The 55494-nt window shown below is 73.4% G+C and carries 53 protein-coding genes (1 of these 53 only partly in view); 20 read left to right on the plus strand and 33 right to left on the minus strand.

Translation table 11 applies throughout. The features are described from left to right. Window positions 1-108: 108 nt before the first annotated feature. Together KIT14_15690 and KIT14_15695 are read right to left on the minus strand one after the other, a co-directional pair. Window positions 109-975 carry a sulfotransferase gene (locus tag KIT14_15690; GenBank protein ID MCW5891966.1) on the minus strand — a complete coding sequence of 289 codons (867 nt, stop codon included), beginning with the start codon at window positions 973-975 and terminating at the stop codon, window positions 109-111. Next, window positions 972-1829, minus strand: coding sequence for a glycosyltransferase family 2 protein (locus KIT14_15695; protein ID MCW5891967.1), 858 nt, complete (start codon window positions 1827-1829; stop codon window positions 972-974). Before KIT14_15695 ends, KIT14_15690 begins: the two co-directional genes overlap by 4 nt. A gap of 109 nt (window positions 1830-1938) precedes the next feature. Between KIT14_15695 and KIT14_15700 the strand changes: the two genes are divergently transcribed. From KIT14_15700 to KIT14_15720, 5 genes are all read left to right on the plus strand, one after another. After that, window positions 1939-3153 (plus strand): CoA transferase, encoded by a 1215-nt coding sequence (locus tag KIT14_15700; protein MCW5891968.1) that lies wholly within the window; start codon window positions 1939-1941, stop codon window positions 3151-3153. Window positions 3154-3430: 277 nt separating this feature from the next. Continuing rightward, window positions 3431-5254: a HAMP domain-containing histidine kinase gene (locus tag KIT14_15705; GenBank protein ID MCW5891969.1), complete on the plus strand. Its 1824-nt coding sequence runs from the start codon at window positions 3431-3433 to the stop codon at window positions 5252-5254. An 83-nt stretch (window positions 5255-5337) separates the two neighbouring features. Then, entirely contained in the window at window positions 5338-6117 is a 780-nt protein-coding gene (locus KIT14_15710; protein MCW5891970.1) for an enoyl-CoA hydratase/isomerase family protein, read from the plus strand. A 342-nt stretch (window positions 6118-6459) separates the two neighbouring features. Then, a complete protein-coding gene (locus KIT14_15715) occupies window positions 6460-7119 on the plus strand; it encodes a TetR/AcrR family transcriptional regulator (GenBank protein MCW5891971.1) in 660 nt (219 codons plus the stop codon). Then, the gene (locus tag KIT14_15720; GenBank protein ID MCW5891972.1) at window positions 7112-8239 is read left to right on the plus strand and encodes a MaoC family dehydratase N-terminal domain-containing protein; all 1128 of its coding nucleotides are present in this window, start codon (window positions 7112-7114) and stop codon (window positions 8237-8239) included. The genes KIT14_15715 and KIT14_15720 overlap by 8 nt, the downstream gene beginning before the upstream one ends. A 7-nt stretch (window positions 8240-8246) precedes the next feature. Here the strand turns inward: KIT14_15720 and KIT14_15725 are convergent, their stop codons facing one another. Continuing rightward, window positions 8247-9023 carry a response regulator gene (locus KIT14_15725; protein ID MCW5891973.1) on the minus strand — a complete coding sequence of 259 codons (777 nt, stop codon included), beginning with the start codon at window positions 9021-9023 and terminating at the stop codon, window positions 8247-8249. 686 nt (window positions 9024-9709) lie between these two features. Here KIT14_15725 and KIT14_15730 point away from each other — a divergent pair. The 6 genes from KIT14_15730 to KIT14_15755 all read left to right on the plus strand — a co-directional run bounded on the left by KIT14_15730 (window position 9710) and on the right by KIT14_15755 (window position 14713). Beyond that, window positions 9710-11107, plus strand: coding sequence for a DUF1329 domain-containing protein (locus KIT14_15730; GenBank protein MCW5891974.1), 1398 nt, complete (start codon window positions 9710-9712; stop codon window positions 11105-11107). Between the two features lie 54 nt (window positions 11108-11161). After that, window positions 11162-11401, plus strand: a complete 240-nt coding sequence (locus KIT14_15735) for an acyl carrier protein (protein MCW5891975.1) — start codon at window positions 11162-11164, stop codon at window positions 11399-11401. Between the two features lie 35 nt (window positions 11402-11436). Next, on the plus strand, window positions 11437-11829 hold the full coding sequence (locus KIT14_15740; protein ID MCW5891976.1) for a VOC family protein: 393 nt from the start codon (window positions 11437-11439) through the stop codon (window positions 11827-11829). Window positions 11830-11885: 56 nt separating this feature from the next. Continuing rightward, the gene (locus KIT14_15745) at window positions 11886-12857 is read left to right on the plus strand and encodes a hypothetical protein (protein ID MCW5891977.1); all 972 of its coding nucleotides are present in this window, start codon (window positions 11886-11888) and stop codon (window positions 12855-12857) included. 62 nt (window positions 12858-12919) lie between these two features. After that, window positions 12920-13216, plus strand: a complete 297-nt coding sequence (locus KIT14_15750; GenBank protein MCW5891978.1) for a hypothetical protein — start codon at window positions 12920-12922, stop codon at window positions 13214-13216. An 18-nt stretch (window positions 13217-13234) separates the two neighbouring features. Next, entirely contained in the window at window positions 13235-14713 is a 1479-nt protein-coding gene (locus KIT14_15755) for an NAD-dependent succinate-semialdehyde dehydrogenase (GenBank protein ID MCW5891979.1), read from the plus strand. Window positions 14714-14715: 2 nt separating this feature from the next. Here KIT14_15755 and KIT14_15760 read toward each other — a convergent pair whose 3' ends face one another. After that, window positions 14716-15345, minus strand: a complete 630-nt coding sequence (locus tag KIT14_15760) for a hypothetical protein (GenBank protein ID MCW5891980.1) — start codon at window positions 15343-15345, stop codon at window positions 14716-14718. A 46-nt stretch (window positions 15346-15391) separates the two neighbouring features. After that, complete coding sequence (locus tag KIT14_15765; GenBank protein MCW5891981.1) at window positions 15392-16063, minus strand: TetR/AcrR family transcriptional regulator; 672 nt, start codon at window positions 16061-16063, stop codon at window positions 15392-15394. A 201-nt stretch (window positions 16064-16264) separates the two neighbouring features. Between KIT14_15765 and KIT14_15770 the strand changes: the two genes are divergently transcribed. Next, window positions 16265-17356, plus strand: coding sequence for a Zn-dependent alcohol dehydrogenase (locus KIT14_15770; GenBank protein MCW5891982.1), 1092 nt, complete (start codon window positions 16265-16267; stop codon window positions 17354-17356). Between the two features lie 96 nt (window positions 17357-17452). On the opposite strand, the gene KIT14_15775 is transcribed toward KIT14_15770, so the two are convergent. The 8 genes from KIT14_15775 to KIT14_15810 form a co-directional block, all read right to left on the minus strand. Beyond that, the gene (locus KIT14_15775) at window positions 17453-18679 is read right to left on the minus strand and encodes a cytochrome P450 (protein MCW5891983.1); all 1227 of its coding nucleotides are present in this window, start codon (window positions 18677-18679) and stop codon (window positions 17453-17455) included. Window positions 18680-18797: 118 nt separating this feature from the next. Continuing rightward, a complete protein-coding gene (locus KIT14_15780; protein MCW5891984.1) occupies window positions 18798-20147 on the minus strand; it encodes an FAD-dependent oxidoreductase in 1350 nt (449 codons plus the stop codon). Further along, complete coding sequence (locus KIT14_15785; protein MCW5891985.1) at window positions 20144-20590, minus strand: nuclear transport factor 2 family protein; 447 nt, start codon at window positions 20588-20590, stop codon at window positions 20144-20146. The genes KIT14_15780 and KIT14_15785 overlap by 4 nt, the downstream gene beginning before the upstream one ends. 7 nt (window positions 20591-20597) lie before the next feature. Beyond that, window positions 20598-21968 (minus strand): phosphotransferase, encoded by a 1371-nt coding sequence (locus tag KIT14_15790; protein MCW5891986.1) that lies wholly within the window; start codon window positions 21966-21968, stop codon window positions 20598-20600. A gap of 2 nt (window positions 21969-21970) precedes the next feature. After that, window positions 21971-22759 carry an SDR family oxidoreductase gene (locus KIT14_15795; protein MCW5891987.1) on the minus strand — a complete coding sequence of 263 codons (789 nt, stop codon included), beginning with the start codon at window positions 22757-22759 and terminating at the stop codon, window positions 21971-21973. Between the two features lie 106 nt (window positions 22760-22865). Next, window positions 22866-23270 carry an Hsp20/alpha crystallin family protein gene (locus tag KIT14_15800; protein ID MCW5891988.1) on the minus strand — a complete coding sequence of 135 codons (405 nt, stop codon included), beginning with the start codon at window positions 23268-23270 and terminating at the stop codon, window positions 22866-22868. 10 nt (window positions 23271-23280) lie between these two features. Continuing rightward, a complete protein-coding gene (locus KIT14_15805; GenBank protein MCW5891989.1) occupies window positions 23281-23715 on the minus strand; it encodes an Hsp20/alpha crystallin family protein in 435 nt (144 codons plus the stop codon). Between the two features lie 141 nt (window positions 23716-23856). Beyond that, entirely contained in the window at window positions 23857-24783 is a 927-nt protein-coding gene (locus KIT14_15810; protein ID MCW5891990.1) for an alpha/beta hydrolase, read from the minus strand. A 109-nt stretch (window positions 24784-24892) separates the two neighbouring features. Here KIT14_15810 and KIT14_15815 point away from each other — a divergent pair, with 109 nt between their 5' ends. Further along, on the plus strand, window positions 24893-26221 hold the full coding sequence (locus KIT14_15815; GenBank protein MCW5891991.1) for an ankyrin repeat domain-containing protein: 1329 nt from the start codon (window positions 24893-24895) through the stop codon (window positions 26219-26221). 12 nt (window positions 26222-26233) lie between these two features. Here KIT14_15815 and KIT14_15820 read toward each other — a convergent pair whose 3' ends face one another. Continuing rightward, entirely contained in the window at window positions 26234-27223 is a 990-nt protein-coding gene (locus KIT14_15820) for an adenylate/guanylate cyclase domain-containing protein (protein MCW5891992.1), read from the minus strand. 67 nt (window positions 27224-27290) lie between these two features. After that, window positions 27291-28718 carry a hypothetical protein gene (locus KIT14_15825; GenBank protein ID MCW5891993.1) on the minus strand — a complete coding sequence of 476 codons (1428 nt, stop codon included), beginning with the start codon at window positions 28716-28718 and terminating at the stop codon, window positions 27291-27293. A gap of 156 nt (window positions 28719-28874) precedes the next feature. Here KIT14_15825 and KIT14_15830 point away from each other — a divergent pair, with 156 nt between their 5' ends. Next, entirely contained in the window at window positions 28875-29714 is an 840-nt protein-coding gene (locus KIT14_15830) for a thioesterase family protein (protein ID MCW5891994.1), read from the plus strand. Between the two features lie 13 nt (window positions 29715-29727). Here KIT14_15830 and KIT14_15835 read toward each other — a convergent pair whose 3' ends face one another. The 10 genes from KIT14_15835 to KIT14_15880 are packed head-to-tail and all read right to left on the minus strand — an operon-like array spanning window position 29728 to window position 40168. After that, window positions 29728-30924: a hypothetical protein gene (locus tag KIT14_15835; GenBank protein MCW5891995.1), complete on the minus strand. Its 1197-nt coding sequence runs from the start codon at window positions 30922-30924 to the stop codon at window positions 29728-29730. A 41-nt stretch (window positions 30925-30965) separates the two neighbouring features. Further along, a complete protein-coding gene (locus KIT14_15840; protein ID MCW5891996.1) occupies window positions 30966-31880 on the minus strand; it encodes a GNAT family N-acetyltransferase in 915 nt (304 codons plus the stop codon). Window positions 31881-31909: 29 nt separating this feature from the next. Continuing rightward, on the minus strand, window positions 31910-32986 hold the full coding sequence (locus KIT14_15845; GenBank protein MCW5891997.1) for an amidohydrolase: 1077 nt from the start codon (window positions 32984-32986) through the stop codon (window positions 31910-31912). Between the two features lie 9 nt (window positions 32987-32995). Next, the gene (locus KIT14_15850) at window positions 32996-34141 is read right to left on the minus strand and encodes a CoA transferase (protein ID MCW5891998.1); all 1146 of its coding nucleotides are present in this window, start codon (window positions 34139-34141) and stop codon (window positions 32996-32998) included. A 55-nt stretch (window positions 34142-34196) separates the two neighbouring features. After that, window positions 34197-36056 (minus strand): tetratricopeptide repeat protein, encoded by a 1860-nt coding sequence (locus KIT14_15855; GenBank protein ID MCW5891999.1) that lies wholly within the window; start codon window positions 36054-36056, stop codon window positions 34197-34199. Window positions 36057-36103: 47 nt separating this feature from the next. After that, window positions 36104-36916: an enoyl-CoA hydratase/isomerase family protein gene (locus tag KIT14_15860; protein MCW5892000.1), complete on the minus strand. Its 813-nt coding sequence runs from the start codon at window positions 36914-36916 to the stop codon at window positions 36104-36106. 2 nt (window positions 36917-36918) lie between these two features. Continuing rightward, on the minus strand, window positions 36919-38073 hold the full coding sequence (locus KIT14_15865) for a thiolase domain-containing protein (GenBank protein MCW5892001.1): 1155 nt from the start codon (window positions 38071-38073) through the stop codon (window positions 36919-36921). Next, complete coding sequence (locus KIT14_15870) at window positions 38070-39191, minus strand: lipid-transfer protein (protein ID MCW5892002.1); 1122 nt, start codon at window positions 39189-39191, stop codon at window positions 38070-38072. Before KIT14_15870 ends, KIT14_15865 begins: the two co-directional genes overlap by 4 nt. Next, window positions 39188-39688, minus strand: coding sequence for a Zn-ribbon domain-containing OB-fold protein (locus tag KIT14_15875; protein MCW5892003.1), 501 nt, complete (start codon window positions 39686-39688; stop codon window positions 39188-39190). Before KIT14_15875 ends, KIT14_15870 begins: the two co-directional genes overlap by 4 nt. Window positions 39689-39709: 21 nt before the next feature. Beyond that, complete coding sequence (locus KIT14_15880) at window positions 39710-40168, minus strand: OB-fold domain-containing protein (GenBank protein MCW5892004.1); 459 nt, start codon at window positions 40166-40168, stop codon at window positions 39710-39712. A gap of 185 nt (window positions 40169-40353) precedes the next feature. On the opposite strand from KIT14_15880, the gene KIT14_15885 reads away from it, so the two are divergent. From KIT14_15885 to KIT14_15895, 3 genes are read left to right on the plus strand one after another with little or no spacing between them, the layout of a single operon-like run. After that, a complete protein-coding gene (locus tag KIT14_15885; protein ID MCW5892005.1) occupies window positions 40354-41262 on the plus strand; it encodes a UbiA family prenyltransferase in 909 nt (302 codons plus the stop codon). Beyond that, the gene (locus KIT14_15890; protein ID MCW5892006.1) at window positions 41249-42256 is read left to right on the plus strand and encodes a radical SAM protein; all 1008 of its coding nucleotides are present in this window, start codon (window positions 41249-41251) and stop codon (window positions 42254-42256) included. The genes KIT14_15885 and KIT14_15890 overlap by 14 nt, the downstream gene beginning before the upstream one ends. Further along, complete coding sequence (locus tag KIT14_15895; GenBank protein MCW5892007.1) at window positions 42253-43095, plus strand: cupin-like domain-containing protein; 843 nt, start codon at window positions 42253-42255, stop codon at window positions 43093-43095. Before KIT14_15890 ends, KIT14_15895 begins: the two co-directional genes overlap by 4 nt. 25 nt (window positions 43096-43120) lie before the next feature. Here KIT14_15895 and KIT14_15900 read toward each other — a convergent pair whose 3' ends face one another. Then, window positions 43121-44842, minus strand: a complete 1722-nt coding sequence (locus tag KIT14_15900; protein ID MCW5892008.1) for a hypothetical protein — start codon at window positions 44840-44842, stop codon at window positions 43121-43123. 464 nt (window positions 44843-45306) lie between these two features. On the opposite strand from KIT14_15900, the gene KIT14_15905 reads away from it, so the two are divergent. Continuing rightward, on the plus strand, window positions 45307-46152 hold the full coding sequence (locus tag KIT14_15905) for an SDR family NAD(P)-dependent oxidoreductase (protein ID MCW5892009.1): 846 nt from the start codon (window positions 45307-45309) through the stop codon (window positions 46150-46152). A 7-nt stretch (window positions 46153-46159) separates the two neighbouring features. Here the strand turns inward: KIT14_15905 and KIT14_15910 are convergent, their stop codons facing one another. Next, window positions 46160-46573 carry a hypothetical protein gene (locus KIT14_15910; GenBank protein ID MCW5892010.1) on the minus strand — a complete coding sequence of 138 codons (414 nt, stop codon included), beginning with the start codon at window positions 46571-46573 and terminating at the stop codon, window positions 46160-46162. Window positions 46574-46659: 86 nt separating this feature from the next. Further along, window positions 46660-48813, minus strand: a complete 2154-nt coding sequence (locus KIT14_15915) for an elongation factor G (GenBank protein ID MCW5892011.1) — start codon at window positions 48811-48813, stop codon at window positions 46660-46662. A gap of 189 nt (window positions 48814-49002) precedes the next feature. Here KIT14_15915 and KIT14_15920 point away from each other — a divergent pair, with 189 nt between their 5' ends. Together KIT14_15920 and KIT14_15925 are read left to right on the plus strand one after the other, a co-directional pair. Then, the gene (locus KIT14_15920) at window positions 49003-49158 is read left to right on the plus strand and encodes a hypothetical protein (protein ID MCW5892012.1); all 156 of its coding nucleotides are present in this window, start codon (window positions 49003-49005) and stop codon (window positions 49156-49158) included. Window positions 49159-49166: 8 nt separating this feature from the next. Further along, complete coding sequence (locus KIT14_15925; protein ID MCW5892013.1) at window positions 49167-50567, plus strand: hypothetical protein; 1401 nt, start codon at window positions 49167-49169, stop codon at window positions 50565-50567. A 4-nt stretch (window positions 50568-50571) separates the two neighbouring features. On the opposite strand, the gene KIT14_15930 is transcribed toward KIT14_15925, so the two are convergent. The 5 genes from KIT14_15930 to KIT14_15950 form a co-directional block, all read right to left on the minus strand. Further along, window positions 50572-51387, minus strand: coding sequence for an SDR family oxidoreductase (locus KIT14_15930; protein MCW5892014.1), 816 nt, complete (start codon window positions 51385-51387; stop codon window positions 50572-50574). Between the two features lie 32 nt (window positions 51388-51419). Continuing rightward, window positions 51420-52064 carry a glutathione S-transferase family protein gene (locus KIT14_15935; GenBank protein MCW5892015.1) on the minus strand — a complete coding sequence of 215 codons (645 nt, stop codon included), beginning with the start codon at window positions 52062-52064 and terminating at the stop codon, window positions 51420-51422. A 379-nt stretch (window positions 52065-52443) separates the two neighbouring features. Beyond that, on the minus strand, window positions 52444-53502 hold the full coding sequence (locus tag KIT14_15940; protein MCW5892016.1) for a glutathione S-transferase family protein: 1059 nt from the start codon (window positions 53500-53502) through the stop codon (window positions 52444-52446). A gap of 32 nt (window positions 53503-53534) precedes the next feature. Then, window positions 53535-54290 (minus strand): methyltransferase domain-containing protein, encoded by a 756-nt coding sequence (locus KIT14_15945; GenBank protein MCW5892017.1) that lies wholly within the window; start codon window positions 54288-54290, stop codon window positions 53535-53537. 6 nt (window positions 54291-54296) lie between these two features. After that, a protein-coding gene (locus KIT14_15950; protein MCW5892018.1) for a cytochrome P450 crosses the window boundary here: on the minus strand, window positions 54297-55494 show its 3' portion. It continues 17 nt past the right edge of the window; 1198 of the gene's 1215 nt are visible here — the last part of the coding sequence; its start codon lies beyond the right edge, outside the window; it ends in the stop codon at window positions 54297-54299.

Genomic DNA, 55494 nt, shown 5'->3' on the forward strand with positions numbered 1-55494 from the left:
CCCGGCGGATCGGACGCGAGACGTCGGGAGCGGCGCGGCCGCGCACGCGTCGGCCAAACCACGCACCACGCGCCGGGTCAACGGAGATCGCCGCCGGCGCGCGACGGCTCAGGCGAGCGCGCGGCGCGTCGCCTGCCCGAGCCAGCGCACGGGGGGCGCGAGCGGCGGGCGCGCATAGCCGAAGGTGGCCATCTGCGTACCGAGGCCGGCGTCGAGCACGGCGCGCCAGAGGAGCGGCAGGCGCGTCCAGCGCTCGTGCACGTCGCCCGCGGAGAACGAGCTGCCGCGGCCCTCGCCGGACGCGATCACCGCGCGCTGCGCGTCGCCGAACCCGTGCCCGAGGTCGCGGACGAGATCGTGCACGGCGCCGCGCTCGGCGACGAGCTCCTCGTAGACGACCCAGAAGCAGCGCGCGCCCGACGTCGCCTCGAACTCGCGATAGTGGGCGTAGCGCCGCGACCAGCGCGTCGTCTGCCGCACCAGCGCGGGCAGCGTGCCGGCGCCACCCGGCATGCGCCGGTGCGAGGCGAAGGTGTTGAGCGGGTTGCGCACGACGAACGCGAAGCGCGCGTCGGGCCAGAGCGCGTGCAGGAACGCCAGCGTGCGGTCGCCGGGCTCGGCGCCGTAGCGGATCTCCTTGAAGCCCCACACGCGCTTGCCCGGCAGGCCCTCGGGCACGAAGAGCGTCTCCAGCATGCGGCGGAACGCGACCGGCCACTCGGCGGGGCCGAGCCACGTCATCCACGCCTGCCACGACGAGGCGGCGGCCGAGTCGCGCAGCACCTCGGCGAGCGGGCGCGCGTGCTCGAAGAGGTTCGGCGTCGCGAGGCCGCCGAAGTAGGCGTCGGCGAGCGGCCGCACGATGCCCGCGTGCTCGCCCCAGACGAGGACGTCGTCGTACGAGTTGAGCACGCGCTGGAGCAGCGTCGTGCCGCTGCGCGCGTGCCCGAGGACGAAGACGGGGCCCGCGCTCACGACGCCCTCCACAGCCCGAGGCGATGGCCCGGATGCAGCGGCTGGAGCGCGACGGCGCGTCCGTAGCCGGCGCGGGCGGCGTCGCGCTCGCCGCGCTCCAGGCGGCGCCGGGCGACGCGCGACCACTGGCGCGCGATCATCGCCCGCACGCGCCGCGCGCCGATCGCCGCGACGACGTCGGGCGGCAGGTCTTCCAGGATGCGCGCGATGTCCTCGCGCGTGCCGAGGAGATCGGCGCTGGTGTTGGTCGGGTGGCGGCGCCAGTGGAAGCCGGTGCGGTCGACGAAGGCCGCGCGGCAGCGCGGCAGCAGGCGATAGCCGTAGGCGATGTCGGGCTGCACCGGGAAGCGTGCGTCGAACGGGCCGGCGGCGTCGAAGGCGCGGCGCGGGACGAGCGCGCCCTGCCAGTAGATCGGGAAGCCGGCGAAGAGATCGGCGACGCCGACGCGGCGGCCGTCGCAGCGCGCGGCGATGCGATCCGGGACGACCGGGCTGCCATCCTCCATGCGGGCGCCGTTCTGGAACACGGCGTCGAACTCGGCGTGCGCGGCGAGCCACGCCCGCGCGACGGCGAGGCGGTCGGGCGCGGCGACGTCGTCGGCGTCGTGGAAGGCGATCCAGTCGCCGCGCGCTTCCGCGAGGCAGAGGTTGCGGGCGGCCGGCAGGCCGGCGTGGCGTCCCGGCACCACGCGCAGGCGCTCGCCGTACGCCGCGAGCACCGCGGGCGTGTCGTCCGTCGAGCCGTCGTCGACCACCACGAGCTCGTCGCCCGGCTCCAGCTGCGGCAGGATGCTGTCGAGCGACGCGCCGAGCCACGGCCCGCAGTTGTAGGTCGGGATCAGGACCGAGATCATCCGCGTTGCCGGGGCACCGTCTCGCACGCGGTCGCGCGGGGCGCAATCGCGCCGGGGCCACGAGGCCCGGTTTGACCGCGGCGGCGAGCCCTCGCTAAACGCGCGACCCATGGCTGCACTCCCGCTTCCGTCCGGCGCCCTCGCGGGCATTCGCGTCATCGACATGAGCCATCAGGCCGCCGGCCCGTGGTGCACGACGCTCCTCGGCGACATGGGTGCCGACGTCATCAAGGTGGAGAAGCCCGGCCGCGGCGATTCGATCCGCTACGCCGACCGCTCCGGCCGCCTGCCGCCCGAGATCGGCGGCCCGAACTTCCAGGGCCTCAACCGCAACAAGCGTGCCTGCACCGTCGACATCTCGAAGCCCGCCGGGGTGGCGCTGCTGCAGCGGCTCGCGCGCGACGCCGACGTGCTGGTCGAGAACTTCCGCCCCGGCGTGATGGACCGGCACGACCTCGGCTGGGAGCACCTGCGCGCGATCAACCCGAAGCTCGTCTACTGCTCGATCACCGCGTTCGGGCCGCGCGGGCCGCTCGCGCAGAAGCCGGGCATGGACCTCATCGTGCAGGCGACCGGTGGCGTCATGGGGCACACGGGCGAGGAGGGCGGGCCGCCCATCAAGTCGGCGCCGCCGGTGGCGGACATCACGACGGGCGTCTATGCCGCGCTCGCGGTGACGTCGGCGCTGGTCGCGCGCGGGCGCACCGGCGAGGGCCAGCACGTCGAGGTCGCCATGCTCGACGCCGTCGTGTCGCTCTTCGCCGACAACGCCTGCAACGTGCTCACCGAGGGCACGCGCTTCCCGAAGTTCGGCAGCGGGCATCCCGACCTGGTGCCGTACCAGGCGTTCCCGGCGAGCGACGGCTGGTTCATCGTCGCCTGCCTCACCAACGCCTTCTACAAGCGCCTGTGCGTGGCGCTCGAGCGCAACGACCTCCTCACCGATCCACGCTACGCGACCAACCCGGCGCGCGTCGAGCGGCGGGCGGAGATCGTCGGCGTGCTGAGCGACATCTTCCGCGCGCAGCCGGTCGACCACTGGATCGCGCTGCTCGAGCACCACGACATCCCCGCATGCCGCGTGCAGCGGCTCGAGGAGATCCTCGCGCACCCGCAGATCGCGGAGAACGGCCTCGTGGTCGAGTACAGCGACGAGAAGCGCGGCCGCATCGGGCTGCTCGGGCCGCTGCTGCACATGTCGGGCACGCCGACGGCGTTCACGCGCCCCGCGCCCGGCCTCGGCGAGCACACCGACGAGGTGCTGCACGAGTTCGGGCTCACCGACGCGGAGATCGCCGAGCTGCGCGGCGCCGGCGTCGTCTGAGCCCGCGCGGTGCCAGGCGCGGCACCGTGCGCCCGCACACTGTGCCGGCGGTGGCGCAGCGCGTGCCCTGTGGTGCGCCATCGGGCCTACCCGATCCAAGTGAGTGGCGCCCCGGAAACGCAGCAGGCAGGCAGCCGGCGGGATGCGAGACGCCGCGGTGCGGTCGCTGCCGGCGTCCTCCGGGCCACGTCGTTCGGAGGCGAGCTGGCGGGCGCCGTGCGGGATGCGCGGCGGCGCCGCCGCGGGGATGGCGGGCTGCCTGCACGCGGCCGTCTGCGTGTCTCCGACTGCGAACGAGCACGTTCGGGCCTACCGCGAGCACGGCGCCGTGCTCGGGCGGCGTGCACTGCTGATCGCTGGCGGCCTCAGCCTGCTGCTCTCCCTCGTGTTCACCGCCGTCCACGACCGGCAGTTCGACGCCGACGTGTACGCCCATCTCCTCCATCTCCGCATCGCCCACGGGCTCGGGCTCGGGGTGATCGTGGCCGCGGCGCTGTGGACCGCGTGGGGCCGGGCGCACGTCTGGGCGCTGGCTTTTCTCGGCACCATGCTCGGGACGGCAATGGTCCTCGCGATGATGCCGTGGAGCGGTGGCCACGCGAGCCCGTACTTCGGCGGGCTCGGCCTGGTGATGCTCGGATCGGCCCTCTTCTACCCGTCGCCCGCGCGCTGGACGATCGCCTCGGTGATCGCGATCCCGCTGGCGTACGTCGGCTTCGTCGCCTGGGTGCCCGGCAGCGCGGACGTCGTGGTGCGCAACCTCGTGGGACTGGTCGCGACGGCGCTCATCGCACTGGCGGCGGCGTTGCCGCGCGAGCGACTCCGCCGCCGCGAGTTCGTCGCGCGCCGGGAGGCCGAGCTGGCGCGGAGCACCGCCAACCAGGCGCTCCTGACGGCGCGGCGCGAGGGCGCCGTCACCGCGGGGCTGTCGTGCGCGGGTCGTGAGATGTTGGAGCTGTCGCAGCCGGCGCTCGTGGTCGACCGCCTCTGCACGCTCAGCACGACCCTGCTCGCCGCCGACGCCGCCGTGCTGCTCATTCCCGCGGCGCCGGCGGGCGGCTGGCGGGTCACCGCCACGACGCGGCAGCCGGAGGGCGCACCGGCGGTGGGCGCCGAGCTGGATCGCGCGGTGATCGACCCCCTGCTGCCCGCGCTCCAGCGCGGCGCCGTGATCGCGTGCACCGCCGCATCCCACGCGGGTCTGCTCGCGAAGCTCGCGGCGGCGTCGGCGCTGGCGTTCGCGCTCCGCGACGGCGGGCGCGTGGTGGCCGTTCAGCTCGTCGCCTTCGCCGAGCTGACGATCCCGCCGGCATGGCCGGTGCGCCGCCTGGCCCGCGGGCTCGGCAACCTGGGCTCGCTGGCGCTGGCGCGGGCCCACGTGCTGCGCGACCTGACGGCGAGCCGCCAGGCGGCCGAAGCCATGCTCGCGTCGCTGTCGCACGAGTTGCGAACCCCGCTGAACGTCATCCTCGGCTTGTCCGAGATGGCGACCGAGACCGACGACCTGGCGGAGGCGCGCGAGCTGATCGGCGGCGTGCGGCGCGCCGGCGAGCGCCTGGCGTCGCTGGTGTCCGACCTGCTGGCGGCACGCGACGTGTCGGGCGGGCCGCTGCGTGTGGTGCCCGTGCCGCTGCTCGTGCGCGAGCTCCAACGGGCGACCGCGGGGCTGCGCCCCGCGCCGGGTGTACGCCTCCGGTGGCCGTCGCGCGTGCCGGCGCTGGCGGTGCGTTGCCATGCAGGCGAGCTGACCGGCGCGCTGTCCTACCTCCTCGTAAACGCCGTGCAGTTCACGCGTCACGGTCTCGTGGCGCTGGAGGTCGAGCGCCGCGGGCGGACCGTGCGCTTCGTCGTGCGCGACACCGGTGTCGGCATCGCGCCGGAGGATCGCGAGCGCGTCTTCGAGCTGTTCCGCCACGGCGAGAGTCGGGAAGAGCAGCTCGGGCTCGGCGTCGGCCTCTACGTCGCGCGCCGGACGATCGAGGCGATCGGCGGCGTGCTCGAGGTCGAGAGCACGCCGGGCGTGGGCTCGGCGTTCACGGCCGTCCTGCCGCTGGCGACGTCTCGCGAGGCGGGGCCGGCGGCCGACGACCGGGCCGCCTGACCGCCCGTGGGCCGAGCCGGCGGGTGCCCCGCGGTCGCCACCCCTGGCCAGCGCAGGCGCGGGGCTGGTAGAGCCGTCGGCCCATGACGCCCATCGATCTCGGCTCGACCCACCTTCGCGGCGCCCGCGCCGGCGGCGTCCTGCGTGTCGTCCTCGACCGGCCCGAGCGCCGGAACGCCTGCACCATCGAGATGTACCACGGCATCAAGAAAGCCGCCGTGCTCGCGGAACGCGACCCGGAGGTCGACCTGCTGGTGCTCACCGGGAGCGGCGACCACTTCTGCGTGGGCGGCGAGATGGGGGGCCGGCACGAGGGCGGGCAGCCGCTCGACCGCGAGACCGACGGCCTCGATCTGACCCCGTTCGTGCAGCTCGAGCGCTGTCCGAAGGTCGTCATGGTGGCGATCAACGGCATGTGTCAGGGCGGCGGGCTCGTGATGACGCTCATGAGCGACGTCGCGGTCGCGTCGGATCGCGCCACGTTCCGCGTGCCCGAGCTGCTGCGCGGCGTCGCCGACTGCTACCTCGGCGCGCGCCTCGCCGCCCGCGTCGGCATGGGGCGGGCGAAGTGGCTCCTTTTCACCGCGCAGCCGTTCACCGCCGCCGAGGCGTTGGCGATGGGCCTCGTCTCCCGCGTCGTGCCGCACGATCGCCTCGAGGCGGCGGTGGACGAGACGATCGGATGGATCCGCCAGACCGCTCCCGGCGCCCGCACCGCGCTCAAGCGCGACCTCAACCGCAGCCTGCCGCGCATCGACCTCGAGATGTTCGCGGAATCGCTGCGCGGTCCCGAGGTCCAGGAGGGGTTCCGGGCGTTCGTAGAGAAGCGGCCTCCGTCGTGGGCCCCGCGCGCCAGGAGCTAGCGCGCCGTCGTTCGGTCGACACCGAGATGCGCGGCGAGGCTGCACGCGCCCGCCTCTCACCGGAGGCGTCCCCGGCTTCGCGACCTGACACTGGTTCGTGTCGGGAGCGACCCGGGTCCGGGGCGCGGTCGCGATCGTGGCGTCCCGCACCGGTGCGCCGGCGCGCCGCAGGACCGGGCGAGGCGGATGGCCATGGCGGTGTCCTCCTGCCGCCGCGCGGCACACGGCGCCCCCTCGGGGAAGGGAGCCGGCCCGACGTCCGGGGCGGCCCGCGCCTTGACGAACGTTCGTTCATTTCAGTAAGCCACCCGGACGTTGTCCGTCCGCGCCGAACGAACCCGCATGGCCACGCCGACCCCACAGCCGACGCGCGAGGCCATCCTCGATGCGGCCGAGCGGCTCTTCTCGCAGCACGGGGTCGACGGCGTGGCGGTGCGCGACCTGGCGCGCGAGCTCGGGCTGACGCCGTCGAGCCTCTACAACCACTTCCCCGGCAAGCAGGCGCTGTACGAGGCCGTCCTCGAGCGCGGGCTGCGGCCGATCGTCGAGGTGACGGCGGCGTCGTGGAAGGGCGAGATCCGGCGCGACTCCGTGGCCGGGACGCTCGACGTGCTGGTCGCGCACCTGGCCCAGCACCGGCACCTCGGACGGCTGCTGTACCGCGCGCTGCTGGAGGAGAAGGGCAGCGTGCAGCAGCTGCTGAACCGCTGGCTCGCGCCGCTCTACAGCGAGGGCGTGAACGTGGTCGAGAGCGCCGCCGAGGCCGCGGGCTGGGAGGGGGACGAGGTCGCGCACCTCGCGCTCGGCCTGTTCGGGCTCGTGTTCGCCTACTTCGTGAACGGCGAGGCGCTGCGCCGCTTCGGGCCGTGGCCCGCCGATCCGTCCGATCCCGAGCTGCTCGCCGCGCAGCGCCGCTTCCTCGAGAAGGCCATCCTGCGACTGATCGGTCCGCGCCCGCGCGGCGCCGCCGATCCCAACCGACGAAGGACTCCCAATGGCTGACGTGGCCGGGCACGGCGCCCGCATCACCGACGAAGGCATCGCCCGCATCCGCGAGCGCATCGGCAAGGGCTTCACCAACCGCCGGCCGTGGCGCACCGAGGTGACGCGCGACGCCGCGTATCACATGGCGCTCGGCATCGGCGATCTGTCGCCGCTCTACCACGACGAGGCCTACGCCAGGCAGACGAAGTGGGGCGGCCTTCTCGCGCCCTACATCATGATCCAGACCTTCGACACGCTGCGCTCGGTCGGCTCGAGCGGACTCCCCGAGGGTCTGCCCGGCGTGCACTCGATCTGGACCGGCTCGCTCTACGAGTGGAAGCGCCCGCTGAAGGTCGGCGACGCCGTCACCGCGAGCTCGTACCTCAAGTCGGTCGAGGAGCGGCAGAGCAAGTTCGGCGGCGGCCGCTCCATCTACCAGACCTACGAGGCGGTCTACACCGACCAGAACGGCCAGGACCTCGGGCTCCGCAACGACACCTGGATCCGCATCGAGCGCCACAAGACCGCCGAGACGAAGAAGTACGGCGAGATCGGGCTCGCGCAGTGGACCCCCGCCGACGTCGAGCGCTTCATGGCCGAGTACGCCGCCGAGACGCGCGCGACCGAGCGCTTCTGGGACGACGTCGCCGCCGGCGACGAGCTGCCCCAGCGTATCAAGGGCCCGCTCACGCCGACCGCCGAGATCGCCTTCGAGTCGCAGCTCGGCATCTACTTGGTCGGCAACCAGGTCGCCGCGAAGCTCTACGCCAAGCACCCGAAGCTCTTCATCACCAACGAGCAGGGCGTGCCGGAGCCGCCGCAGCGCGTGCACTGGGACAACGCCTTCACGACGCGTCTCCTCGGCCTGCCGGGCGCCTACGACCTCGGGCCGGAGCGCTGCGCCTGGCTGATCCAGGTCATCACCGACTGGATGGGTGACGCGGGGCACCTCGCGAAGCTCGAGTGCCGCTATCTCAAGTTCAACTACATCGGCGACGTCACGTGGATCCGCGGCCGCGTCACGGAGAAGTTCGAGCGCGACGGCAAGACGCTCGTGAAGTGCACCGTCGAGTGCGTGAACCACCGCGACGAGGTGACGGCGGCCGGCACCGCCGAGGTCGAGCTGCCCCGGCGCTGAGACGACGTCAGCCGACTTGCACGGCGGGGGAGGTGAGGACCTCCTCCGCGGCGCCCGTGACGACCGTCCACGCGGCGTCGCGCGTGGCGCGATAGGCGGCGCGGGTCTCCGCGATCGCCTGCAACGAGGCCGCGGTCTGCTCGTCGGCGACGGCCGCGACCCGCAGGCGTCGGGCGCGTGCGGCGGTGAGCGCTTCGGCCACGAGGCGCATCGCGCCCGGTGCCAGCGTGTGCAGGGCCGTCAGGTCGACGATCATGCGGCGGTGTCCCGCCTGCGCCAGCGTCTCGACGGTACGCTTCATCGCGTCGCCGAGCACGGCGAACGTCGTGGACGGCGGCCACGGCAGCACGACGACGGGGACGCCGTCGAACGTCTCGACCACGATCTCGGGCGCCGCCGCCCCGGTGCCCGGCGCGCCGAGCACGCGGCTGATCTCGCGATCGAAGCGGTCGCGCGTGATCGGCTTCACGAGGTACCCGCTCACGCCGAGTGCGCCGATCGCGGCCACCATGTCGCGTGACGCGAGCGCCGTCGTCATGATGACCGGCGTGGCGCGCAGCTGCGGATCGTCGTTGGTGCGCAGCACCGCGAGCACGTCGTGTCCGCTCAGGGCGGGCAGCATGATGTCGAGCAGCACGAGGTCGGGCCGCTGCTCGCGGATCAGACCCAGGCCGCTCTGGCCGTCGCCCGCCTCGTGGATGCGGCATCCCCAGCGGCGTAGCAGCGCGACGTACAGCGCGCGGATCCCTTCGGTGTCTTCGACGATGACGACCTGTCTGGGCATCCCGATCCTCGTGGACCACCCCACGTCCGCCCCGCCGCCTCGGCTCGGTGCAACTGCGATGCCATGGGATACACAACGCGGGCGCGGCCCCCGCACGTCGCCGGTGGCACACCGGGTGGCACACCGGGTGGCACACCGTGTGCCACGGGTGCCTTTCTAGTCCCGCCGTCCGGCGGGTCCCGGCGTGTCACTGCGGCGCCGGGGTCGCCGGAATGCCGCGCGATGCGCGTCGGGTGGCGGACGACGGTGGCGGCGGCGCTGCTCGTGGCACGGGCCGCGGCGGCTGCGCCCTACGGGGGAGCCCCGGCAGGCCGCACGGCCGATCGACGCGGTGGGCCTCCACGCCTACGCCGACGACGCGCGCGACGTGAAGGCGCAGGTGCGCCGGACAGGTGCGCCGGATACGTTCGCGCGTGCGCACGGTGTCGCCGAGTTGTGGATGACCGGTTCGGCTTCGGCACGCCCGGTCTCGGTCCGCGCACGGGTGCCGCCGGTCGGCTGGCCGCCGCCCGCGGGAGGACCGCGCAGCGCACGAGATCTCCGGCGCGTCGCGCACCGCGTCGACACGGCACGTGTCTGCACGTGTCTGCACATGTCTTGCACGCCGCGACGAGCGCGTGTTAGCGACCGCCCCCAGCAGCACACGCGTCGTCGCGGGAGCTCGACGCTCCCAGGGAGGGTGGTCGATGCCCGTTCGTTTGCTCGCGTTGCTCGTGGTCCTCGTGCTGGTGCGTGCGGTCCCTGCCGGCGCCGGCACGGTCGATGGACGCGAGTGGCCGCCCGATCCGAGCAAGTACGCGCCCGCGGGCACCGAGGTCGCGCCGGGACTCAAGATCGGCGACACCCTCGATCAGAGCAACGCGCAGACGGCGAAGGATCTCCTGCCGCCCGAGGTGCTCTCGCACTTCGAGAAGAACGAGTACCAGAACCCGATCGTCTCCTGGCCCGAGGGCATCATCCATTGGGATCAGTCGTTCGACGCCGCGACGAAGGAGAACGCGGCGGGACGGTTCCGCGTCGACGAGCAGGGCGCGATCATCGACGCCGCCACCGGAAAGATGCCCGAGTACGTCTACGGCATCCCGTTCCCCAACGTCTCGCCCGACGACCCGCAGGCGGCGCTGAAGGCGCTGTGGAACAACTTCCACGTCTACTGGAACACGGGCAGCTACAACTTCAACGCGCAGATCGTCTGGGTGGCACCGACCGGCGTCGACCGCATCTCGCTCCAGGACGTCTACTTCCAGTACTACGAGAACCAGAATCCGCGGTATCGCGTGCCGAACCCACAGGAGTTCTCGTGGCAGTCGCTCGCCGCCGCGAAGACCCCCGCCGACCTCCAGGGAACGGTGGCGCTCAGCTACCGCTACCGCGATCCGGCCAAGCGCGACTCGGTGTGGACGTACGTCCCGGCGCTGCGCCGCGTGCGCGCCGTGAGCCCGTCGAACCGCTCCGACGGCTTCCTCGGCTCCGACCTGAGCCAGGACGACGGCAACTTCTTCGACGCCAAGCCCGAGGACTTCAAGTGGAAGACGGTCGGCGTGAAGGAGGGGCTGCGCTTCGTCGATCCGCTGTCGATCAAGGGTGAGGGCGGGGCGCTCCAGTGGGTGCCGTCCGGCGGCTACCGCCAGGTGTGGGACAAGGGCCTGCCGTCGGCCGGGTTCCAGAAGGAAGGGTGGACGGGCATCGCCTGGGCGCCCGTGAGCGCGGCGCTGGCCAAGCGCAAGTTCCTCGTCATCGAGGGCGTGCCGAACGACCGCTACTACCTCTACGGCAAGGTCGAGCTGTGGATCGACACGGAGTCGTGGATCGGCGCCTTCAACCGCAAGTTCTCGTGGAAGGGCGAGGCCCTCAACACGTACCAGGTCGACGGCTACCTGAATCACCCGACCCAGAACCCCGACGGCGAGTACGACTGGTTCTGGAGCTCGCAGCACGCCTGGCAGTGCGCGGAAGCGCTGAAGCACAACCGCGCGACGCTCGCCGGCCTGCGCCAGGACATGACGCTGCCGTTCGACCGGCGGGTGAAGCACAACACCGGCCAGCTCTTCGACGTCAACACGCTCAGCCGGTTCGGCAAATAGGCGGTCCCGGCGCGGGTTGCACATCGCGCACCCTCTCGGGATAGTGGGCGGGCGATGCCCGATGTCCACGACCGCCTGGTCCGCTGCTTCGCCACCGTGCTGCCCGCGCTCGACCCGGCCCAGATCGCCACGGCGGTGCTGGGCGAGGCCCCGGGGTGGGACTCGCTCGCGACGATCAACCTGATGCTCGTGATCGAGGAGGAGTTCGGCGTGCAGCTGTCGCTCGACGAGCTGCCCGACCTCACGTCGTTCGCGCGCATCAAGGCGCACCTCGAGAAGGAAGCCGCCGCCTGACCGACGCGGTCGACCTGCGGCTCCACCACGTCGGCATGCTGGTGGCGGACGTGGCGGCTGCCGCTCCCGGGTATCTCGCGCGCTTCGGCTACGTCGAGCGCACGGGCGTCATCCACGATCCGACGCAGACCGCCCACGTGCAGTTCCTGCACCGTCCGGGTGAGCCGTTCTACCTCGAGCTGGTCGCGCCCGACGGCCCGCAGAGCAAGCTCGCCAACGCGCTCGCCAAGGGCGGCGGTCTGCACCACGTCTGCCACAGCACGCCGGACATCGACGCCGCCGTCGCCCATCTGCGTGCCCAGCAGATGCTCCTGGTCCTGAAGCCGACGCCGGCCGTGGCGTTTGACGGGCGTCGTATCGCCTGGCTCGCCGGTCGCGATCGCCTGCTCCTCGAGCTGGTCGAGCGCGGGCCGGAGGGCAGCCTCTGAAACGGGTCGAGTTCGAGCCGCAGCTGTTCCCGCTGCTCGACGCGACGCTCGCCCCGGTGGCGCCGGGCGAGGCGCTTCGCCACCGCCCGTTCGTCGAGCACTTCTACCTGAGCCACCCGTCGTGCCGCCTGCACCTGCTGATGGCGGACGACGGCTCGATCGCCGGCATCCTCGGCATCGCCCGCATGCGCTTCGAGTGGAACGGCGCGGAGCTGACGATGGCGTTCGGGGCCAACTTCCACGCGCTGCGCCCCGGCGCGGGCGGGCTGCTCTATCTCCACTGGACGCGCTCGGCCCCCGTCGGTCTCGTCTTCGGGGGCAGCACCGACGCGCATCGCATCTACCGCGAGCAGAAGTGGGTCTACTTCCCGGGGGCACGCGTGATGATGCTGAACCCCGAGCCGCTCCAGCGCCCCGGCGATCCGCTCTGGCGGCGCGTCGCGCGGCAGCTGCGGGCGCGCGTCCAGCGCAAGCCGATCGGTCGCTACGGCGTGCGACTCCCCGCTGCGGCGCGCGGCGTGACGGTTCGCGAGGAGGCCCGCTGGGACGAGGCGCTCCTGCCGCGCCGCTCGCCGTTCGCCCTACGCTATGCGCCGCCGCTCGACGAGCTCACCTGGCGCTATGCGCTCGATCTGCCCCACGTGCGCTACCGTCTGTTCCGCGTCAGCCGTGACGGCACGCCGTGCGGGTACGTCGTGCTCCAGGACCGGCCCGAGCGCATCCTCGTCGCCCACGCCGACGGCGAGGATCCCGGGGCGCTCGCGGGGGGCATCGTGCGGGCGGTGCTCGCGGTCGGCGGAACGGATCGCACCGCGCGCAGCGTGGTCCTGGCCAGCACGTGCCCGACGATGCGCGAGGTGTTCCTCGACGTCGGCTTCCGGGTCCGCGCGGAGCGGCCGCTCGCGATGCGGGCGTTCCGCCCGTCGCAGGCGCTGCCGGCCGATCCGGGCGGCTGGCTCGTGAGCTTCGATTGGGGCGACAACGGGCTGCGCACCCCGTTCCTCGACCAGCCCGCCGTCCCTGCGTGAAGTTTTCATAACGCGGATAGGGTTGCTTGACGCTCGCCGGAGCCGGCGCCTCTAATGTCGGGATGACCCGCCACGGCGCCGCCGCGATCCTCCTCTCCGCCTGGGTTCTCATCGAGGTCCCCCCCGACACGATGGACAGCCAGGCGCAGGCGCCGGCGATCGGCAAGGCGCGACGCATCCAGACCTTCGCCTCGTACCAGGACTGCGACAACTATCGCATCGAGATCATGCAGGACGAGGCGATGACGGGCAGCGACGTCGGCCTCGACCAGACGAACCAGATGCGCTGCGTGCCCGAGGCGCAGCTGAACCCGGCGCCGACCACCACCACCGTCCCGGCGCCCCCCGGCGGAAGCTGACGGCTCGCCTTGGCCGCCGTGCGGCCGGGGTGTACGACCGACGACGTGGAGCACGGAGCCGAGATCGTCGCGCCACGGCAGCTCTGGATCGGCGGCCGCTGGCGCGCCGCCGCCGACGGCGCGACCTTCCCGGTGATCGACCCGGCCACCGAGGAGCAGATCGCCGCCGTCGCGGACGGCACGGCGGCCGACCTGCTCGACGCGGTCGCGGCGGCCGAGGCCGCGCGCCATGCATGGGCGGCCCGCCCGCCGCGCGAGCGCGGCGAGGTCCTGCGTCGGATTCACGCAGAGATGCTCGCGCACGCCGACGCGCTCGCCGAGCTCATCGTCCGCGAGAACGGCAAAGCGCTCGGCGAGGCGCGCAGCGAGGTGACGTACGCGGCGGAGTTCTTCCGCTGGTATGCCGAGGAGGCCGTGCGCCTCGAGGGCCGCGTGGTGACGGCACCGGGCGGCGCGAACCGCATTCTCGTGCTGCACCAGCCGATCGGCGTCGCCCTGTGCATCACGCCCTGGAACTTCCCCGCGGCCATGGCGACGCGGAAGATCGCGCCCGCGCTGGCCGCGGGATGCGGGGTGGTGCTGAAGCCCGCCAGCGAGACGCCGCTCACGGCGCTCGCGCTCGCGGCACTCTATGCCGCCGCGGGGGTGCCGGCCGGCCTCGTCAACGTCGTGCCCACCCGCCGGCATCGCGAGGCCGTCGGCGCCGCGCTCCGCGATGCGCGCGTGCGCAAGCTGAGCTTCACGGGCTCGACCGAGGTGGGCCGCGCGCTGCTCGCCCAGGCGGCCGAGCGGGTGGTGAAATGCTCGATGGAGCTCGGCGGCAACGCCCCGTTCGTCGTCTTCGCCGACGCCGACCTCGAGGGTGCGATCGCAGGCGCCATGATCGCCAAGATGCGCCACGGCGGCGAGGCGTGCACGGCGGCCAACCGTTTCCTCGTCGAAGCCTCGATCGCGCCGGCGTTCACGGCGCGCCTGGCCGCGGCGATGGGGGCGCTGCGCATGGGGCCCGGCCTGGCGCCCGGCGTCGAGCTCGGCCCGATGGTGAACGCCGCGACGCGCGACAAGATCGACGGGCTGGTACGGACGGCCGTCGCCGGCGGCGCCCGCGTCGTCACCGGAGGGGTGCGGCCGCGCGGGCGCGGCTTCTTCTATCCGCCGACCGTGCTCGCCGACGTCGCACCGGACGCCGCGATCCTGGGTGAGGAGATCTTCGGTCCCGTCGCCCCGATCGTGACCTTCGACGACGAGGCGACGGCCGTGCGGCTCGCGAACGCGACCGAGCACGGGCTCACGGCCTACGTCTTCACCGGCGATCTCGCGCGTGGGCTGCGCGTCGCCGAGCGCATCGAGGCGGGCATGGTCGGCCTCAACCGCGGCCTCGTCTCCGACCCCGCGGCGCCGTTCGGCGGCATGAAGCAGAGCGGCGTCGGACGCGAGGGCGGGCGCGAAGGCCTGCTCGCCTTCACCGAGACGCAGTACGTCGCGGTCGCCTGGTGAGCTCAGGCGAGACGACGCTGCAACGCCTTGATCGACGCGAGCTGCTCGGGCGTCAGCGCGAACCGCGTCGGGCCGAGCTGGCCCTGCACCTCGCGCGAGTCGGCCATGCGCGCGAGCGTCGCCCGCGGGATGTCGATGCGCAGGATCTCCTTGACGCGGCTGCCCTGGCGGACGGCGGTGACCACTTCGGTCTTGTAGGACGTCACCGCACAGTCGTACGGGGTGCCGTCGATCGACAGCATCATGGTCTTCGCGTCGCGGTACGCCGAGCCGGAGCCGTCCGTTTCGATGACGGCCTCGACCTTGCCGGGGTCGCCGGCGACGGTGCGGAACGCGATCCAGTGCCGCGAGCGGGCACCGGCCTCGCGCTCGAGGAGGCTGAACGCGGTCTGGACGCCAGCGCCGTCCCCCTTCGTGGTGACCGTCTCCTCGGCGCGCCGCTCGAGCGCCGCCGCGAGCGGCGCCGACGGGGCCTCGCGCTTCAGGGTGGCCACCTCGTTCTCGAGCTCGGCGACGCGCGCGCGCAGGCGCGCGTTCTCGTCCTCGAGCCGGCGGAGCGCGGCGTCGTCGGCCAGTGCGGGGCCCGCGAGGGCGAGCAGGAGGACGAAGCTCCACAGGGGATGCGACCGCATGGCGCGGGCTGCTATCAGACGGCGTCGCAGCGGGCCAGCACGGTGCTCAGCTGGAGCGACGTCGCAACGTCCGTGGGGCGGGCTCCGGCGCGGGGCCGGCAAAGAGGCGGCCGAGCGCGCTCTTGACGAAGCGGCGCTGGCGCATGACGGCCGCGGGGCTGCGCGGATCCTGCTGCGTGACCGCCTCGAACAGGGCGGCGCTCGCGAAATACCCGAAGATGAGGAGGTAGAGCGCCGAGGCCAGGTGGGGCATGTCGGCCGGCGCCCACGGCGTGCGCGTCTCGGCGAGCGCGCGCAGGCCCTGCTGGTAGAGCGGGCGCAGGAGGCGCGGGATGACGCTCGGCAGGTAGCGCCGATCTTCGAGCGCGGCGCGCTGGATCAGGCGGGGCAGGTGCGGGTGGTCGGCGAGGTAGACGACGAGCCGATCGACGGCCGTTTCGCCCCAGCTGCCCGGCGCGCCCGCCGCTGCGCTCTCCGCGACGAGCCCGAGGATGGGCTCGATGCCGCGCGCGAGCACGGCCTCGTAGAGCGCGCGCTTGTGGCGGAAGTGGTGGTAGAGGCTCGCCTGGTTGCGCAGGCCCGCGTCGGCGGCGATCTCGCGCATGGAGACGCCGGCGAAGCCGCGCTCCGCGAAGCGGCGCTCCGCGGCGTCGAGGATGACGTCGCGCGTCGACGCCGCTTCTCGACCGCGGGCGGCGGCCGGGGTGCGCCGGCTCATGGACGTCTCCTCATGTGCGCGCGTTCCTCCCCGCCGCGCGGGTGCGCGGCCGCCGCTTCCGTAGCCCGAGGCGGTGCGGAAGTCCACGCGCGCCGCGACCGCGCCGGCGTCGGAGCGCGCGCTTGACGCCTCTTTTCGCCCCGGCCTATAGCCCTGACCCTCACGTCAACTTTGCAGCACCCACGCGGGAGGGGTTACGCGATGGTCAAGGGAGCAGTACTTCATGGCTTCCTCGAGCCGCTCAAGATCGAGTCGCTCGAGCTGAAGGCCCCACGTCCGAACGAGGTCGTCGTCAAGCTTGCGGCGAGCGGCGTCTGTCACTCGGACCTGTCCGTGCAGCAGATGAAGCTGCCCTTCCCGCCGCCGGTGGTTCTCGGCCACGAGGGCGCCGGTATCGTCGAGGAGGTCGGCAAGGACGTCACCACGCTCGCGCCGGGCGATCACGTCGTCCTCTCGTGGGTCGAGAACTGCGGCCACTGCCATTACTGCGACAAGGGCACGAGCCACCTCTGCGAAGCCGGCATGCAGTCGATGATGATGGGCCAGGAGGGCGTCTTCACGAAGGACGGCCAGGACATCTCACGCATGGCCGGCGTCGGCTCGTTCGCGGAGCGCACCGTGGTGCGCGCCACCGCCGCCATCAAGGTACCGAAGGACGTGCCGCTCGACCGCGCCTGCCTCGTCGGCTGCGGGGTCATGACCGGCGTCGGCGCGGTCTTCAACACGGCCCGCGTGAAGCCCGGCGAGACGGTCGCGGTGTTCGGCTGCGGCGGCGTCGGCCTCAACGTGATCCAGGGCGCGGCGCTCTCCGGCGCGGCGCGCATCGTCGCCGTCGACCTGTCTCCGAAGAAGCTCGAGATGGCGATGCAGTTCGGCGCCACCGACGCCATCAAGGCGGGCGGCGACACCGATCCGGCCATGGCCATCAAGGACCTCCTCGGCGGCCTCGGCGTCGATTACGCCTTCGAGGTGATCGGCGCGCCGCCGGTGATCCTCCAGGCGTTCAACGCGCTGAAGCGCGGCGGCAAGGTGATCGTCGTCGGCGTGCCCGGCATGGGCACCGACATCACCGTGCCCGGCGCGGCCGTGCCGCTCGAGGAGAAGTCGGTGATCGGCTCGCTCTATGGGTCGGGCAACGTGAAGCGCGACATGCCGCTCCTGATCGATCTCTACATGCGCGGCAAGCTCAAGATCGACGAGCTGGTCTCGCGCCGCATCAAGCTCGACGAGGTGAACGACGCCTTCGCCGCGATGGAGGCGGGCGAGGTCGCCCGTAGCGTCATCGTCTACTGACGCCGGCGGTCGCGCGGCCGGCCCTGGCCGGTCGCGCGACCCCTCGGCGGCCCGTGCTCGAGGCTCGGATGTGCCGGGCGCGCGCCGGCGTGGCGGTCAGGCGCGGGCGCGCGCGCGCTCCGGGGTGAACCGGATCGGCATGCGCTTGATGCCGTTGATGAAGTTGGAGCGCAGGCGCTCGACCGGGCCGGCCAGCTCGATGTCGGGCAGACGGCGCAGCAGCTCCTCGAACATCACCCGGATCTCGAGCCGGGCGAGGTTGGCGCCGAGGCAGAAGTGCGGGCCGATGCCGAAGGCGAGATGCTCGTTCGGCGTGCGGCCGACGTCGAAGCGCTGCGGATCGGCGAACCTGGCCTCGTCGCGGTTCGCGGAGGCATAGAAGAGGACGACCTTGTCGCCCTCCTTGATCGCCTGGCCGCCGAGCTCGACGTCGCGGGTGGCCGTGCGCCGGAACTGATTCACGGGCGTCACCCAGCGCAGCATCTCCTCGACCGCGGCGTCGAGCAGCGACGGATCGGCGAGCAGGCGGGCGCGCTCCTCGGGGTGCTCGATCAGCGCCAGCATGCCGCCGGAGACGAGATTGCGCGTCGTCTCGTTGCCCGCGACCAGCAGCAGCATGAAGAAGCTGTTGAACTCCATCAGCGTCAGCTTGCTGCCGTCGACTTCGGCCTGCATGAGGTCGGTGACGAGGTCTTCGCGCGGGTGCGACAGGCGCTGCTCGGCGAGCGCGTTGGCGTACATGAAGAGCTCGGCGGCGGCGATCTGCGGGACGGCCGGATCCGTCTGGTACTCCGGATCGTCGAAGCCGATCATCTTGTTGCTCCAGTCGAGCACGCGATGGCGGTCGCTCTGCGGCACGCCGATGAGCTCGACGATCACCCGCAGCGGCAGCTCGGCCGAGATCGAGGCGACGAAGTCGCACTCGCCCTGGTGCGCGATCTGGTCGATGATGTCGTTGGTGATCTCGCGGACGTGGGGCTCGAGCCGGCGGATCATCTTGTTCGAGAACCCCGTGCTGACGAGCCGCCGGTACTTCGTGTGCTGCGGCGGGTCGAGGTTCACGAGCATGCCCGCCTGCGGCTCGTACTCGCCGTCCTTCCACGAGCGGAGGATGACGCCGCCGCGCGCCGACGAGAACGTCTTCTGGTCGAGCGACACCTTGAAGACGTCGTCGTAACGCGTGACCGCCCAGAAGCCGATGTCGTTCGGCATCTCGTGCCACGTCACCGGCTCCTCGGCGCGCAGGCGCGTGAAGTCGGCGTGGGGCGGACCCTGCCGAGCGTAACGGTCCTGGTCGAAGAGATCGATTCCCGGCAGCGACATCGGGGCGGGCATACGAAACCAAACGTTTGTTTGTCAAGGTCGATTCCAGGCGCGGCGTGGCGCCTTGCCGAGGCCGGCGGCGAGCGAGACGTCGTCCCGCCGCCGAAGGCGGCGCGGGTCACAGGCGCGCGCTCACCTCGGCGACGGCGCGCTCGGCGGCCTGTAGCGCACCCTCCATGTAGCCGGTCCACGCGGTCGCGGTCTCGGTGCCCGCCCAGTGCACGCGGCCGACGGGGGTGCGCAGCGCCGGTCCGAGCATGACGAGGGTGCCCGGGCTCGGGTTGCCGACCGGACAGCCGCCGCTCCACGCCTCGGTCGACCAGTCCTGCTCGAGCCAGTCGACGGGCTGCTTCGCGGCCGAGCCGAAGCAGCGCGCGAAGACGTCGAGCACGGCGGCGCGGCGCTCGGCCGGATCGCGGCGCCCCCAGGCGCGGGCGGCGTCGCCGACGCCGAAGCCGAGCAGGGCGGGCACGCGGCCGTCGTGCGACGTGTTGTCGAAGGCGACCGCGACCGGGCCGCGGTCGCAGACGAGCTCGCCCGAGTAGCCGGCCTCGCGCCAGAACGGGCGCTCGTAGAGCGCGTGGAACTTGATCGTCGCGCCCATGGGAAAGCGCGCCGTCAGATTGTCGCGGTCCGGCGGCATGCCCGGATCCCAGCGGATGCGCCCGGCGAGCGACGGCGGGATCGCCACGATCGCGTAGCGGCTCCGCCACGTGCCCGCGTCGGTCGCGAGCGAGACGCCCTGCGCGTCCTGCACGACGGCGCGCACCGGCGCGCGCAGCACGACGCGGTCGCCGAGCGCCGCGGCCATGCCGAGCGACACGGCCTGCGCCCCGTCGACGAAGCGCTGCTCCTGGGCGCCGTTCTCGATCTCGACCAGGCTGCGCATGCCGCCCCCGGCGCGGAGATAGGCGAGGAACCACAGCATCGACAGCTCGCCCGCCTCGGCGCCGAAGACGGTGCGCACTGCCGCGTCCATCACGCCGCGCACGTCGCTGCCCATCGGCGTGAGGCGCCGCCAGGCCTCGACCGTGACCGCGTCGGCGAGGGCCGCGAGGCGTGCCGTCCAGGGCGCTTCGGCGGACACGCGCCGCGCGAGCACGTCGGCGCTGCGCAGCAGGACGTGCAGCAGCACGAGCTTGTGCGGCGCCATCGAGGGCAGGGCACCGGCGTAGGACGAGATGCGATCGCCGAGCCACAGGACCTTGCGCCCCTGGTGATGGGTCGGGAAGAGGCGCAGCCCGAGCGCCTCGCACAGCGCGGCCATGCGCGGCTGGTTCGAGCCGCGCCACTGGCCGCCGCGGTCGAACCAGGCGCCGTGGCGCTGCTCGCTCCACGTCCGCCCGCCGACGCGATCCCGGGCCTCGAGCACGACCACCGACGCGCCCTGCGCCGCGAGCGCCCGTGCCGCGCCGAGCCCGGAGATGCCGCCCCCGACGATCGCGACGTCGACCGACGCCGCCGTCATCGGGGCACCGGCGGCAGCGTGACCGGGTCGAGCCGCTCCCAGACGAAGGTGACGCGCCGCCGCCGGATGCGCCACACCTCGCCGTCGCGGGCGAGCGCGTCGCGATAGTGGAGGGCGCAGACGCGGTCGACGAGCCGGTCGCCGTCGTGGTGACGGTGGTAGCAGACGGCATAGCTCTCGCAGCGCGCCACGTCGCCCGCCAGCTCGACCAGCACGTTGCCGCCGAAGTGCATCGTCGACTCGAAGAACGCGAGGCCGCGCTGGATCGCCGCCAGCACCTCGTCGCGCGGGCCGCGGAAGACCGCGTAGTCGAGCTCGGCGTCGTCGCTGAAGCAGCCGCGCACGGCCTCCCAGTCGCGCCGGTCGACGGCCAGGAAGTAGCCGACGACGAGGTCGTGGATCGCGGCGCGGTCGGCCAGTGCCTGGAGGTCGGGGGGAGACACGTCCTCGTCAGTCCTCGCGCGTGACGCGCGTGATCAGCTCCTCGTGCAGCATGAAGAGCGTGAGGTCTCCGTCGATCTTGAGCTTGCCGTCGAGGAACGCGGCGAGACGATCGAGCTCGCCGCGCTGGACGGCGCGCCAGTCCGCGTGCAGCGCGGTGAGCGTGGCGTCGGGGCTGTCGTGGACACCGGGGTGGCGCGTCGCCTCGCTGCCGTGGATGACGACGTACCAGTCGCCGCCGCCGGGCCCGTCGAGCCGCAGCTGGAGGTGTACGGGCGCGGCCGCGTCGCGCGTGCCGACGGTCGTCTGCCTCTGCGCCTCGCCCGGAGGCGGGAGGCCGAGGAGCCGGGCCACGGCCTGCGTCGGCACGTTGTTGGTCGCGAAATCGGGCGACGGCGTGCTGGCGCCGATCGCCTCGAGACGGGTTGCGACGCGCGCCATGATCGCGCCGTAGCGGAAGGCGGCGAACACCTCGTGCCAGTGGGCGTTGCGGACCGGGTGACCGGTGAGCTCGGCGTAGCGCGCCAGCGTGTCGTCTTTGCCGGGGATGCCGTCCAGATGCGGCGCGCCGTAGCCCTCGTTGTTCGCCCAGTCGAGGAAGCACCACCACAGGAGATCGGACTCGGGGTCGCCGAGGAACGCCATCTCCCAGTCGAGCACCGCGACGACGCGGTCGTCGCGGAACATGAGGTTCGGCATGCGCGCGTCGCCCCAGCACAGCGCGGTGCGGGCGGGCGTGAAGCGGTTCGTGCGCAGCCAGGACAGCGCCGCCTCGAGCGTCGGCTGCTCGGGGCCGTCGGCCGTCACCCAGCGCAGATAGCGCTCCCAATACGCGAGCTGGCGGTCGAGCGGGTCGGTACCCGGACCGGGCGCGCCGAGGACGTCGAGGCCGCGCGCCTTCCAGTCGATCGCATGCACGTGGGCGAGCGCCTCGAGGCCGTTCCACCAGATGCCGGGCCGGCGCGCCGGATCGGCGTCGCGGATCCAGCCGTAGACGTGGAACGACGGCACCTCCGACGGCACCTCGCCGTCGACCGCGTCCATGACGTAGAAGGCGCTGCCGAGGACGTCCGGATCGGGCTCGTGCCAGCGTACGTGCGGCACCGGGACGCTCGTGCCCTCGAGCCGCTGCATGACGCCGGTCTGCACGCCGAGGTCGTACTCGGGGAAGACGAGGAAGTCGGTGGGTTGGAGGCGCGCGACCATGCGTCGTGCGCCGCCGCGCCAGGTGGCTTCGAAGAGGAAGGTCTCGTTCGAGACGCCGGCCTTCGGCGCCCGCAGCGCGGAGATCGCGAGATCGCGCGCGTCCGGCATCTTGCTGCGCAGCCAGCTCGTGAGCGCCGCGTGGACGGCGTCGAGATCGCGGTGGCGTCCGAGCATGGTCAGCCTCCGTAGGGCGGGAAGCCGCTGATCGGCGAGCCGCAGGTGAGCCCGCCGTCGACGACGACGGCCGCGCCGGTGATCGCCGAGGACTCGTCGCTGGCGAGGAAGAGGGCGACGTTGGCGATCTCGTCGGGCCGCAGCAGACGTCCGAGCGCGTGCGCCTCGGCGATCGCCTCGCGCGGCTTCGGCGCCACCGCGAGCAGCCGCTCGAGCATCGGCGTCTCGACGACGCCGGGGCAGATGCAGTTCGCCCGGATGCCGCGCCGGCCGTACTCGACGGCGACCGTGCGCGTCAGGTTGATCATGCCGGCCTTCGCCGTGTTGTAGGGCGCGGCCAGGATCTCCGCGACGATGGCCTCGATCGAGGAGGTGTTGACGATCGCGCCGCCGCCGCGGGCCAGCATCGCGGGAATGGCCGCCCGCATCCCGTAGAAGACGCCGGTCAGCATGATGCGGATGCTGACGTCCCAGATCTCGGGATCGAGGTCGCCGACGTAGCCGCCGCCCGACCAGGCGGCGTTGTTGTGGACGACGTCGAGCCCGCCGAAGCGGTCGACTGCGAACGCGACCGTCGCCTCGAGGTCGGCGAGGACGGCGACGTCGGTGTGGCGGAACTCGCCCGTGCCGCCGGCGCGCCGGACTTCGTCGACCACGCGGGCGCCGCCCTCGTCGTCGATGTCGGCGCAGACGACGGACGCGCCTTCGGCCGCGAAGCGGCGGAGCGTCGCGGCGCCGATGCCGGACGCGGCGCCCGTGACGATCGCGACCTTGCCCGCCAGTCGACCCACGGCGGCGCACCATAGAAGGGGCCGTCTCGCGGCGTCAAGAAAACGCGACGGCCCGCGCGTCGCGGGAACGCGCGGGCCGTACGACGGAGGAGGTGTCGGGGACGGATCAGCCGACCGCCACGTCGATGCGGCGCGGCTTCGCCTTCTCCGCCTTCGGCAGCTTCACGGCGAGGACGCCGTTCGTGAGCTTCGCCGTGACCTGCTCGCGGTCGAAGTGCTCACCGCTCGGCAGCGTGAAGCGACGCTGGAAGTTGCCGACGTTGTACTCGGTGTAGAGCGGCGAGAGTCCCTCGTACCCCTGCGTCGAGATGCGGCCGGCGATCGTGAGCACGTCGTCGTGCAGCTCGACCTCGACGTCCTTCTGCGCGACGCCGGGCATGTCGGCCCACAGCCACAGGGCGTCCTCGTTCTCGCGGATGTCGACGTCCGGCACGTAGGTGCGACCGGGGCGGGTGTGCTCGCGCTCCGCGAGCTCCTGCTTCTCCTTGGCCTCGAGTTCCTGGGTCGTCATGTTCGTCTCCTTACGCCGCCTGCACCGTGATCTGGCGCGGCTTGGCGGCGGCATGCTGCGGGATGCGGACGGTGAGCACGCCGCTCGCGTACTCGGCCTTCGCCTGCGAGACGTCGACGTCCTCGGGCAGGATCAGCGTGCGCGAGAAGCGGCCGAACGCACGCTCGCGGCGGTGGAACCCGGCGTTCTGCACGTCGGCGTCGGCCTTGCGCTCACCGCTGACGGTGAGGCGGCGGCGCTCGGCGTTCACCTGGACGTCCGCCGGCGCGACGCCCGGCAGCTCGGTGCGGACCACGAGGCCTTCCGCGTCGCGGAAGACGTTCACCTGCGAGTAGGCGCGCGACGGACCCTGTCCGAAGAACCCCGCGGCCGGATTGCGCCGCCACGAATCGAGCTCCTTCTGGAGCCGGAGCAGATCGCCGAGCGACTGTTGGAAGAGACCCATGACCAGTTACCTCCTTCGCGTCGGCGTCGTCGCCGACCTCGTTGCTGGCGCGAAGGTGGGACCGGTCGCGCGGACGTCAAGGGGGCGTCGCGCGCTCGATGCCCGCGCCGGGCGCGGGTGCCGTGGCGGATGCGGGGCGGGTCAGGCGAGCGCGGCGCGGAGTGCCGCGGCCGACTCGGCGACCGCCCGTGCACCCTGCCCGAGCAGCGGCCCCATGGTGAAGAAGCCGTGGATCATGCCGTCGTAGCGCGTCAGGGTCGTCGGCACGCCGGCCTCGCGCAGGCGACGCGCGTAGGACTCGCCCTCGTCGCGCAGCGGATCGAACTCGGCCGTGATGACGAGCGCCGGCGGCAGCCCGGCGAGGTCCGCCGCCCGCAGCGGCGACGCCGTCGCCGCGGTTCCGGCATCGCCCCCGAGGTAGTGGTTCCAGAACCACACCATCGCTGCCTTGGTGAGGAAGTAGCCGTCGGCGTTCTCGGCGTACGACGCGGTGTCGTAGGAGTGGTCCGTCACCGGGTACACGAGGAGCTGGAGGCGAACGCGGGGACCGCCGCGGTCGCGCGCCTGGATGGCCGTGACGGCGGTGAGGTTGCCGCCCGCGCTGTCGCCGCCGATCGCGAGCCGTGTCGGGTCGGCGCCGAGGGCGGCCGCGTTCGCCGCGGCCCAGACCAGGGCGGCGTAGCAGTCGTCCGCTGCTGCCGGGTAGCGATGCTCCGGCGCCAGTCGGTAATCGATGGAGAGGACCGCACAGCCCGCCTGGTTGGCGAGGCTGCGGCACACGCCGTCGTGCGACTCGAGGCCGCCGAGGACCCATCCGCCGCCGTGGTAGTAGACGAGCAGCGGCAGCGGCGCGTCGCCCGCGGGCCGGTAGAGTCGCGCGGGGATCGTACCGCCGGGCCCGGGCACGGTGCGGTCTTCGACGTGCGCGATCGGCTCGGGCTCGCCCATGAGCCCGCGCATCGACTCCATCAGCAGGCGGGCGTCGGCGACGGGCAACGATTCGAGCGGCGGCGTCCCCATCGCGGCCATCTGATCGAGGAGCTGCTTCGCCTGCGGATCGAGCGCCATGCGGAGCCCATAGCCGCCGGCGTTCGCGGCCGTCAACGCGCGCACGCTTGGACCCGCGGTGGCTGGCGACGTAAAGAAGGACGGTGGTGCCCGACTCGGAGGGAGGCCAATGAGCGACGCGGGGGGAGACGAGGCGGCGCTCGCGGAGGCGGTCGCGCGCGGCGACGTACCCGCGACGGCGCGCGCGCTGGCCCGGCTGCGCGCATGCGGATGGCAGCCCGCGGTGATCGCCGGCCAGCCGTCGCTCCTCCATCGCGCCGTCTCCAGCGGCCTGCCCGGCGCCCGTGCCGTCGCCGAGCTCATGCTGCGCGCCGGCCATCCGATCGATGCGCGCGGTCCGGGCGGCCTGACGCCGCTCCACCAGGCGATCGCCCATGGCGCCGACGAGGTCGCCGCCTGGCTCGTCGACCGTGGCGCCCGCGTCGATCTCGCCGCCGCCGACGGGCGTGCCGCGCTCACGATGGCGATCGCCGCGCCCGGTCCGCACGAGGGCCGGCGCACGACGCTCATCCAGCGCCTGCTCGCCGCCGCGGCGCCGCCGCCCGAGGAGCTGCGGATGCTCCTGCACGCCGCCGTGCGCCAGCAGTCCCCGTCGGTGGTCGAGACGCTGCTCGCGAGCGGTGCGGATGCCGCGGCGGCGGGCGCCGACGGCGAGACCGCGCTGCACGCGCTCGCCGAGCGGGCCACGATCGGCGCCGAGGCCCCGACGGCGATTCTCGACCTCCTGCTCCGGCACGGCGCCGCGCTCGAGGCGCGAGACGCCGCCGGGCGCACCGCCCTCCACCGGGCCACCCGTCGCGACTCGACCATCGTGGCGGCGCTGCTGCTCGATCGCGGCGCCGAGCTCGAGGCCCGCACCGCGGACGGCAGCACGCCGCTGCTGGTGGCCGGCGAGTACCACGACATGGTCGACCTGCTGCTCGCGCGCGGGGCCGACGCCGGCGCCGTCCGCGACGACGGCCGGACGGCGCTCCACGTCGCGGCGGCCGAGGGGCGCCTCGAGACCGTGCGGCGCATGGCGGGCGTCGCTGCGGCGCTCGCGGATCGCAGCGGTGAAACCCCGCTCCACGTGGTGTCGGGCGAGATGGCCGCGGCGATCGTCGATGCGCTCGTCACCGCCGGCGCGGCGCCGAACGCGCGCACGACGAGCGGCCTCACGCCGCTGCACACGGCCGCGCTCGGCGGCGAGCTGGCGGCGGTCACGGCGCTCCTCGCGCGGGGAGCCGACGTCAACGCGCGCTCGACGGCGCCCGGCGAACGCGCCGGGATCGCGATCCCGAGCGGCGCGACCGTTCTCGACCTGGCGGAGCTCGAGGCCGACGGGCCCGTGTCGCCGGCGGACGTCACGCGTCGCCGCGTCGCGGAGGTGCTGCGCGAGCGCGGCGGGGTTCGCGGCGGCGGCATCTTCGGCCGGGTGCGCCGTTTCCTCGGCGGCTGACGCGGGGCCGGGTCAGGCGGTCGGGACGAGGCGCGGAAACCGGCGCCGTGCCCGCGGCGGATCGAAGCACAGCACGTCGAGCCGCCGCCCGAGCTTGCGCGACCGCAGCCGCAGCGGCCGCGCGCCGAGCGGCTCGACCCCGACGCGGCGGCAGCCGTCGCGGTCCACCATCACGGCACCCGCCGCCGACTCGGCGCACAGGACCGCCGCGACGTTGACCGGCTCGCCGATGGCGCCGACCTGCTTCTTGCCCGACGGCCCGACGAAGCCGAGCGTCACCCGCCCGAAGCTCAGCCCGACGCCGAGCCCGATCGGTGTCGTCGCGCGGCCCGCCGCCCGCCACTCGGCGCGCCAGCGCGCGTGCAGCGCATCGAACGCGTGGTGCAGCCGCGGGCACATCTCGTGCACCAGACGATCAACCATCGCCGCCGGCGGGACGCCGGCCAGCTCGGGTAGGAACAGGGCGAGGAAGCCGTCGCCGGTGTACTGGAAGACGACGCCACGGTGCTGCTCGACGGTGGCGGTGAGGACGGTCAGATACTCCTCGAGCAGGTCGGCGAGGTACTGCGTGTCGTCGAGCGCATGCGTGAGCTGCGAGAAGCCGCGCATGTCGAGCGCGAGCACGGCGACGTCGTGCGGATGCGGCACGAGGAGGCCCGGGTGCGCCCGCGGGCGCAGCGGCCCATCCGCCGCAGCCGCGGCGACCCGATCGACGAAGCCGGCCACGGCGCCGCCGAGGTAGCGCACGAGCGCCGATCCGGTCGGGCCGAAGGCTCGCCCCGCCTGCTCGGCGAGTGCCCGCAGCATCGCGTGCGGGAGGCCGGTGAGGTGGACGACGGTCGGCCGCGCCTGCACCTCGCCGAGCCAGCGGACGGCCGGTGCCGGCACGGCGCGGCTCCGTGCCGCCGAAGCCGCGAGCAGGCGCAGCCGTGCCGGCGAGTACCGCACCGCGTCCACCGCCGCCCGGACCGCCGCCCAGACGAGATCGTCCACCGCAACCATGCTCTGAGGCTCCTGCTGCCCGGGCCGCGTACGCGGTCCCGGCTTCCGGGTTACCAGACGCGGCGCGTCAGCGGAATGTGCCTGGAGCCATGGCGCGTGATGCGGCGTCTGCGGTGGCAGATGCCGGCGCGGAGGACGCGGGCAGGTCCCAGAGCGCCAGCCGCCGGTCGGCGTCCGCGGAGACGAGCACGGCGCCGGCCCAGGCGAGGCCGCGCACCTGGCCGTCGTGCCAGCCGAGCGTGTCGACGATGCGGCCGTCGGGCAGGGTGTGGAGGCGGATGCGGCCGGTCCGGTCGGCGGTCGCGGCGCGGCGGCCGTCGGCGGTGACGGCGAGCCGCAGGAGCGGCGTGCCGACGTCGACGCGGGCCTCGGGCTCGCCGCGTGCCGCGTCCCAGACGCGCAGCACGCCGTCCGCCGACGCGGTGACGATGCGCTCGCCGGCGAACGCGACCGCCTCGATACGCTCGCCCGCCTCGCCGAGCGTCCGCGTCGCACCGTCGCCGAGGGAGACGAGCACGAGGGTGCCTTCCTCCGTGCCGACGGCGGCGACGTCGGCCGACGGCGATGCCGCGAGCGCGGTGGCCTCGCCGTCGATCTCGACCGTGCGCCGGGGCGTGCCGTCGGTCGCGTCGAGGACGTGCACCGTGCCGCTGGCGAGCAGGGTGGCGACCAGGCTCGTGCCGTCGGTGCTCCAGGCGACGTGCCGCAGCGGCGGTCCCGGCGCGGCCAGCTCGCGCACGAGACGTCCGGTGGCGAGATCGTGCCGGAACAGGTGCTCGCCGATCGCGAGCACGACGTCGCGTCCGTCGGGCGCGATCGCCATCGCGACGGGCTCCTCGACGTGCGGCGCGTGGCCCGGACCGAGGTCGACCGGCGGTGGCGCCGCCATGCTCGCCGCCAGCGTGCCCTCCGGGAGCCGCCAGACCGTGGTCGGGCTCTCGAGCGCGGCGACCACGACGACGCGGCCGTCGCGCGGCGTCGCGATCGGGCCGACCGCCTGGAGGAACGGCAGCACGCAGCGCGGCAGCGTTCCCTCTCCCGGCTCCGGCGGGAGGCAGCCGCGCACGGACACCGTCGCGGCGCCGGGGGCGCCGGCCCGCAGCGGCACCACGACCGGCAGGCGCAGCGTCTGCCCGGGGCGGTCGACGGCGATCTCGAGGCCGATGGTGTCGCCGGTCAGCGTCGGGCCCTGGGCCTCGAGCACCTCGCCGCGCACGGCGAGCGGGACGGTGGGCGACTCGGGTGCGCCGACGAACGTGACCGAGCCGTGCAGGTCCTGGAGCGACACCGGCTGCCGCCACTCGTCCGTGATCCATACGCGCACGCGCCCGTCCGGCTGCGCCGTCGTCTCCAGCACGACGCGCGGGCCCGCGAAGACGACGCCGCCGTGATGCGGTCCGTGGTCCTGGAGGCCGGGGCGACCCGTCGGGGTGGACGGTTCGCCGCCGCAGGCGACGAGGATCACGGCGGCGAGGACGGCGGCCAACGAGCGCACGCCCGGCGCGTTAGCACGCGTGCCGCCGTGGGGGCGAGCGGTTGACAGCTGCGGCGGTCGGCGTCGAAAAAGCCCCGCCATGCCCGGACGACTCGACGGCACGGCAGCGCCCGGCGCCGGCGGCGGTCGCGCGGCGATCCTCCGCGAGGCCGCGCGGTGACCGGTGATCCGCTCGCGCGCCTGCTGCGCCGCCTCCACCTGACGCCCGCCGGCGCCGACGCCTTCACGAGCGAGCCGGGCCGCGGCGAAGGCCGCGTCTTCGGCGGTATGCTGCTGGCGCAGGGGATGGTCGCGGCCGGACGCACGGGTGCGGAGGGCGTGCCGGCCTCGCTCCACGCGCACTTCCTGCGCCCGGGACGCCACGGCCTGCCGCTCGCGTGGCAGGTCGTGCGGCTGCGTGACGGGTGGGCGTCGGCGGCGCGCTACGTGACCGGCGCCCAGAACGGCGAGACCGTGATCGCGCTCACCGTGAGCTTCACGCGCCAGCGCAGCGGCCTCGCGCACCAGGGCACGATGCCGGTGGTGCGCGGCCCCGAGACGCTCGAGGACTGGGAGGACACGCGCGCGCGGGCCCTCGGCGACGCGACCGCCCGGCGACCCGACGGCCCGATCGAGATGCGCGACGCCGATCCCGAGCTGGTCGGCCGGATGGAGGACCGCGCCGCGGCTCGCCGCTTCTGGGTGCGGCCGCGCGGCCCCCTGCCCGACGATCCCGTGCTGCACGCTGCGCTGCTCGCCTACGCCAGCGACCGCGGGCTGCTGACGACGGCCATGCTGCCGCACGGCATCGCCTGGACGTCGCGCCAGGGCGCCAGCCTCGATCACGCGCTGTGGTTCCACCATCCGCCGCGCTTCGCCGGCTGGGTGCTCTACGCGACCCACAGCCCGGTCGCGGTCGCGGGCCGCGCGCTCGTGCACGGGACGCTGTGGGCGGCCGACGGGTCGCTGGTCGCGTCGACGGCCCAGGAGGGCATCGTCCGCGCGGTGCGCGCTTGAGCACGCCCGACGCCTACGGGCAGCCGTCGGTGACGGGGACGTCGAACCTCGCGCCGATGCCGACGATCGCGCCGCCCGCCGTGAAGCCGATGCAGCCGCCCGGCGCAGCGTAGAAGCGCCCGCGTGCGGTCAGGTCGTCGTCGGCGCTGCCGACGATCGTGCCGCCCGGCCGCGCGTCGAAGGTGCCGTCGAGGACGAGCGGGCCGTCGGTCGCCGAGGCGCGGAACGTCCCGCCCGGGCCGCGCTGCCCGCGCAGGTTCGGCTTGCCCTTCACGCTCACCGCGGCGCCGGTGAGCGTGATCGTGCCGCCGGCGGTGCGGCCCTGGGCGCGCGGCGACGCCGACAGCTGCACGTGCGTCGTGCCGCCGACCGTGATCGTGCCGGCGGGGCCGCTCTTGCCGACGACGGACAGCACGCCGCCGACGGCGACGTCGTCGCCCAGCACCGTGACGGTGCCGCCCCGGCCGCCCTCCATCGCGATGTCGCGCTTCAGCGTGATCTTCGGCGCGGCGACGAGGAAGGTGCCGCCGGTGCCGCTCGTCGCCCGCGCCCGGATGTCGGTCTCGACGAAGACCGGCCCGTGCGTGCTCGAGATCTCGAAGTTGCCGCCCTCGCGGCCGCCGGCGTCCCAATGGCTGCCGAGCGGCATCGTGACGCCCTGCCGGCCGCGCAGGATCGCCTCGCCCGCCGGCGTGTCGGGACGCCCGCGCACGTCGGTGCGGCAGGCGCGGCAATCGATCACGCCCTGCGCCTCGATGCGCACGCGCCCCGCCGGCGAGCCGGCCGTGCCGCTGGTGGGCGCCATGACGTTGCCGCGCAGCGCGATCGTGCCGCCGGCCTCGAGCAGGACGCGGCCCGGCGTGACGTCGCCGGCGCTGCGGATGCGCGCCCGCGTCTCCAGGTCGCCGTCGGTGCGCAGCGTGATCTGCGGCCCGGCGGCGCCGCTCTGGCCCTCGATGCCGCCGGCGACCAGCATGCTGCCGGCGCGCAGCGCGAGCACGCCGCCGGCGGGCACCGTGAGCTTGCCTTGCACGACGAGGCGGCGGCTGCCGAAGTCGAGCTCGCACGGGCTCGACACGGTGACGGGTGCGACGACGCACGGGTCGCCGGTGCACAGCGCATCGGGACCGGTGCAGGTGACCTGTGCCCGGGCGGCGGCGGCCCCTCCCAGCGCGGCGAGCACGATGACGACGGCACGACGCGGGCCCATGGGCTCGGGCTACGGCAGCCGGGCGGGCGCGGCAACCCGGGTCAGCGCCAGTCGTCGAGGACGAAGGAGCCGGGCTCGTCCCAGCCGGACACGCCGTCGCGGCTCATCGATACGCCCTGGATGGCCGTGCGGAAGCCGCGGGCCGTCAGCGCTTCCCAGGCGGCGCGGCGTGCGGTGTTGACGCCCGCGAGCACGGTGTGTGCGCCGCGGGCCGCCGCGAGGCCGTCGACGCCGTCGAGCAGGCGCGCGAAGCGGGCGGCCGCGTCGGGCCCGGGTCGCACGGCGCCGAACTTCACGTAGCAGGTGTCGCTGCCGGCCTCGCTGCCGGTGCCGAGGTGGCATAGCGCGAGGCCCCCGACGCGTTCGCCGTCGCGCACGAGGACGGTGTCGCCGAGGCCCTGGCCGGCGACGGCGTCGATCTCGGCCGTGAGGTCGAGGCCGGGAAAGACCGCGCCGGTGCAGGCGCGACCGGCGGCGAGCACGGCGTCGCGCTCCCCCGATGGCACGGCGGAGAGCGGGTCGGGCGGCGGCGTGCCGGCCGGCACGTCGCGCGCGAGGACGACCGTCAGGAAGCGCGGCCAGAAGCCGTGGCGGCGGTAGAGCGTCACGTGCTTCGCGCTTTCCGCGAAGGTGAAGATGCCGGCGTGGCGCACCTCCCAGCGCGCGAAGCAGTCGAGGACGGGGACGAGGAGCTTGCGGCCGACGCCCGCGTTCCACAGCGACGGCGCGACCGAGAGCGGGCCGAAGAACCCGAAGCTGCCCCAGCGGCTCGCCAGGTTCGAGCCGACGAGGACGCCGTCGCGCTCGGCGACGAAGGCCGCGTCGGGCGCGGCCCGCCAGCGGGGCCGGACCCAGTCGGAGTCGCCGGCGAACGCCATCGGGTCGGGGAGGCCGACGAAGGTCCCGAACGCGAGCCGGAAGACGCGGTCCGCGGCGTCGAGGTCGGCCTCGACCATCGGCCGCACGCGGACCGCGCCGGCGTCGCTCACTGCGATAGTCCGTAGAAGCGCGCCGCGTTGCCGCCCGCGACCTTCGCGCGCACGTCCTCGGAGATGTCGTCGCGCGTGCGCAGCGGCCTGGTCGCGTTCGGGAAGTCGCTGTCCCAGTGCGGATAGTCGCTCGCCCACATGACGAAGTGGTCGCCGAGCTGCTCGACGGCGAGCGGCAGGCCGCACTCCTCGGCCTCGAAGCTCACGTAGAGCTGGCCGCGCGCGATGTAGTCCTTGGGATGCCGCTTGCACTCGGGCGTCAGGCGGCCGCGCTTCTCGAGGTGCTCCTCCATGCGCTCCATGAAGTAGGGCACCCAGCCGATGCCCGACTCGAGCAGCGCCACGCGCAGCGTCGGATGACGCTCGAAGACGCCGCCCAGGACGAGCGCCGTCGACGCCACCATCATGTCGAACGGGAAGCTCACGCAGTGCACCTGCAGGTAGTTGTCGAAGCGGTGCGAGCCCAGGTTGGGCAGATGGATGCCGGGGGCGCCGTGGATGCCGAGCGGCATCTCGAGGTCGGCGGCCGCGGCCCAGAACGGCTCCAGGTCGGGATGGTCGAGGTTCCGCGACTTGAGCACCGCCGGCACCATGGTGGCGACCAGCCCGAGCTCCTTCGCCTCGCGCATGATCGCGATCGACGTCGGTACGTCCTCGATCGGCACGAGGCCGACGCCGAAGAAGCGGCCCTTCCCGCGGCCGCACCAGTCGGCCATCCAGGCATTGTAGGCGCGCGCCATGTCGGCGGCGAAGCGCTGGTCCTCGTAGCCCGGCAGCCCGAGCGCGGCGCTCGGGAAGAAGACCATGCGCTCGATGCCCTCCTTGTCGGCGTCGGCGAGGACGCCGTCGGCGCTGAAGGGATTGGCGCCGCGGTCGAGGCACATGCCTTCCTCGGCCTTGCAGCCGGCGCCGGGGCCGGACGACTGCGGATAGGCGCGGCCCTCGATGACGAGGGCGGTGCCTTCGCCGGGCTGCGCGAAGCGGACCTTGTCGGGGAAGCGCTCCATGATCTGCATCATGAACTCGCCGCCCTCGACCACGTGGGCGTCGCTGTCGACCACTCGAAGAGCCATCGCGTCCTCCTAGACGACGCCGCCGTCGCGCAGGCGGCCGATGTCGGCGGGCGACAGGCCGAGGCCTGCCAGCACCGCGTCGGTGTGCTCGCCGAACCCGGCCGGCGGCGTACGGACGGACGCGGGCGTCTCGGAGAGCTTGATGGGCGGGCCGATGTAGCGCTTCGGGCCCGCCGGCGTGTCGGTTTCGATCACCATGCCGCGCGCGCGCAGCTGGGGGTCGTCGTAGGCCTCGGCGATGTCGAGCACCGGGCCGAAGCAGATGTCCTTCGCGCCCAGCTCGGCCATCCACTCGTCGCGCGTCTTCTCGCGGAAGGCGGCGCGCAGGACGGCGAAGATCTCGTCGCGGCGCTCGCCCTCCGCCCACTGGTCGGCGATGAAGTCCTCGCGCCCGAGGTGGCGGCACAGGGTCGCCCAGAAGTGGCCCTCGTAGGCGCCGACGGTGACGAACCTGTCGTCGCGGCAGGCGTAGACCGCGTAGCAGGGAAACGAGCCCGTCAGCTGCTCGCGCCCGCGCTGCGGCAGCGCCTCGCGGTACCAGTGCAGCACCTGGTGCGCGACGTTCCACGATGCGGCGCCATCGAGCATGGCGACGTCGACCATCTGGCCGCGCCCGCTCTCGTCGCGCGCCATCAGCGCCGACAGGATACCGATCGCGGCCATGAGCGAGCCGGCGCCGACGTCGGCCACCTGCACGCCGGGGATCATCGGCGGACCCTCGGGCGGGCCGCAGTATTCGAGCACGCCGGCGTAGCCGAGGTAGTTGACGTCGTGGCCGACCTTGTCGCGGTACGGCCCGTCCTGGCCGTAGCCCGAGATGGCGCAGTAGACGAGACGCGGGTTGCGTGCGCGCAGCGTCTCGCAGTCGAGCCCAAGCCGGGCCATCACACCGGGCCGGAAGCCCTCGAGCACGACGTCGGCCTCGCCGGCCAGGCGCAGGAAGAGGTCGCGGCCCTCGGGCGTCTTCAGGTTCAGCGTCATGTGGCGCTTGTTGCGGGCCAGGAACGGGATGCCCATCTGGAACGGATCGTTCGGCGCCGAGATCACGAGGACGTCCATCCCGAGGTCGGCGAGCACGGTGGAGCAGAACGGACCGGGGAGCTGACGCGAAAGGTCGAGCATCCGGTAGCGGCGCAGCGGCGGCGTCGAACGCATGTTCGATTTCGGGTGCTAGCGCGACGGCTTCGAAGGCGTCAACCGCAGCAGCGTCCTATGGGCTCGCGGCCTTCGCCGCTTCGCGCGCTGCCGCGAGCCCCCGCTGCGCGGCGACGCTGTTCGGCTCGAGCCGCAGCGCCTCCTCGAGGATCGGGATCGCCTCGGCCGGGCGCCCCTGGCGGCGGAGCGCGACGCCGAGGTTGATGCGCGCGCCGACCTGGCTCGGGTCGGCGTCGAGGACCGCGCGCAGGTTCTTCTCGGCCTCGGCGGGCTCGCCGGCTTCGAGTTGCACTGCGGCGAGGCCGGTGCGCGCCGCGGTCTGGGTGGGGTCGCCGGCGAGCGCGCGCTCGTAGGCGAGCGCCGCCTCCGCGGTGTTCTTCGTGCGCAGGAGGACCGCACCGACCGTGAGCATCGCCGGCGCGTCGTCCTGCCCCACGCCCAGCGCACGCAGCGCCGCCGTGCGGGCGTCGTCGGCATCGCCCGCCATGAGCGACTGCATCGCCACGGTGGCCCAGCCGCGCGTGAGGTTCGTGCGCACCGTCTCCAGCACCGGCTCGGGCGTGTCGCGGCCCATGAGGAGGGCGAGCACGACCTCCGCCTGCGGCAGCGCGTCCGCCAGCCGGTCCTGCGCCTGCAGCGCGGCGCCGAGCGCCGTGCGCGCGAAGGCGTTCTGGCCGTCGACCTCGACCGCGCGCGTCCACAGCGCGACGTCGTCGTGCCAGTACTGCGTCTGGCGCCACGTCGCCGCGCCGAGCCCGAGGATGGCGACGCCCGCGAGCGCGCCGATCGCCGCGGCGCGTGCCGGTGAGGTCCCGAACGCCGCGTAGAGCCCGCCCGCGGCGAGCGCGAAGAAGGGCAGGGTGGCGAGATGCGCGTAGCGGTCGGCGACCAGCTGCGGCCCCACCTGCGCGAGCCCGAGGACGGGCGACACGATGACGACGTACGCGGCGACGGCCGCGAGCAGCGCGGGCCAGCGGCGCCGCTGGACCACGAGCAGCGCGGCGGCGGCGAGGAGCAGGACGATCGGCGCCCCGAAGCGCGGCTCCGCCGGATCGAGCGGCGGCACCAGCTCGTGGAGCGGCGAGAGGCCGGTCGGCACCAGCGTCGTCCACGGGTACCAGACGAGCCCGTATGCCGCCTGGACGAGGCGGCTCGGGAGTGGATGGTTCTCGAGGCCCGTCGGCATCGCCGCCTGCGCGAGGCGCGTCGCCGCCGCGGCGAGCAGCGCGAGCACGACGAACGGCAGCTTCTCGAGCAGGATGGCGCCCACGCGCTCGCGGCCGAAGCGGCGCAGCGGCCAGGCGTCGACGATCAGCAGCACGGCGGGCAGGGTGATGGCCCACGCCTTGCCGAGCAGCGACAGCGCCGTCGCTGCGACGGCCGCCGCGAGCCATGGGCCGCGGCGGCGGCCGGGAGCGTGGGCGCGCAGATACGCGAGCACCGCCGCGAGCCAGAACAGCGTCGAGACGAGGTCGCGGCGCTCGGTCACCCAGGCGACCGACTCGACGCGCAGGGGATGCAGCGCCCAGGCCGCGGCGGCGAGCGTGGCGGCGAGCGTCACGCGGGCGGCGGCGACGGGCGGCGGCTCCGCCGCGCGGAGCAGGGCGGCGAGCACCGCCATGACGAGGACCGCGGCGAGGGCATGCCAGGCGAGGTTCGTCAGGTGGTAGCCGCGCGGCTCCATGTCCCAGGCGGCGTGGTCGACGGCGAGCGTCAGCCAGGCGAGCGGCTGCCAGTGCCCGCCGACGGTGGCCGTCGCCATCCAGCGCAGGTGCGCCGGCGAGAGGCCCCGGAAGGCGAGGTTCTCGGTGACGGTGATGTTGTCGTCGTAGTCGACGAAGCCGTTCTGGAGCGTGGGAGAGAACGCGACCGCGACGAGGACGACGAGGGCGGCCGCACAGAGCCAGCGCAGCATGCGCGGCGCGGTATACCGGCTCCGGCCCGGGCGGGCCACTTGCGGCGCTACTGGCCCGTGAAGATGGGCTTGCGCTTCTCCTTGAACGCCTTCGTGCCCTCGCGGCAGTCGGCCGACATCGACACCGGGATGCCGAGCTCCAGCTCCTTCTCGAGGGCTTCCTCCGGCGACAGCTCCATGCCGAGGACGACCGAGCGCTTCACCGCCTGCACCGCGAGCGGCCCGGCTTCCTGGATGATGCGCGCGTAGCGCAGCGCCTCGGGCATCACCTGGTCGGGCGGCACGACCTTGTTGACGAGGCCCATCTGCATGGCGCGCTCGGCCGAGAGCTGCTCGCCGGTGAGGAGGATCTCCATCGCGTGGCAGTAGGGGATCTGGCGCGGCAGGCGGACCGTGGAGCCGCCCATCGGGAAGAGGCTCCACTTCACCTCGGCGAGGCCGAAGCGGGCGTCGTCGCCGGCGACGCGGATGTCGGTGCAGGTGAGCATCTCGGTGCCGCCCGCGACGCAGAAGCCGCGGATGGCCGCGATGATCGGCTTCCACACCTTGTAGTTGCGCAGCAGCCCTTTGTAGATGATCGCGGTGTCGTTGCGGACGCGCTCGTCGTACTCGGTCTCCGGCGGGCGCAGGCCCTGGAGCATGCGCACGAGGCGGTCGAGGTCGGCGCCGGCGCAGAACGCCTTGTCGCCCGCGCCGGTGAAGATGGCGACGCGGACCGCGTCGTCGTCGTTGACGTCCTGCCACGCGTCGGCGAGGCGGCAGAGCATCTCGGTGTTGATGGCGTTGCGCACCTCGGGACGGTTCATCGTCACGAAGGCGATGCCGTCGCGCTTCTCGTAGAGGACGGCGGGCTCGGCCATGGTCAGGGCGCCTCGGTGGAGACGACCCACATCGCAAAGTACTGCGCGCCGCCGCCGTAGGCGTGGCCGAGGGCGTTCTCGACGCCGTCGACCTGGTGCGCGCCGGCGCGGCCCATCACCTGGAGCGCCGCCTCGCCGAGCCGCAGCATGCCGGACGCGCCGATCGGGTTCGTGCACAGCACGCCGCCCGACGGGTTGATCGGCAGGTGCGCGCCCATCTTCTGCTCGCCCCGGTCGATCGCCTTCCAGCCCTCGCCGACGTCGCGGAAGCCGAGGTTCTCGAGCCACATCGCCTCGAACCAGGCGAACGGGACGTAGATCTCGGCGGTCTGGATCTGGTTCCACGGATCGGTGATGCCGGCCTGATCGTACACGTGCTTGGCGCACACCTGGCCGGCGCGCGGGCTCACCTGGTCGCGGCCCGGCACCCACATCGCCTCGGCGTACGACGCCGCGCCGCGGATCCAGGCCGGCTTGCGCGGGCCCTGCTTCGCGAGGTCGCCCGCCGCCAGCACGAGCGCGACGGCGCCGTCGGACGAGGGGCAGGTCTCGAGGTAGCGGATGGGATCCCACAGGACGGGCGAGTTCATCACGTCCTCGACCGACATCGGGTCGCGCAGGTGGGCGTACTCGTTGCGCGTGGCGTTGTCGCGCGCGTTCGCGGCCGTCATCGGGCCGATGTGCGGCGGGCAGCTCGTCTTCGCGATGTAGGCGCGGCAGTACGGCGCGAAGAAGCCGCCCGCGCCGGCGACCAGCGGCGGCGTGAACGGCATGTTCGGCGACAGCGCCCACATGGCGTTGCCTTCGGACTGCTTCTCGAACGCGATCGTCAGCACGCGGTCGTAGAGCCCCGACGCGACGTGCGTCATCGCCGCGATCGCCGTCGAGGCGCCCACCGAGCCGGCCGTGTGCACGCGCAGGACGGGCTTCATGTAGCCGCCCATCGCCCCGACCAGGAACTGCTCGGGCTGGCAGACGCCCTCGAGCATGTCGGGCGCCTTGCCGATCACGATCGCGTCGATGTCGTCGTGGGTGAGCCCGGCGTCCGTGAGCGCGCGATCGACGGCCTCGCGGATGAGACCGGGGATCGAGAGGTCGGCGCGCCGGGCGCCGTGGTGCGTCTGGCCGACGCCGACGACCGCGACGGGGCGCTTCATGACCACCTCCGCTGGGCGCCGAGCACCCAGACGATGTTCTGCTGGAGACAGTGTCCCATCGAGGCGTGGGCGAGGGCACGCCGTGCGCCGGCGACGCCGCGCTCGCCCGCGGTGCCCGTGAGCTGCCGGAAGACCTCGCCCAGCCGCACGAGGCCGGTGCTCATGATCGGATGTCCGCAGAGGGGGCCGCCCGAGGGGTTCACGACGGGCTTCTTCGCCGTGGCGTCGAGGCCGAGGGCCTCGCAGAGGATCAGCTCCTCGACCGGGGTCGTCGCCATGAGCTCGACGAGGTCGACGTCCTTCGCCGCGCCGACGTCGGCCATCGCCAGCGCCTTCTCGCCCGCGAGCTTCGCGCCCGCGCTGCGGGAGAGGTCGCGCGCGCCGAGCGACTGCATCTCGCTGCGGTGGTCGACGCCCTGGATCCATACCGGGCGCTCGCAGAGCTTCTCGGCCTTGCCCTCGGCGGCGATGACGAGGCAGGTCGCGCTCTCGCCGATCGGCGGCAGGTAGCCGGTGCGCAGCGGCTCGACGGCCCAGTCGGTCCGCTGGAGCGCCGTCGCGGCGGCGGCCTCGCGCACCTGCGTGTCGGGGTTCTTCGCGCCCGCGGCGCGGCTCCTGGCCGCGACCGCGGCGAGGTCGGCGTCGGTGGCGCCGGTGCGCGCCATGTAGGCGCTCGCCTGGAGCGCCGACGTCGCCGTCGGCCCGAGGCCTATCGGCGCCTGGTAGTAGGGGTCGAGCGCGAGGTTCAGGATACGCTCGGGCTCGCCCTCCGACGTCTTGCCGTGGCCGCAGACGATGGCCGAGTCGGCCTCGCCGGCCTGGATCTTCAGCCAGGCATAGTAGGCGGCGAAGCTGCCGTCCATCTCGAGATGCAGATCCTGGCGCGGCGGCCAGGAGCCCATGACGTCGAGGGCGGCGACGAAGCCGAAGGGGCGGCCGTCCATGTAGTCGGTGGAGGCCGAGACCTGGTAGGCGATGTCGTCGCGCGTGGCGCCCACCTGCGCGAGCGCCTCGCGGACCACCGGATAGAGCATCTCGGTGGACATGCGATGGCGGTCGCGCGCGACGATGGGTCCCTGCGCGAAGCCGACGAGGGCGACGTTGCGGAGTGCGCTCATAGCCGGTTGATGTAGGACTCTCGGGGCGCGTCGGGCTCGCCCGTGGGACGGAAGTACTGGATGTCGGTGTGGTCGCCGGTGCGCTCCGCGGCGGGCTTCCACACCGCCTCGACGCGCATGCCCATGCGGACCTCGTCGGCCTTGCACTTCTGGATGAGCGCGAAGATCGAGATGGCGGCGCCGTCGAGCGCCACCGACGCCGCGACGTACGGGATCTCGAGGTCGCGGCCGATGACCGGGATGTTGACGACGCAGAAGGTCGTCACCGTGCCGCGGTCGTCGAGCTGCACGATCTCCTCGCACGGCGCGAAGCTCTCGGGCGAGTTCAGGATCGGCGGGACGAAGATCTTGCCGGTCTTCGAGTCCTTCGATCCGAGGATCTTCCCCTCGCGCAGCCCGTTCAGGTAGATCGCGCGAAAGTCGCCGGCCACGTAGTGGTAGGGCAGGTAGACGTTCGCGTCGACGTACTTGACGGGTTCCTTCGGCGGCTCGGTCATTGGGACTCCTCGGCCGGCAGGTCAGTCGGCCAGACGGAAGGTGGCGATGTCGCGCAGGCTGCCGGTGCGCTCGCCCTCGGGCAGGAACTCGGCCGTGACGCGCGAGCCGACCGTCACCTTGTCGGCGTCGTCACGCACGAGGTGCGCGAGGGCGGTGTCGGCGCCGTCGAGCTTCACCAGCACGAACGCGAACGGCTTCGCTTCCGGATGCAGCCGCTCGATCGGCTGGTGCACCTTCGCGACCGCGGTGACCGTGCCGGTGTTCTCGACCAGCACCCAGTCGCCGCCCTCGGACGAATCGGTCTCCGAGTAGCCGAGCGGCGGCACGACGACGCCCTGTCCCGCGATGCGCTGCCCCCAGATGCGCCCCTGCTCCTTCAGCCCGGCGAGGAAGCGTCCGATGGTCTGTCCCGTCGAGTGCTTGTACGGGAATTCCATCGCGGTGCGGAGCTCGAGCGGGTCGGCGCGGATGTCGGCCATGGGGCTCGGTGGGTAGTACTTCAAACGAGCGTTTGTCAACGCGCGCCACGGCGTCGCGCACGTCGCAACGGCCGCCCCGGCCCCGGCGTCGAGCGCCCCGCTCGGCGAGCCCGGCGACCGGGATTTTCCGCGCAGACGACACAGCCCACGCGGCGCCGGATTTCTTTGACCCCCGCCGGCGGCGGGTGGTAGCCCTCCCGCCCGACATGGACGCGCGCGAGGGGGCGAACGCGTGGGCGGAGCGGCCGCAGGCCCTCGCCGCGGCGGTGCGGACGGCGCCCGCAGTCTCCGCGTCGCCGTCCGCGGCTCGTGATCTCCTCTGGGCGCTGACCGCGTCCACGCTGCACCGCGTCCGGCGCGGGGAGGGGGCGCTGCTGGCGATCAACCTCTCCCTCATCGCCACCCGGGCGACGGACGCGGCGCAGGCCGTCGCCGCGGCGCTGGTCTCGCTGCTCGTGATCGCCGCGATGTACGCGGTGAACGACCTGTGGGACGCGCCCGCCGACGCGACCAACCCGAAGAAGGACCCCGCGCTCGTCGCCGTCTACCTCGAGCGGCGCGCCCTCGCCGTGTGGAGCGTCCTCGGGCTGAAGACGCTCACGCTGCTCTTCGCCGCGGCGACGCTCGGCCCCGCGCCGTCGCTGGCGGTCGCGGCGACGATGCTCGTGAACGTCGTGTACTCGGCGGCGTTGAAGGGCGTTCCCGTGCTCGACGTCGTCTGGTGCGGCGTGTGGGGCGCCGCCTACGCGGCGATCACCGGCGCGTCGCCGACGTTGCTCGTCGTCGTCGGCCTGATGACGGCAGTCTGCCATCTCTATCAGGCGCTGGACGATCGCGCCGCCGACGCCGCGAGCGCGATCACGACCACCGCGGTCCGCTCGCGGGCGCTGTCGGTGCTCGTGCTCGGGGTGCTGGTCGCGCTGCTCGGCGTCGCGCTCCGGCCGGCGCTCGGCCTGCCCGGGGCGGTGAGCGCGGCGACGCCCCTCGCGGTCCATCTCCTCGTGCCGAGCGCGCGCATCGGCTGGCTCGCGACGAAAGCGTACTTCGGGGTCGTCTGGCTCTGCCTCCTGGGGCTTCCCGATGCGTTTCAGTGACAAGCTCGCGATCGGCTACGCGTACGGCACGAGCCTTCTCGCCTGGATGACCGACGGCGCACCGCGTCCGTTCTCGGCGACCTTCGCGGTGACCAACCGCTGCAACCTCCAGTGCAGCTACTGCAACTGCCCCTTCATCGACCCGACGCAGCTGGCGCTCGATCGGATCGACGTCCTGTTCGGCCGCCTCCAGGCGATGGGCGTGCGCCGCCTCGGGCTCGCCGGCGGCGAGCCGATGATGCGCCGGGACCTCGGCGAGATCGTGGCGCTCGCGAAGGCGCGACGCTTCTTCGTCACCCTGAACTCGAACCTGACGCTCTACGATCGCCACCCCGAGCGCCTCGCCGGCGCCGACCTCGTCTACACCAGCCTCGACGGCGACGCGGCGGCGCACGCGGCGGCGCGCGGCGCCCGCGCGCACCAGGGTGTGCTCGCGGCGATCGCGCGCCTGGTCGCGGCGGGCAAGCCGGTGATCGCCATCTGCGTCGTCACCGAGCACAGCCTGGCGCAGGTGGACCACCTCCTCGACCAGGCGGCGCGGATGGGATTCCGCATGCACTTCCAGCCGCAGTGCACCGACACCGACGTCGTGCGCGGGACGGTGCCCGCGTCGGTGACCAACGAGCGCTTCCGCGCGTTCTGGCGCCGTCTCCTCGCCGAGAAGCGGCGCGGCCGGCCGATCGTCAGCTCGACGCCGTACCTCGAGTTCCTCGCCGAGTGGCGCGACTTCTCCGTCTCCGCCTATGCCGAGCCGGGGGCGCGCTGTCCCGCCGGACACGGCTACCTCTACGTCGATCCGCTCGGGCGCGGCTGGGCCTGCGCGTACACCAAGCTCAAGATGACCTCGGTCGACCTCCTCGCCGACGACTGGCGCACGGCGTGGGACCGCACGACGCCGTGCACGACCTGCTCCGTCGGGCCGATGCTCGAGTTCAACACGCTCTTCCGCCGGCCGCTCGCGGCCGCGCTCGAGGGCCTGCGGAGCTACGGATGAGCGCCGGCGTCCGGGTGCCGGGCGCGGACGACGCGCCGGCGTTCGCGTTCCGCACGCACCCGCTCGGGCGCGTCGAGGCGCCGGATGCGGAGACGTTCGCGCGCCGCTGGCTCGCGCCGCGCGAGCCCGTGGTGTTGACGGGCCTGACGCGCGGCTGGGCGCCGCCGTCGATCTGGGCCCCCGACAGCATGGGCGCGCGCTGGGGGGCGGCGCGCGTCGTCGCCGCCGAGCTCGCCGGCGGCACGCTGCGCGACGATCCGCACCAGGGCGTGCTCTTCCGGCGCATCGCGCTGCGCACGTTCACCGCGTCGCTCGGGTCTCCGGGCTCGGCGCGTCACTACGTGATGGCGCCGACGTGGAACTTCCCGCCGCTCTTCCAGGAGACCTTCCGCGTGCCGGCGTACTGCACCGGCGCACCGCACCTGCGCGCCAAGGTGTGGCTCGGCAAGGCCGGCACGGTGACGCCGCTCCATCGCGACGTTCCGCACAACCTCCACGTCCACCTCCACGGCCGCAAGCGCTGGCTGCTCTTCCCGCCGGGCGCGCGCGGCATGTACCCGCGCGGCGTCTTCTCGGGCATGCCGAACTTCTCCACGGTCGACCCCGAGCGTCTCGACGCCGCGGAGCATCCGCGCTTCGGCCGCACGCCGGCGCGCGTGGCGACGCTGGCGCCCGGCGAGACGCTCTTCATCCCACACGGGTGGTGGCATCACACGCGTTCGCTCGACGACGCCGTGGCGATGAACTTCTGGTGGGGCGGCCGGCTCGTGCAGGGGCTGGCGCACGCCTCGACGGCGTGGAAGCGGCTGCGCGGCATCCGCCGCGACGAGTGGACGTGAGGCGACGCGGATTGCGCGCGCCGACCTACCGGCAGCCCGTCCGACGCCAGCGGCCGGGCGGCAGCGCCGGCGTCCAGCGGCGGCCGCCGATGTCCGCCGCGAGCACGCGGCTCGCGTCGGCCGCGTCGCGCAGCTCGTAGACGTCGGCCGCGGGCCACTGCGCGCACACCGCTCGGGTCACCTGCGCGTCGGCGTCGAGACCGGGGCTCCAGACCAGGACGTCGATGCCGTCGGCGGCAAAGCCGTCCTGCGGCAGTGGGCCGCCGTCGTACTCGAGGAAGCCGAGCGGGAACCGGCCCGCGAACGCGGTGATCGGGCCGGTGAAGAGCCAGCGCACGTCGCTGCTCACGGCGTGCGCGTGGCCGAGCACGACGACGCGGCCGGCATCGGCGTCGTGCAGCCCCTCGATCGCGATGGCCGGCGCCGACGCCGGCAGGATGCGCGGGTTGACGCCGTCGAAGAGCGCGGTGCCGCCGACGGCGATGGTCGCGACCGCGGCCGCCGCGGCTCCGCGTCGCACCGCGTGCGGCAGACGCCGCCCGATGCTGCGCGCGCCCGCGCCGGCCAGCAGCGCGATCGGTAGCGGGATCACCACGGCGTGCACGATGTCGACGCGGTCGACCGGCGAGACGAAGGCCGGCGCCAGCGCGATCACGTAGTACGCGACGAGAAATGCTGCGCCCGGCGAGGTCGGCGCCGCGCGCCCGCAGGCCACGAGGCCGACGCCGAGCAGCGTCGCGCCGAGCGGATCGACGATCGCATCACCCCACAGGCGGATGGCGAGACGCGCGTTCGCGAACGGCTCGACCAGCGCGCCGAGCACGACGTCGAGCGGTCGCCAGATCTGTGCCGCGCGCGCCTCCGCGAAGGCGCCGATCGGTAGCTGCCCCAGCAGCGCCGGCTCCAGCAGCGACACCGTGCCGTGTAGATGGAAGTGCTGTGCCATGCGGCCGATCTGCATGACGTCGGGCAGCGCCGGCCCCACGACCGCAACCAACGCGGCGAGGCCCGCCGCGGCTCCCACCCACAGCTGGCGCCAGTCGCGGCGCAGCTGCCAGAGCGTCACCAGGACGCAGAAGCCGGCGGCGGGGACGACGCCGGGGTAGGTGAGCGCGACGCCCGACGCCGCGCCGAGCGCGGCCAGCGCCGCGTTCGAGCGTCGCCGGCAGGCCGTGAGCGCGAGCAGCGCGATCGCGGTGCCGTAGAGCGGCCCCACCAGGAACGGTCCCGGGAAGAACGCGACGAAGCGCGTGTAGGGCGCGAACAGAAACACGGCGACGGCGACCAGCTCCGTGCCGGCTCCGACCAGCCGCCGTGCCAGCAGTGCGACGCCCGCTGCGCAGACGGCGAGCCAAGCGATCTGCTGCACCTGCATGGCGGCGAGCGTCAGCGGCACGACGCCCGCCTGCACGAGCGGCATGCCGTGGAAGGCGGTGAGGATCGCGCCGACGCCGGCGAGATCGGCGTCGAACGGTTGCGTCAGGAGGTTCATGCCGCGCGCAGCGAACAGCACGAGATCGACCCAGCCGCGCCAGCCGTCGACGACGGTGGCGACGCGCGGCGAGCCGAGGTCGGCCGCGAGGCACCAGCCGGCCCAGAGCGCGACCAGTGCGGCGACGGGCAGCGTGCGCCGCCAGCGCGGCACCCGCACGCGCCACGGCAGCGTCAGGATCGCCGCGGGGACGAGGAGTGCGGCGAGATACACCGTCTGGCCGCCGGGGCCGAGCCTCGTCGCCCACGGGAACACGGCTGCGTGCAGGAGCGCGATGGCGAGCGCCGTGGCCGCCGGGACGCGCGGCGGCGCGCTCGCGGCGCGCCGAGCCCGAACGGCTGCCGCCTCACGGGCGACGGCCCGCCCGCGAGCAGCAGCACGGCGCCGGCGAGCGCCAGCAGGCGCAGCGCGATCCACGCCGGCGGCACGCCGGGGAAGAGCCGCGTGAGCAGGCCGGCGTCGGGCGGCCCCGCGGGTGCCCCCGCGGGCGGCGGCCAGTAGAGCGGCAGCGCGTACGCCAGGAAGAGCACCGCTGCGGCGCCGAGGCGCGCAGGCCCCAGCGCGCGCGGGGGACGCGGGTCGACCGGCGGGAGCGGAGACAGGCCGAGTCTGCTCGCACGAGCGGGAGCGAGCGTCAAACGCGGCGCCCCCGTTGCCGCTTCCGCGGACGCAGGCTACCCGGAAGGACCGGTATGCACGCCGGCAAAGGAGGACCGAGCATGCAGCAGCACCCAGCGCTCACGGCGGGACGCACGGCAGTCGTCACTGGTGCAGCGAGCGGGATCGGGCTCGCCGCGGCGCGCCGCCTGGCGTCGATGGGCATGCGTGTGTGTCTCGCCGATCTCGACGGCGAGCCGCTGCGCCGCGCCGCCGCCGACGTCGGGCAGCACGCGAGCGCCGGGGCCGACGCCGTGCTCGCCGTCGGTACGGACGTCTCCCGGGTGGAAGACCTCGAGCGGCTCCAGGCGGTCGTCATGCGCGAGCTCGGCGACGTCGCGTTCCTCATGAACAATGCCGGCATCGGCACGGGCGGCGGTCCGCTCGAGCATCCCGAGCGTTGGCGCCGACTGCTCGACGTCAACCTCTGGGGCGTGATCCACGGCTGCCAGACGTTCGTGCCGACGATGATCGCCGAGGACCGGCCCGGCTGCGTCGTCAACACCGGCTCGAAGCAGGGCATCACGACGCCGCCCGGCAACACGGCCTACAACGTCGCCAAGGCCGGCGTGAAGGTCTACACCGAGGGCCTCGCGCACGATCTGCGCAACCGGCCGGGCTGTCGCGTGACCGCGCATCTCCTGATCCCCGGCTTCACGTTCACGGGCATGACGGGCGCCGCCGAGAAGCCCGCCGGCGCGTGGACGCCCGAGCAGGTCGTCGAGTTCCTGCTCGCGGGTCTCTCGGCGGGCGACTTCTACGTCCTGTGTCCCGACGACGACGTCACGCGCGCGATGGACGAGCGCCGCATGCAGTGGGCGATCGGCGACGTGATCGAGAACCGTCCCGCGCTGTCGCGCTGGCACCCGGATTGGGCCGAAGCCTTCGCGGCGTTCATGCGCGCGTAGGCGCGCCTCAGCCGGGACGGACGTCGCCGCGCGGCGTCTCGGTGCGGAACCCGGCGAAGGCCCATACCAGCAGGTAGAACGGCCCCCAGACGAGTGCCGCCCACGTCGCCTGGCGGACGGCAAGCGTGCGGACGGCGCGGCGCCATCGGACGGTGGTCCAGCGCGGCACGTCGCGCGTGGTGTCGACGACGGGCGGGGGCGCGCGCAGCGCGCCGAGCAGCCGGTCGGTGAAGCCGAGCGCGGCGGGGTCGGGCGGCACCGCGCATTCGTCGTAAGGCGGGGCGTCGGTCTCGACGCAGGTATTGCCGAGGGGCGCGAAGAGCGGCTCGGCCGTCCACCAGACGAGCGCCACGGCACCGAGCGCCCAGAGGAGCAGCGTCAGCCGCCAGAAGCCGCGGCGCAGAGCCAGTGCGGACGCCACGGCGCGACGCTGGGGGGGGGGGGGGGGGGGGGCGGCCGCGGGGGGCGGGGGGGGGGGGGGGGGCGGGCCCCCCCCCCCCGCCGGGATCACTTCTTGCCCGCCTCGGCCGCGAGCTTCTCGCGGTGCTTCTTGATCATCTCCTCCTGCTCGCTCTTCGGCAGGGCGGCGTACTTCGCGAACTCCATCGTGAAGGTGCCCTTGCCCTGGGTGGCGGAGCGGAGGTCGGTGGCGAAGCCGAACATGTTGTTCAGCGGCACCTCGGCGGTGACGGTGACGGCGGCGTCGTCGGCGACCGTGTCGACGATCATGCCGCGGCGCTGGTTGAGGAGCCCGACGACGGCGCCCTGGCCCTCGCTCGGCGCCTCGACCTCGACCTTCATGAGCGGCTCGAGGATGACCGGCCTGGCGCGCTCGAAGCCCTCGCGGAAGGCCATGAGCGCCGCCGTCTTGAACGCCATCTCCGACGAGTCGACCGCGTGCGAGGCGCCGTCGTTGATGGTGGCGCGCACGCCGACGACCGGGAAGCCGACCAGCGAGCCCTTCTTCACCGCCTCGCGGAAGCCCTTGTCGCAGGCGGGGATGAACTCGCGCGGGATGGCGCCGCCGGTGATCTCGTCGACGAACTCGTAGGACTCGACCGAATCGCTCGGCAGCGGCTCGATGAAGCCGCCGACCTTCGCGTACTGGCCCGAGCCGCCGGTCTGCTTCTTGTGCGTGTACATGAACTCGCCGCGCGTCGTGATCGCCTCGCGGTAGGCGACCTGCGGCTTGCCGGCGATCACGTCGCAATTGTACTCGCGACGCATGCGCTCCATGTAGATGTCGAGGTGGAGCTCGCCCATGCCGCTGATGATCGTCTCGCCGGACTCCTCGTCCTGGTGGACGCGGAAGGTGGGGTCTTCCTTGGTGAAGCGGTTGAGCGCCTTCGAGAAGTTCTGCTCCCCGGCGCGCTCCTTCGGCCGCACCGCCAGCGAGATCACCGCCGCCGGCACGTGCATCGAGGTCAGCGTGACGTTGAGCTTGCCGTCGGTGAAGGTCTCGCCCGACGAGCACTCGACGCCGTAGAACGCGACGATGTCGCCGGGCCCGGCCGACTGGATCTCCTCGCGCTCGTCCGAGTGCATGCGGAACATGCGCGGCACGCGCACCTTGCGCAGCTGGTTCGACGTGTTGATGATCGTGTCGCCGGTGCGGACCGTGCCCTGGTAGACGCGGAAGTAGGTGAGCTGGCCGTACTTGTCCTGCGTCAGCTTGAACGCCAGCCCGACCATCGCGCCCTCGGGGTCGGGCGAGAGCAGGATCTTGTGCTCGCCGCCCTGCTGGTCGTAGGCCTCGTTCTCGCGCTCGGTCGGGTTCGGCAGGTACATGCAGACCGCGTCGAGCAGCAGCTGGACGCCCTTGTTGCGGAAGGCCGAGCCGCACATGACGGGCGTCATCTTGAGGGCGAGGGTGGCGCGGCGGATCGCGGCGCGCAGCTCCTCGACCTTGATCTCCTCGCCGCCGAGGTACTTCTCGGCGAGCTCGTCGTCGACCTCGGCGACCTGCTCGATCAGCTCCTCGTGCGCCTTCTGGGTGCGCTCGGCGTACTCGGCGGGCACGTCCTCCTTGCGGATGTTCTCGCCGTTGTCGCCGTCGAAGTAGTAGGCCTTGCGGTTGACCGCGTCGATGATGCCCTGGAAGCGGTCCTCGGCGCCGATCGGCACCTGCAGCTTCACGGCGTGGTGATGGAGCTTCTCCTTCAGCATCGCCGCGACCCGGTCGTAGTCGGCACCCGGGTTGTCCATCTTGTTGACGAAGGCGATGCGCGGAACCTTGTACCGCTTCATCTGGCGGTCGACGGTGATCGACTGCGACTGCACGCCCTTGCCGGAGTCGAGCACCAGGATCGCACCGTCGAGGACGCGCAGCGCGCGCTCCACCTCGATGGTGAAGTCGACGTGCCCGGGCGTGTCGATGATGTTGACGTTGTGCTCCGGTAGCTGGTCGCGGGAGCCACGCCACAGGCAGTACGTCGCCGCCGACTGGATGGTGATGCCCTTCTCGCGCTCGAGATCCATCGAGTCCATCTTGGCGCCGACGCCGTCCTTGCCGCGCACCTCGTGGATCGCGTGGATGCGACCCGTGTAATAGAGGATGCGCTCGGTGAGCGTCGTCTTGCCGGAGTCGATGTGGGCGGAGATGCCGATGTTGCGGATGGTGTCCATAGGTTGTCCTAAACCCGCCACTTTGCCCGAACACATCCTCCGGAGAAAGACCCGTCGTCAAATTTTCGTCACTCACCTCGCTCCCGAACGCCCGGGCATCGCGCCGGGGGCGCGATGCGGGAAAACCCGTACGCGAGTCTTGCCCGCGCCCGCTCGCCGCGCTCGGCCGCGGCGTCGCGCTCCAAGAGAGGTCCGAGGAGAAGCTCCGAGGAGAGCACCGAGGCGATGCGCGGCATGCTGGCGATGGTGGTGACGGCGGCCCAGGGCTGGGATGGCCGCGACCCGGTGTGCGCCGGCTCGGGGGATGCGGGTGCCCTGGACGGCGGGGAATTTCGCGCGCTGCCGAGGAATGGCTTGCCCCCCGAGCAGCCGGATCCGTAGAACCGCACGTGACCTTCGCCCGCGCGCTGCCCTCGCTGCTGCTGCTCACCATGTCGACCGGCTGCGTGGAGCTGATCCCGCCCCGCGTGGCGACCCTGCGCACGAATGCGGGAAGTCCCATGGTGCGCTCGGTGCCGTCGCTCGCCGCGGCCGCGAAGGCCAGCGCGGCGCGGATGTGCGCCGCCGGGGTCGCGAGCCCGGCGGCGCACGCGCTCACGACCTACGGCGAGCCCACGACGACCGCCGTCCACGAGCTCGCCGCGTCGGCGGTGCTCGATCCGGGGCTCGAGCGGCCCATCGATCGCAACGGCGTCGCCACGAACGTCGTCTGGGCGGCGTGGGCGAACGATCCCGTGCTGGTCGAAGCACGCTGGAACGAGATCGGGGTCGGCGAGGTCGAGTGCGCCGACGGCAAGCTCTACATGAGCCTCGTCCTGCGCGACGTGCCGCCCGGACTGCACCCCGAGGGCAAGACGTGGCTCTTCATGGGGCAGGAGCTCGGCGCCGTCGGCGGCTTTCCGGCCTCGCTCGGCTTCGGCTACGTCCACGACCAGGGCTACGTCGATTACGTCGGCATGCCCGAGGGCGTGACGATCTACACCGACGTCCGCTTCACGTTCCTGCTCCGCCACCGCGTGAACTTCGGGACCGGAGATCTGTGCGGCCAGTGCTACCTCGACAACCCGGCGTTCGCCGGGCGGATGATCGCCATCGGCCTGTACATGGTCGGCGATCTCGAGAACGTGGTCTCCGGCGCGCGCGACGCCAGCATCACGACGCTGGGCGAGTTCATCCGCGACGTCGGCCGGCCCGTCTTCCTGCGCATCGGCTACGAGTTCGACGGCAGCTGGAACGGCTACGACAAGGCGCTCTACGTCCAGGCGTTCCGCCGCATCATGGACCGGCTGCGGGCCGAGGGCGTGACCAACGTGGTGTCCGTCTGGCAGTCGAGCGGCTTCACGACGAGCCGGTCGACGCTGCTCCAGTGGTACCCCGGCGACGACTACGTCGACTGGGTCGGCTACTCGTACTTCAAGCAGTCGAACCCGAGCGGCGGTATGATGACGATCGCGCGCGAGCGCCGGAAGCCGGTGATGATCGCCGAGGCGACGCCGCAGCGGAACCTCTCGCTGGGCGACGAGCAGACGCACTGGGACACGTGGTTCGCGCCGTTCTTCGCGCACGTCCACGCCAACGCGGACATCGTGAAGAACGTCGCCTACATCAACACGCGCTGGTTCGATCAGCCCGAGTGGGGTGCCGGCTGGGGCGACTCGCGCGTCCAGATCCGCCCGCTCGTCAAGGCGAGCTGGATCGCCGAGATGCAGGATCCGATGTGGGCGCCCGGCGATTTCGCGAACGCGGCCAACACCTACGTGCTGACGCCGCACGACCTGACGCCGCCGTAGGGCGTCAGAGCACCAGCAGGCCGCCGTCGACGCGCAGCTCGAGCCCGGCGACGTAGGCGGCCTCGTCGGAGAGCAGGAACACGGTGGCGTAGGCCACCTCCCACGCCGTGCCCTGTCGCCCGAAGGGAAGCCGGCGCGTGCGATCCGGCCGCTGCGCGGTGGCGAGGCGGCCGAGGCTGGTGTCGATGAGCCCCGGCACGACGGCGTTGACGCGCACGCCGCGTCGCATGCCCTCGCCGGTGGCGTGGCGCAGCAGCCCGGAGAGCCCGGCCTTGGAGGCGTCGTAGGCGGGGACGCGGCTGCCGGCGCGGTGGCCGGCCACGGACGAGACGAGGACGACCGCGCCGCCCTCCGGCAGCAGCGCCAGGCCGTGCTTCAGGCACAGGAAGTGGGAGCGCAGGTTGGTCGCGAGCACGAGGTCCCAGTCCTCGGCGCTCGTGCCCGCGAGGCCGAAGCCGCGCCCGATACCGAGGTTGCAGACGATCGCGTCGAGTCCCCCGAGCCCCGCCACGGCCTCCGTGAGCATGCGGGCGACCTCGGCGTCGGAGGCGGCGTCGGCGGCGATGGCCAGCGCCGTGCCTCCTTCGAGGGTGCGGACCTCGTCCGCGGTCGCCTGCGCGCGTTCGGCGACGAGGTCCGCGCATGCGACCGCCGCCCCCTCGCGCGCCGCCAGTCGCGCGATCGCCTGACCGTTGCCGGGCGGCGGATCGGGCATGCCCCAGGTCTCGCGGCCGGCGCCGACGACGAGGACGTGCCGGCCGCGCAGCCGGCCGAGGCCGGGGGCGGTGCCGGCGCCGGCGGGGGAAAGCGGGATGGCCATGCCCACCTGTTAGCCCGCAGGGGCCCGGGCCGTCACGCCTCGTGGGCGGCCGGGAGGGCCACCACGAACGGCTGCTGCACGAGCCGGAAGGGCTCCAGCGCCTCGCAGCGCTCCGCATGCGCCGCCAGCGCGGGATGGGCATCCGCGTCGAACACGCCCGGATGCGCCTCGTGCACGAAGCGCAGCGCGCACGCGACCGCGACGTCCGCGTGCCCGAGCGCCTCGCCGAACCACCACGGCCCTGGCCCGGCCGCGCGCTCGGCTTCGAGCACGCGCAGGACGTCGCCGATCTGCGCCCGGCAGCGCGCCGTCCACAGCGGCGTGCTGCGGGCGTGGAGCACGCGCTCGTAGACCAGCGCCACGGCCTTGTCCGCGAGCCCCGATGCCAGCGCGCACGCCTTCTGGGCCGCGCGGCGCTCCGGACCTGCCGGCGCGATCAGCGCCCGGCCCGCGCCCACCTGCTGATCGAGGGCGTCGAGGATGGCGCTGGTCTCGATCAGCACCTCGCCGTCGTCCAGGACGAGTGTCGGCACCCGGCGCAGCGGGTTGTATGCGGCGATCGCCTCCGCGTCGCCGAAGACCGACCAGGGACGGTGCTCGAAGCCGATGCCGTAGAGGTGCAGCGCGATGCCGACGCGGCGGACGAAGGGGGAATCGTACTGGCCGATCAACAGCATGTCGTCTGCTAGGGCGGGTGCCGGACCCATGCAAGCCGCTGCACGATCGCGCCGTCGTCTCCGACGACGAATACGGGAAGATGCGCGCGCATGGTCGCGGTCCTGGCCGCGACCATCGCCGCGGTACCCGGCTGCTCGTACTGGCGGGCCTGCCTGGTAGCGATGCGGCGTCCGCGAGCTGGAGGGACGCCGCCCGGGTAGCCGTTGTGGGCACGGCGAACGCCCCGACCGCGCGCGGCCATGCCCGTGCCGGCCGTGACGCAGCTCCTCCACGACCTCGAACATCTCCTCCGCGGTGGCGCGATCGGCACGGCGAGAATACCAGCGCCGCCGCCGCGCGATGCTCGAGACGAGTTCGGCCGCCGCGCGATGCGGCCGCTCACGCTCCGGCGCGGAATGGCTGGTTGTCGGCCGGCCGCGGCGGCGCCGCCGGGTCGGGGATCGCCGTCGCCTGGTCGGTGTGGTCGGCGAGCCAGCGCAGGATGCCGGCGCGCTCCAGCAGCGTATCGAGCGCCGGGCTGCGTGCGGCCACGTAGCGCGCCATGAGGATGCCGCGGGCGACGTCGAGGAAGTTCGTGGTCGCGATCTCGGCCGTCACGCCCGACGCGAAGTCGACCGTGGCGGCGCCGGCGCGGGTCGCGCGCGTGACCCAGGGGAGGTAGTGGCGGCCGGTCTCGGCGAGGAGGGCGACGAGCGTGTCGGGCAGCGCGCCGGCGTCGAGCCAGGCGCCGGCGGGCCGCCGCTCCGGCGCGAGGAACGCGTGCGTGTACGCGACCATCTCCGGCGCTGCGTCCTCGACCCAGCGGCAGCACAGCGGGTCGCCGAGGAAGTGCGCGACGTTGCCGCCGAAGAGCGCGAAGTCGGCGAGCGACGGCCGCCCGCCGAGGACGCCGCCGTGGATCGCGACGTGCGCGCCGAGCGCGCGCTGCCAGGGCAGCAGCGACTCGGTGACCCACGCGTCGACGTTGGCGGGGGTCACGCCGAGGCGCGGCAGGCAGGCCGTCATTGCGCCCGTCACCAGCTCGCGCGTCGCGCCGACGCCGATGCCCGTCTCGAGTGCGCCCTCGCGCGCGATGTCCCAGCTGCCCGACGCCGCGTTCTCCGGGAAGAGCCAGCGCGTGCCGACGGCGTGGCGGTAGAGCCATTCGTCGGCGAAGTCGTCGAGCAGGAAGGCGAGGAAGGCGAGCAGCGGGTCGTCCGGGACGACGCTCGCGCCGGGATGGCGGCGCTCGAGATGCAGGATGACCGCCGTCGAGTCCCAGATGCGCGTGCCGTCGGGGGTCGTGACGACGGGGATGCCGCCGTTCCAGCCGTCCTGCCGGGCCTCGAGGTTGGCGCCGATGCTCGGGCGGAGCCGCCACGGTAGGCCCTTGTGGTCGAGGTATCCGGTGACCTTGCGCGTGAAGTAGGACGGCGTCAGGCCGTGGACGACGTACATCGCCGCTCGTGTAGGCCGGGCGGGCGGTCGGCTCAAGGCCGGCGCAGTGCGACGCGCAGCTGGTCGTAGGCGAAGATCGTGCCGCCCGCCCAGCGGTCGAGCACGTCGGCGATGAAGGCGTCGATCAGGTCCGCCGGCAGCTCGCCGGTCCAGGCGACGAAGGTCGCGTGCGCGAAGCGCGCGAAGGCCGCGCGGCTGCCGAAGTCGAACGCTCCCTCCAGCACCTCGAGCCGCTCGATCGCGAAGCCGGCCGACTCGGCGAGCGCGGCGAAGGCCCCGGGATACGGATGTGCGAACGGCGTGCGGTGCGCGGGGAGCTGCGCCGTCCAGGGCGGCGAGGCGGCGACCGCCTCGATCGCGTCCTCGAGCGACCGGCGCTGCGTGCGCGGCACCAGCTGGAGCAGGGCGCGGCCGCCCGGCCGCAGCGCCGCGTGGATCGCGCGCAGGGCCGCGTCCTGCTCGTGCACCCAGTGCAGGGCATTGAACGAGACGACGCGATCGAAGGCCCCGGCGTGCCCGAGCGTCCGGGCGTCGCCGACCTCGAAGGCCAGGTTCGGCGCGGCATGCGTCCGCGCCGCGAACGCGATCATGTCGTGCGACGGATCGACGCCGAGCACGCGCCCCGACGGCGTGCGCGCCGCGATCGCGGCGGTGACGCGGCCGTCGCCGCAGCCCACGTCGAGCACGTGCTCGCCGTCGGCGAGCGTCACGGCGCCGAGGGCGGCGGCGGCGAGCTCCTGCTGGAGCCGCGAGACGGCCTCGTACTCGGCGCCCTGCCACTCCGTCATGACGTGCTATGCCGCCCGGAAGCGCAGCGGCAGGCGCCCCGGCACCCGGAACAGCGACGGCCCCCACGTCACCGTCGGCTCGACGAGCGCGAGGTCGGTGAAGCGCTGCACGAGGCCGCCGATCGCGAGCTGCCCCTCCAGGCGTGCGAGGTGCGCGCCGAGGCAGAAGTGCGGCCCCCCGCCGAACGCGAGGTGGGGGTTGGGATCGCGCCCGACGTCGAGTCGGTCGGGGTCCGCGAAGACCGCAGGGTCGCGGTTGGCGCTGGCGAGCATGGCCCAGATGCGCGCGTCCTTCGGGATCACGACGTCGCCGAAGGCGAGGTCCTCGTGCGCGACGCGCCCGGTGAGGACGATGGGCCCGTCGAAGCGCAGGCACTCCTCGAGCGCCGACCTCGTCAGCTCCGGCTGCGCGCGCAGCAGGGCCAGCTGGTCGGGATGGCGGACCAGCGCGCGGACGCCGTTGGCGATGAGCCCGATCGTGGTCTCGAAGCCGGCGATGAGCAGCCCGATCGCCTGCGAGAGCAGCTCGCTCGGGCTCAGATGGTCGCCCGCCTCCTCGGCGCGGATCAGCTCGGAGAGGATGTCGTCGCCCAGGCGCTCGCGGCGTGCGGCGACCAGCTCCTGGAAATACATGGCGAGCTGCATGGCCGCGGTCTGCGTCTCCGCCAGCTGCTCGGGCGTGAGGAACGACGACGCCAGCGCGTGCGTGGCCTTCGCCGTCCACACCGTGAAGCGGTCGCGGTCCGCGACCGGCACGCCCATCATCTCGCAGATCACCGTCGAGGGAACGGGCAGCGCGAGGTCGGCGACGACGTCCATCTCGCCACGCGGCGCGACGCGGTCGAGGCACTCGTCGACGATGCGGGCGACGTTGGCTTCGAGCGCGGCGATGGCGCGCGGGGTGAAGGCCCGGCTGACGAGCTTGCGCAGGCGCGTGTGCGCCGGCGGGTCGCGCTGGAGCATGAACTCGCGCGGCCCGGTGAGCGACTCGTCGACGCCCGGCAGGGCGCCGTCGGTGGTGCGGACGCCGACCGGCGAGTCGTGCAGCAGCCGATCGACGTCGGCGTATCGCGTCACGCGCCAGATGCCGGCGGGCGTCAGGTGGATCGGCGCCGTGTCGCGCAGCCGCGCGAGCAGCGGATACGGGTCGTCGCGAAACTCCTGGCTGAAGGGGTGACAGCCGAACCAGGGATCGCCGCCGGTA

This window comes from bacterium, from assembly GCA_026129405.1.
In the GTDB taxonomy this organism is placed as follows: domain Bacteria; phylum Desulfobacterota; class Binatia; order DP-6; family DP-6; genus JAHCID01.

Excerpts from the sequence above, each read along its gene's own strand:
- KIT14_15695 (MCW5891967.1), bottom strand. The coding sequence starts at position 1,829 with ATGATCTCGGTCCTGATCCCGACCTACAACTGCGGGCCGTGGCTCGGC.
- KIT14_15700 (MCW5891968.1), top strand. The coding sequence starts at position 1,939 with ATGGCTGCACTCCCGCTTCCGTCCGGCGCCCTCGCGGGCATTCGCGTC.
- KIT14_15710 (MCW5891970.1), top strand. The coding sequence starts at position 5,338 with ATGACGCCCATCGATCTCGGCTCGACCCACCTTCGCGGCGCCCGCGCC.
- KIT14_15715 (MCW5891971.1), top strand. The coding sequence starts at position 6,460 with ATGGCCACGCCGACCCCACAGCCGACGCGCGAGGCCATCCTCGATGCG.
- KIT14_15720 (MCW5891972.1), top strand. The coding sequence starts at position 7,112 with ATGGCTGACGTGGCCGGGCACGGCGCCCGCATCACCGACGAAGGCATC.
- KIT14_15725 (MCW5891973.1), bottom strand. The coding sequence starts at position 9,023 with ATGCCCAGACAGGTCGTCATCGTCGAAGACACCGAAGGGATCCGCGCG.
- KIT14_15730 (MCW5891974.1), top strand. The coding sequence starts at position 9,710 with ATGCCCGTTCGTTTGCTCGCGTTGCTCGTGGTCCTCGTGCTGGTGCGT.
- KIT14_15735 (MCW5891975.1), top strand. The coding sequence starts at position 11,162 with ATGCCCGATGTCCACGACCGCCTGGTCCGCTGCTTCGCCACCGTGCTG.
- KIT14_15740 (MCW5891976.1), top strand. The coding sequence starts at position 11,437 with ATGCTGGTGGCGGACGTGGCGGCTGCCGCTCCCGGGTATCTCGCGCGC.
- KIT14_15750 (MCW5891978.1), top strand. The coding sequence starts at position 12,920 with ATGACCCGCCACGGCGCCGCCGCGATCCTCCTCTCCGCCTGGGTTCTC.
- KIT14_15760 (MCW5891980.1), bottom strand. The coding sequence starts at position 15,345 with ATGCGGTCGCATCCCCTGTGGAGCTTCGTCCTCCTGCTCGCCCTCGCG.
- KIT14_15765 (MCW5891981.1), bottom strand. The coding sequence starts at position 16,063 with ATGAGCCGGCGCACCCCGGCCGCCGCCCGCGGTCGAGAAGCGGCGTCG.
- KIT14_15770 (MCW5891982.1), top strand. The coding sequence starts at position 16,265 with ATGGTCAAGGGAGCAGTACTTCATGGCTTCCTCGAGCCGCTCAAGATC.
- KIT14_15775 (MCW5891983.1), bottom strand. The coding sequence starts at position 18,679 with ATGTCGCTGCCGGGAATCGATCTCTTCGACCAGGACCGTTACGCTCGG.
- KIT14_15780 (MCW5891984.1), bottom strand. The coding sequence starts at position 20,147 with ATGACGGCGGCGTCGGTCGACGTCGCGATCGTCGGGGGCGGCATCTCC.
- KIT14_15790 (MCW5891986.1), bottom strand. The coding sequence starts at position 21,968 with ATGCTCGGACGCCACCGCGATCTCGACGCCGTCCACGCGGCGCTCACG.
- KIT14_15800 (MCW5891988.1), bottom strand. The coding sequence starts at position 23,270 with ATGACGACCCAGGAACTCGAGGCCAAGGAGAAGCAGGAGCTCGCGGAG.
- KIT14_15805 (MCW5891989.1), bottom strand. The coding sequence starts at position 23,715 with ATGGGTCTCTTCCAACAGTCGCTCGGCGATCTGCTCCGGCTCCAGAAG.
- KIT14_15810 (MCW5891990.1), bottom strand. The coding sequence starts at position 24,783 with ATGGCGCTCGATCCGCAGGCGAAGCAGCTCCTCGATCAGATGGCCGCG.
- KIT14_15815 (MCW5891991.1), top strand. The coding sequence starts at position 24,893 with ATGAGCGACGCGGGGGGAGACGAGGCGGCGCTCGCGGAGGCGGTCGCG.
- KIT14_15820 (MCW5891992.1), bottom strand. The coding sequence starts at position 27,223 with ATGGTTGCGGTGGACGATCTCGTCTGGGCGGCGGTCCGGGCGGCGGTG.
- KIT14_15835 (MCW5891995.1), bottom strand. The coding sequence starts at position 30,924 with ATGGGCCCGCGTCGTGCCGTCGTCATCGTGCTCGCCGCGCTGGGAGGG.
- KIT14_15840 (MCW5891996.1), bottom strand. The coding sequence starts at position 31,880 with ATGGTCGAGGCCGACCTCGACGCCGCGGACCGCGTCTTCCGGCTCGCG.
- KIT14_15845 (MCW5891997.1), bottom strand. The coding sequence starts at position 32,986 with ATGGCTCTTCGAGTGGTCGACAGCGACGCCCACGTGGTCGAGGGCGGC.
- KIT14_15850 (MCW5891998.1), bottom strand. The coding sequence starts at position 34,141 with ATGCGTTCGACGCCGCCGCTGCGCCGCTACCGGATGCTCGACCTTTCG.
- KIT14_15855 (MCW5891999.1), bottom strand. The coding sequence starts at position 36,056 with ATGCTGCGCTGGCTCTGTGCGGCCGCCCTCGTCGTCCTCGTCGCGGTC.
- KIT14_15860 (MCW5892000.1), bottom strand. The coding sequence starts at position 36,916 with ATGGCCGAGCCCGCCGTCCTCTACGAGAAGCGCGACGGCATCGCCTTC.
- KIT14_15865 (MCW5892001.1), bottom strand. The coding sequence starts at position 38,073 with ATGAAGCGCCCCGTCGCGGTCGTCGGCGTCGGCCAGACGCACCACGGC.
- KIT14_15870 (MCW5892002.1), bottom strand. The coding sequence starts at position 39,191 with ATGAGCGCACTCCGCAACGTCGCCCTCGTCGGCTTCGCGCAGGGACCC.
- KIT14_15875 (MCW5892003.1), bottom strand. The coding sequence starts at position 39,688 with ATGACCGAGCCGCCGAAGGAACCCGTCAAGTACGTCGACGCGAACGTC.
- KIT14_15880 (MCW5892004.1), bottom strand. The coding sequence starts at position 40,168 with ATGGCCGACATCCGCGCCGACCCGCTCGAGCTCCGCACCGCGATGGAA.
- KIT14_15890 (MCW5892006.1), top strand. The coding sequence starts at position 41,249 with ATGCGTTTCAGTGACAAGCTCGCGATCGGCTACGCGTACGGCACGAGC.
- KIT14_15895 (MCW5892007.1), top strand. The coding sequence starts at position 42,253 with ATGAGCGCCGGCGTCCGGGTGCCGGGCGCGGACGACGCGCCGGCGTTC.
- KIT14_15905 (MCW5892009.1), top strand. The coding sequence starts at position 45,307 with ATGCAGCAGCACCCAGCGCTCACGGCGGGACGCACGGCAGTCGTCACT.
- KIT14_15915 (MCW5892011.1), bottom strand. The coding sequence starts at position 48,813 with ATGTGTTCGGGCAAAGTGGCGGGTTTAGGACAACCTATGGACACCATC.
- KIT14_15920 (MCW5892012.1), top strand. The coding sequence starts at position 49,003 with ATGCGCGGCATGCTGGCGATGGTGGTGACGGCGGCCCAGGGCTGGGAT.
- KIT14_15930 (MCW5892014.1), bottom strand. The coding sequence starts at position 51,387 with ATGGCCATCCCGCTTTCCCCCGCCGGCGCCGGCACCGCCCCCGGCCTC.
- KIT14_15935 (MCW5892015.1), bottom strand. The coding sequence starts at position 52,064 with ATGCTGTTGATCGGCCAGTACGATTCCCCCTTCGTCCGCCGCGTCGGC.
- KIT14_15940 (MCW5892016.1), bottom strand. The coding sequence starts at position 53,502 with ATGTACGTCGTCCACGGCCTGACGCCGTCCTACTTCACGCGCAAGGTC.
- KIT14_15945 (MCW5892017.1), bottom strand. The coding sequence starts at position 54,290 with ATGACGGAGTGGCAGGGCGCCGAGTACGAGGCCGTCTCGCGGCTCCAG.